The organism is Actinocrispum sp. NPDC049592, assembly GCF_040675465.1.
Lineage (GTDB): Bacteria > Actinomycetota > Actinomycetes > Mycobacteriales > Pseudonocardiaceae > Kibdelosporangium.
The window spans coordinates 115,343-173,013 of sequence record NZ_JBFAPA010000022.1 but is presented as its reverse complement, the minus strand read 5'-3'; the positions used below and the strand labels follow the sequence as shown (position 1 = coordinate 173,013).

48 protein-coding genes and 1 pseudogene (2 of these 49 running past the window's edge) are annotated in these 57,671 nt (G+C 68.4%); 17 read left to right on the top strand and 32 right to left on the bottom strand.

The window, feature by feature from the left end:
• Positions 1-2,210, bottom strand: partial view of a glycosyl hydrolase family 28 protein gene (locus AB0J95_RS42320; protein ID WP_364770993.1) — the 5' portion only. It extends 7 nt beyond the left edge of the window; only the first 2,210 of its 2,217 coding nucleotides appear in the window; the start codon lies at positions 2,208-2,210; its stop codon lies off the left edge, out of view.
• Between the two features lie 577 nt (positions 2,211-2,787).
• Here AB0J95_RS42320 and AB0J95_RS42315 point away from each other — a divergent pair.
• Positions 2,788-3,870, top strand: a complete 1,083-nt coding sequence (locus AB0J95_RS42315) for an S-(hydroxymethyl)mycothiol dehydrogenase (RefSeq protein ID WP_364770991.1) — start codon at positions 2,788-2,790, stop codon at positions 3,868-3,870.
• 4 nt (positions 3,871-3,874) lie between these two features.
• Here the strand turns inward: AB0J95_RS42315 and AB0J95_RS42310 are convergent, their stop codons facing one another.
• A complete protein-coding gene (locus AB0J95_RS42310; RefSeq protein ID WP_364770989.1) occupies positions 3,875-4,645 on the bottom strand; it encodes a helix-turn-helix transcriptional regulator in 771 nt (256 codons plus the stop codon).
• Between the two features lie 50 nt (positions 4,646-4,695).
• Here AB0J95_RS42310 and AB0J95_RS42305 point away from each other — a divergent pair, with 50 nt between their 5' ends.
• From AB0J95_RS42305 to AB0J95_RS42285, 5 genes are all read left to right on the top strand, one after another.
• Positions 4,696-5,232 (top strand): NADAR family protein, encoded by a 537-nt coding sequence (locus AB0J95_RS42305; protein ID WP_364770987.1) that lies wholly within the window; start codon positions 4,696-4,698, stop codon positions 5,230-5,232.
• Entirely contained in the window at positions 5,229-5,771 is a 543-nt protein-coding gene (locus AB0J95_RS42300) for an NADAR family protein (protein ID WP_364770985.1), read from the top strand. Before AB0J95_RS42305 ends, AB0J95_RS42300 begins: the two co-directional genes overlap by 4 nt.
• Positions 5,772-5,773: 2 nt before the next feature.
• A complete protein-coding gene (locus AB0J95_RS42295; protein WP_364770983.1) occupies positions 5,774-6,196 on the top strand; it encodes a GNAT family N-acetyltransferase in 423 nt (140 codons plus the stop codon).
• 92 nt (positions 6,197-6,288) lie between these two features.
• Positions 6,289-7,581 (top strand): glutamate decarboxylase, encoded by a 1,293-nt coding sequence (locus tag AB0J95_RS42290; protein WP_364771129.1) that lies wholly within the window; start codon positions 6,289-6,291, stop codon positions 7,579-7,581.
• 15 nt (positions 7,582-7,596) lie between these two features.
• A complete protein-coding gene (locus AB0J95_RS42285) occupies positions 7,597-8,136 on the top strand; it encodes a copper resistance CopC family protein (protein WP_364770981.1) in 540 nt (179 codons plus the stop codon).
• Positions 8,137-8,203: 67 nt separating this feature from the next.
• Here the strand turns inward: AB0J95_RS42285 and AB0J95_RS42280 are convergent, their stop codons facing one another.
• From AB0J95_RS42280 to AB0J95_RS42245, 8 genes are all read right to left on the bottom strand, one after another.
• Complete coding sequence (locus AB0J95_RS42280) at positions 8,204-9,253, bottom strand: NAD(P)-binding domain-containing protein (protein ID WP_364771127.1); 1,050 nt, start codon at positions 9,251-9,253, stop codon at positions 8,204-8,206.
• A gap of 146 nt (positions 9,254-9,399) precedes the next feature.
• Complete coding sequence (locus AB0J95_RS42275; RefSeq protein ID WP_364770979.1) at positions 9,400-10,029, bottom strand: DUF4360 domain-containing protein; 630 nt, start codon at positions 10,027-10,029, stop codon at positions 9,400-9,402.
• A gap of 183 nt (positions 10,030-10,212) precedes the next feature.
• Positions 10,213-10,860 (bottom strand): GGDEF domain-containing protein, encoded by a 648-nt coding sequence (locus AB0J95_RS42270; protein ID WP_364770977.1) that lies wholly within the window; start codon positions 10,858-10,860, stop codon positions 10,213-10,215.
• Positions 10,857-11,924, bottom strand: a complete 1,068-nt coding sequence (locus tag AB0J95_RS42265) for a DUF917 domain-containing protein (RefSeq protein WP_364770975.1) — start codon at positions 11,922-11,924, stop codon at positions 10,857-10,859. The genes AB0J95_RS42270 and AB0J95_RS42265 overlap by 4 nt, the downstream gene beginning before the upstream one ends.
• Positions 11,917-13,485, bottom strand: coding sequence for a hydantoinase/oxoprolinase family protein (locus AB0J95_RS42260; RefSeq protein ID WP_364770973.1), 1,569 nt, complete (start codon positions 13,483-13,485; stop codon positions 11,917-11,919). Before AB0J95_RS42260 ends, AB0J95_RS42265 begins: the two co-directional genes overlap by 8 nt.
• Positions 13,464-14,807 (bottom strand): cytosine permease, encoded by a 1,344-nt coding sequence (locus AB0J95_RS42255; protein ID WP_364770971.1) that lies wholly within the window; start codon positions 14,805-14,807, stop codon positions 13,464-13,466. Before AB0J95_RS42255 ends, AB0J95_RS42260 begins: the two co-directional genes overlap by 22 nt.
• On the bottom strand, positions 14,804-16,234 hold the full coding sequence (locus AB0J95_RS42250) for a hypothetical protein (protein ID WP_364770969.1): 1,431 nt from the start codon (positions 16,232-16,234) through the stop codon (positions 14,804-14,806). Before AB0J95_RS42250 ends, AB0J95_RS42255 begins: the two co-directional genes overlap by 4 nt.
• On the bottom strand, positions 16,231-17,316 hold the full coding sequence (locus tag AB0J95_RS42245; protein WP_364770967.1) for a DUF917 domain-containing protein: 1,086 nt from the start codon (positions 17,314-17,316) through the stop codon (positions 16,231-16,233). Before AB0J95_RS42245 ends, AB0J95_RS42250 begins: the two co-directional genes overlap by 4 nt.
• Before the next feature lie 98 nt (positions 17,317-17,414).
• Between AB0J95_RS42245 and AB0J95_RS42240 the strand changes: the two genes are divergently transcribed.
• A complete protein-coding gene (locus AB0J95_RS42240) occupies positions 17,415-18,914 on the top strand; it encodes a helix-turn-helix domain-containing protein (RefSeq protein WP_364770965.1) in 1,500 nt (499 codons plus the stop codon).
• A 621-nt stretch (positions 18,915-19,535) separates the two neighbouring features.
• Here AB0J95_RS42240 and AB0J95_RS42235 read toward each other — a convergent pair.
• The 4 genes and pseudogenes from AB0J95_RS42235 to AB0J95_RS42220 form a co-directional block, all read right to left on the bottom strand.
• Complete coding sequence (locus AB0J95_RS42235; RefSeq protein WP_364770963.1) at positions 19,536-20,306, bottom strand: BTAD domain-containing putative transcriptional regulator; 771 nt, start codon at positions 20,304-20,306, stop codon at positions 19,536-19,538.
• A gap of 55 nt (positions 20,307-20,361) precedes the next feature.
• Positions 20,362-20,409: pseudogene (locus AB0J95_RS42230) on the bottom strand (hypothetical protein); the annotation flags it as partial.
• A 148-nt stretch (positions 20,410-20,557) separates the two neighbouring features.
• Positions 20,558-23,479: an AAA family ATPase gene (locus tag AB0J95_RS42225; protein ID WP_364770961.1), complete on the bottom strand. Its 2,922-nt coding sequence runs from the start codon at positions 23,477-23,479 to the stop codon at positions 20,558-20,560.
• Positions 23,480-23,830: 351 nt separating this feature from the next.
• Entirely contained in the window at positions 23,831-26,719 is a 2,889-nt protein-coding gene (locus AB0J95_RS42220) for a type 2 lanthipeptide synthetase LanM family protein (protein WP_364770959.1), read from the bottom strand.
• Between the two features lie 205 nt (positions 26,720-26,924).
• Between AB0J95_RS42220 and AB0J95_RS42215 the strand changes: the two genes are divergently transcribed.
• A complete protein-coding gene (locus AB0J95_RS42215; protein ID WP_364770957.1) occupies positions 26,925-28,028 on the top strand; it encodes a winged helix DNA-binding domain-containing protein in 1,104 nt (367 codons plus the stop codon).
• Here AB0J95_RS42215 and AB0J95_RS42210 read toward each other — a convergent pair.
• From AB0J95_RS42210 to AB0J95_RS42195, 4 genes are all read right to left on the bottom strand, one after another.
• The gene (locus tag AB0J95_RS42210; RefSeq protein ID WP_364770955.1) at positions 28,021-28,959 is read right to left on the bottom strand and encodes a tetratricopeptide repeat protein; all 939 of its coding nucleotides are present in this window, start codon (positions 28,957-28,959) and stop codon (positions 28,021-28,023) included. The two genes, AB0J95_RS42215 and AB0J95_RS42210, sit on opposite strands and share 8 nt — an antisense overlap.
• Positions 28,960-29,070: 111 nt before the next feature.
• Positions 29,071-29,286, bottom strand: a complete 216-nt coding sequence (locus AB0J95_RS42205) for a tetratricopeptide repeat protein (protein ID WP_364770953.1) — start codon at positions 29,284-29,286, stop codon at positions 29,071-29,073.
• A 112-nt stretch (positions 29,287-29,398) separates the two neighbouring features.
• Positions 29,399-30,424, bottom strand: a complete 1,026-nt coding sequence (locus AB0J95_RS42200; RefSeq protein WP_364770951.1) for an acyl-CoA dehydrogenase family protein — start codon at positions 30,422-30,424, stop codon at positions 29,399-29,401.
• Positions 30,424-31,596 (bottom strand): acyl-CoA dehydrogenase family protein, encoded by a 1,173-nt coding sequence (locus AB0J95_RS42195; RefSeq protein ID WP_364770949.1) that lies wholly within the window; start codon positions 31,594-31,596, stop codon positions 30,424-30,426. Before AB0J95_RS42195 ends, AB0J95_RS42200 begins: the two co-directional genes overlap by 1 nt.
• A 78-nt stretch (positions 31,597-31,674) precedes the next feature.
• On the opposite strand from AB0J95_RS42195, the gene AB0J95_RS42190 reads away from it, so the two are divergent.
• Both AB0J95_RS42190 and AB0J95_RS42185 read left to right on the top strand, forming a co-directional pair.
• Positions 31,675-32,271, top strand: coding sequence for a QsdR family transcriptional regulator (locus AB0J95_RS42190; protein ID WP_364770947.1), 597 nt, complete (start codon positions 31,675-31,677; stop codon positions 32,269-32,271).
• 43 nt (positions 32,272-32,314) lie between these two features.
• Positions 32,315-32,671, top strand: a complete 357-nt coding sequence (locus AB0J95_RS42185; RefSeq protein WP_364770945.1) for a hypothetical protein — start codon at positions 32,315-32,317, stop codon at positions 32,669-32,671.
• Here the strand turns inward: AB0J95_RS42185 and AB0J95_RS42180 are convergent.
• Both AB0J95_RS42180 and AB0J95_RS42175 read right to left on the bottom strand, forming a co-directional pair.
• On the bottom strand, positions 32,662-33,285 hold the full coding sequence (locus AB0J95_RS42180; RefSeq protein WP_364770943.1) for a histidine phosphatase family protein: 624 nt from the start codon (positions 33,283-33,285) through the stop codon (positions 32,662-32,664). The genes AB0J95_RS42185 and AB0J95_RS42180 overlap by 10 nt on opposite strands.
• Entirely contained in the window at positions 33,285-34,034 is a 750-nt protein-coding gene (locus AB0J95_RS42175) for an SDR family oxidoreductase (protein ID WP_364771125.1), read from the bottom strand. The genes AB0J95_RS42180 and AB0J95_RS42175 overlap by 1 nt, the downstream gene beginning before the upstream one ends.
• Before the next feature lie 169 nt (positions 34,035-34,203).
• Here AB0J95_RS42175 and AB0J95_RS42170 point away from each other — a divergent pair, with 169 nt between their 5' ends.
• Positions 34,204-35,148, top strand: coding sequence for a hypothetical protein (locus tag AB0J95_RS42170; RefSeq protein ID WP_364771123.1), 945 nt, complete (start codon positions 34,204-34,206; stop codon positions 35,146-35,148).
• Positions 35,149-35,153: 5 nt separating this feature from the next.
• On the opposite strand, the gene AB0J95_RS42165 is transcribed toward AB0J95_RS42170, so the two are convergent.
• Positions 35,154-36,755 (bottom strand): acyl-CoA synthetase, encoded by a 1,602-nt coding sequence (locus AB0J95_RS42165; protein WP_364770941.1) that lies wholly within the window; start codon positions 36,753-36,755, stop codon positions 35,154-35,156.
• Positions 36,756-36,840: 85 nt separating this feature from the next.
• On the opposite strand from AB0J95_RS42165, the gene AB0J95_RS42160 reads away from it, so the two are divergent.
• The gene (locus AB0J95_RS42160; protein ID WP_364770939.1) at positions 36,841-38,484 is read left to right on the top strand and encodes a bifunctional 3'-5' exonuclease/DNA polymerase; all 1,644 of its coding nucleotides are present in this window, start codon (positions 36,841-36,843) and stop codon (positions 38,482-38,484) included.
• Between the two features lie 53 nt (positions 38,485-38,537).
• Here AB0J95_RS42160 and AB0J95_RS42155 read toward each other — a convergent pair whose 3' ends face one another.
• From AB0J95_RS42155 to AB0J95_RS42145, 3 genes are all read right to left on the bottom strand, one after another.
• Positions 38,538-40,955 carry a CHAT domain-containing protein gene (locus tag AB0J95_RS42155; protein WP_364771121.1) on the bottom strand — a complete coding sequence of 806 codons (2,418 nt, stop codon included), beginning with the start codon at positions 40,953-40,955 and terminating at the stop codon, positions 38,538-38,540.
• A 277-nt stretch (positions 40,956-41,232) separates the two neighbouring features.
• On the bottom strand, positions 41,233-41,418 hold the full coding sequence (locus AB0J95_RS42150; RefSeq protein WP_364770937.1) for a hypothetical protein: 186 nt from the start codon (positions 41,416-41,418) through the stop codon (positions 41,233-41,235).
• A 218-nt stretch (positions 41,419-41,636) separates the two neighbouring features.
• The gene (locus tag AB0J95_RS42145; RefSeq protein ID WP_364771119.1) at positions 41,637-43,763 is read right to left on the bottom strand and encodes a discoidin domain-containing protein; all 2,127 of its coding nucleotides are present in this window, start codon (positions 43,761-43,763) and stop codon (positions 41,637-41,639) included.
• 341 nt (positions 43,764-44,104) lie between these two features.
• Between AB0J95_RS42145 and AB0J95_RS42140 the strand changes: the two genes are divergently transcribed.
• On the top strand, positions 44,105-45,484 hold the full coding sequence (locus AB0J95_RS42140) for a glycoside hydrolase family 28 protein (RefSeq protein WP_364770936.1): 1,380 nt from the start codon (positions 44,105-44,107) through the stop codon (positions 45,482-45,484).
• 32 nt (positions 45,485-45,516) lie between these two features.
• Positions 45,517-46,683: a glycoside hydrolase family 88 protein gene (locus AB0J95_RS42135; protein ID WP_364770934.1), complete on the top strand. Its 1,167-nt coding sequence runs from the start codon at positions 45,517-45,519 to the stop codon at positions 46,681-46,683.
• A 52-nt stretch (positions 46,684-46,735) separates the two neighbouring features.
• Here AB0J95_RS42135 and AB0J95_RS42130 read toward each other — a convergent pair whose 3' ends face one another.
• The 7 genes from AB0J95_RS42130 to AB0J95_RS42100 form a co-directional block, all read right to left on the bottom strand.
• A complete protein-coding gene (locus AB0J95_RS42130; RefSeq protein WP_364770932.1) occupies positions 46,736-48,796 on the bottom strand; it encodes a discoidin domain-containing protein in 2,061 nt (686 codons plus the stop codon).
• Positions 48,797-48,887: 91 nt separating this feature from the next.
• On the bottom strand, positions 48,888-49,082 hold the full coding sequence (locus AB0J95_RS42125) for a hypothetical protein (protein WP_364770930.1): 195 nt from the start codon (positions 49,080-49,082) through the stop codon (positions 48,888-48,890).
• A gap of 98 nt (positions 49,083-49,180) precedes the next feature.
• Positions 49,181-50,929 (bottom strand): LamG-like jellyroll fold domain-containing protein, encoded by a 1,749-nt coding sequence (locus AB0J95_RS42120; RefSeq protein WP_364770928.1) that lies wholly within the window; start codon positions 50,927-50,929, stop codon positions 49,181-49,183.
• 51 nt (positions 50,930-50,980) lie between these two features.
• The gene (locus tag AB0J95_RS42115; RefSeq protein ID WP_364770926.1) at positions 50,981-51,340 is read right to left on the bottom strand and encodes a hypothetical protein; all 360 of its coding nucleotides are present in this window, start codon (positions 51,338-51,340) and stop codon (positions 50,981-50,983) included.
• Between the two features lie 348 nt (positions 51,341-51,688).
• Complete coding sequence (locus AB0J95_RS42110) at positions 51,689-52,846, bottom strand: lactate 2-monooxygenase (RefSeq protein WP_364770924.1); 1,158 nt, start codon at positions 52,844-52,846, stop codon at positions 51,689-51,691.
• A 58-nt stretch (positions 52,847-52,904) separates the two neighbouring features.
• Positions 52,905-53,918 carry a tetratricopeptide repeat protein gene (locus AB0J95_RS42105; RefSeq protein WP_364770922.1) on the bottom strand — a complete coding sequence of 338 codons (1,014 nt, stop codon included), beginning with the start codon at positions 53,916-53,918 and terminating at the stop codon, positions 52,905-52,907.
• A gap of 123 nt (positions 53,919-54,041) precedes the next feature.
• The gene (locus tag AB0J95_RS42100) at positions 54,042-54,680 is read right to left on the bottom strand and encodes an NAD(P)H-dependent oxidoreductase (RefSeq protein ID WP_364770920.1); all 639 of its coding nucleotides are present in this window, start codon (positions 54,678-54,680) and stop codon (positions 54,042-54,044) included.
• Between the two features lie 89 nt (positions 54,681-54,769).
• Here AB0J95_RS42100 and AB0J95_RS42095 point away from each other — a divergent pair, with 89 nt between their 5' ends.
• Together AB0J95_RS42095 and AB0J95_RS42090 are read left to right on the top strand one after the other, a co-directional pair.
• On the top strand, positions 54,770-55,264 hold the full coding sequence (locus AB0J95_RS42095; protein WP_364770918.1) for a MarR family transcriptional regulator: 495 nt from the start codon (positions 54,770-54,772) through the stop codon (positions 55,262-55,264).
• On the top strand, positions 55,261-56,526 hold the full coding sequence (locus tag AB0J95_RS42090) for a multidrug effflux MFS transporter (RefSeq protein WP_364770916.1): 1,266 nt from the start codon (positions 55,261-55,263) through the stop codon (positions 56,524-56,526). Before AB0J95_RS42095 ends, AB0J95_RS42090 begins: the two co-directional genes overlap by 4 nt.
• Here the strand turns inward: AB0J95_RS42090 and AB0J95_RS42085 are convergent.
• Positions 56,407-57,021 (bottom strand): LysE family transporter, encoded by a 615-nt coding sequence (locus tag AB0J95_RS42085; protein WP_364770914.1) that lies wholly within the window; start codon positions 57,019-57,021, stop codon positions 56,407-56,409. The genes AB0J95_RS42090 and AB0J95_RS42085 overlap by 120 nt on opposite strands.
• Positions 57,022-57,286: 265 nt before the next feature.
• On the opposite strand from AB0J95_RS42085, the gene AB0J95_RS42080 reads away from it, so the two are divergent.
• A protein-coding gene (locus tag AB0J95_RS42080; protein ID WP_364770913.1) for a glycoside hydrolase family 75 protein crosses the window boundary here: on the top strand, positions 57,287-57,671 show its 5' portion. It continues 308 nt past the right edge of the window; only the first 385 of its 693 coding nucleotides appear in the window; the start codon lies at positions 57,287-57,289; its stop codon lies beyond the right edge, outside the window.

The window sequence follows — 57,671 nt, the reverse complement described above, 5'->3', positions numbered from 1 at the left end:
ACAACAATGGTGTACATGCTGCTCCCGGAGTCCCCGTTCGGACCGAGAGCCACCTGACCTGCCGCGAAGCCCTTCTCGAAGACCCGGAAGGTACGAGCCGTTCCCTCGCTGTTCACCAGCGAGGTCCCGGTGTCGGTCCAGTCCGAGCCCATCCAGGACGGCCTGCCCACCCGGGTGTCCACGGCGACCGAGACCGTTGCGGCACGGTTGATCGTGAACGTCACCAGGGGGTTGTTCGACGCGGCCTTGGAGTCGTTCGCGGTCCGGATCCACTGGGCGCCGGCCAGTGCCGCCGGAACGGTCCGCAGCGTGATGGTCCGGTCGCCGTACTGGGCCGCCCCGGTGTTCAGGCCGGACTGAACGGACCAGTCCGCCGAGTTCGCCGAGTCGGCCACCTGCAGACCGGTGATCGCGAGCTGGTCGTTGCCGCCGGTGACGGTCAGCCCGACCGGGGCCGTGCGGGTCACTCCCCCGGCGCCGCCGGTGACCGTGATGGTCGCCGTCCCGTTTGGACTGTTCGCCGCCGTCGTCACCGTCATCGTCGAATCCTGGCCTGGGGCAACGGGGTTCGGGCTGAACGACACCTGGCTGCCCGCGGGCTGACCGGACGCGCTCAGCGTCACATCACCCGGCGATCCCGACACCGCCGTAGCACGGACGGTGTACGTCGCCGACTGTCCGGCCGCGACGGACTGCGACGAAGGCGTTGCCGCCAGGGAGAAGTCCGCGCCCGGGCTGCAGGAAGGCGGCGTCGAGGGGTTGAAGCGGACCGCGTTGCCGTTGGTGTCACGGACATTCGTCGCGCAGACCCCGGTCGTCGTCTGGAACCCGATGTCGAACGGGCTGTTGCTGCCGCGCTGGACGGTGAAGTCCTGGAACGACAAGGGGCCGCTGTTGTTCGCGATCACCGCGGGGCGACCGTCGTTGGCCGCGAACCGGACCGAGCTGTTGATGAACTTGATGTCGTTGGCGTACCGCAGGTACCAGCCATAGGCCGGGCGGGTGCCGATGCTCTTCGGGTTGTAGTCACTGGCATCGTTGCTCGGCGGGTTGGTGGACATGGTGCCGTTGCCGCCGGGCACGCGGATGTTGACGTTGTTGAACGTGACGTTGCTGATGTGACCCGAGGACTCGCCCCAGAGCGTGGGGCTGAACGCCGGGGTGTTCCCGGTGATGGTGATGTTGTCGTAGGTGATGTTGCTGATGTTGCCCACACCCGGGTTGTTGCCACATCGTTTTCGCGTGCCGACCTTCTGCATGATCGGCGAGTGCACGTTGGTGACGGTGATGTCGCGGTAGTGCACGTCGGAGATCTTGGCGCCGTCCATCGACACCATGCCGAGCCCCGACTTGTTCGAGCCGTTGATGCTGATCCGGTCGAACTGGTAGTCGGTGAAGTCGCCGCACGTCTCCGAGCCGAACATCAACGCGTTGCAGCACTTGGCCGACAGCTTGGAGTCGCTGACCCGCACGTGGCCGTTGGGCAGCTTGGCGCCCAGCGCGTAGTCGCTCTTGAACACCAGCGCGTCGTCGTTCGCGGCGATGTTGGCGTTGGTGATGGTGGCGTTCGTGGTGCTGATGACGTTCCAGCCGTCCCGGTCACTGGCCGTGTCGATGGTCAGGTGGTCGGACTTCACGTTGTCGCACTGGTTGATCAGCATCGCGAAGTGGCCGCCGCGGCGCAGGGTGATGCCGCTGACGGTGAGACCGCTGCACCGGGTCAGCGAGATGATCTTGTCGGCCTGCCCGGAGTCCGGGTTGCCGGTGATCAGGTGCCCGCCGCCGTCGATCGTGCCCTCACCGACGAACGCGATGTTGGACAGCCGGTCGCCCCAGATCATCGCGTTGTGGAAGTGGCTGTGCCCGTAGTCCTGGAAGTCGTCGTTCGGGTTGGGCTCGGGCGGGTCGTAGTCGTTCGAACTGGAGCCCATGATCGTGGCGCCCGAGTTGAGCTGCACGGTCACGTTGCTCTTCATGTGGATCGAGTTGTTCGACTTGTACGTCCCCGAGGGGAACACCACGGTCCCGCCGCCCGCCGAGTTCGCGGCGGTGATCGCGTTGTTGATCGCGGAGGTGTCGTTGCTCGACCCGTTGCCGGTGGCGCCGTAGTCGCGGACGTTGAACGTGCCGGCCGCCTCCGCGCCCGGAGCGCCCACCAGGCCGACGAGAGCAACGGCAGCCGCCGTGACCAGCAGGGAAAGTCGTCTCAAGGTGACCACCTTCATGTAAACGTTTACATCGCGGCGGCCACGTCAGAGTAGGAGCGCTCACACACCCCCGTCAATGGTGGGATCTCCAAACCCATCCCCACCTCCCCTCCCTCCCCCGCATGTCCCCCTCTCCTCCGGGGTGTGTCCCCCTCTCCTCCACCCCGTGTCCCCCTTTCCTCCGCCCGTGTCCCACGTTCGCCGACCCCGTGTCCCACGTTCGTGGAGGCCGTGTTCCACGTTGGCCCTGCGCCAGGTTGTGGTTGGGGGGCCGCCTTGATGTGGGTTGCGGCGGCGCCTGGTTGATGGCTGGGGCGGTTCGATTTTGTGCGAGGACCCCTGCGGCGCGATGGGGTCACCAAGTGCCGCGATCGTGCTGGCGAGGCGCCGGGTGGGTGCGAGGGGGCGCCGCGTGGGTGCTTGGGTTGGGCCCGCCAGGCAGGCTGTGGTGGGTGGGTTCCCTGATGCGCAACGGGTTTTGACGGCGTCGCCCGGTTGGGGTGCGTTCTGGTCTCGACAGGGGGCGGGGAACCATGTCTACTCGGTGATCGGACGCAACGAGGCGAGTGTGGAGGCAGATGTGGCTGAGGTCCGGGGTGTCATCTCGCGGAGCAAGGGTGAGCCGGTCGAGCTGACGACGATCGTCGTGCCGGATCCCGGGCCCGGGGATGCGGTGGTGAAGGTGCTGGCCTGCGGGGTGTGCCACACGGATCTGCACTACCGCGAGGGTGGCATCAACGACGACTACCCGTTCCTGCTCGGGCACGAGGCGGCGGGGATCGTGGAACAGGTCGGGGAGGGTGTGACCGACCTGGAACCGGGGGACTTCGTGGTGCTGAACTGGCGCGCGGTGTGTGGTGCGTGCCGGGCGTGCCGTCGCGGGAAGCCTTGGTACTGCTTCAACACGCACAACGCCTCGAAGAAGATGACGCTCACCGACGGCACCGAGCTGTCCCCGGCCCTGGGGATCGGCGCGTTCGCGGAGAAGACGCTGGTCCACTCGGGACAGTGCACAAAGGTCGACCCGTCGGCCCGGCCCGCGGCGGTGGGGCTGCTCGGGTGTGGCGTGATGGCGGGGATCGGGGCCGCGATCAACACCGGGAACGTGGGGCTGGGCGACTCGGTGGCCGTGATCGGCTGTGGTGGGGTGGGCAACGGGGCCATTGCGGGGGCAAGGATCGCGAACGCGGCGAAGGTCATCGCGGTGGACGTGGACCCGCGCAAGCTGGAGTGGGCCAAGGGGTTCGGGGCCACGCACACGGTCAACGCCCGTGAGGTCGACGTGGTCACCGCGATCCAGGACCTTACTGACGGGTTCGGCGCGGATGTCGTGATCGACGCGGTGGGCCGGCCGGAGACGTGGACGCAGGCGTTCTACGCCCGTGACCTGGCCGGGACCGTCGTTCTGGTGGGCGTGCCGACGCCGGACATGCGGCTGGAGATGCCGCTGATCGACTTCTTCAGCCGCGGCGGTTCGCTGAAGTCCAGCTGGTACGGCGACTGCCTGCCGTCCCGCGACTTCCCGCTCCTTGTCGATCTCTACCAGCAGGGACGGCTGGACCTGGACGCGTTCGTCACCGAGGAGATCCCGCTGGACGGCGTCGAGGAGGCGTTCCACAAGATGCACCAGGGCGACGTGCTCCGAAGCGTCGTCATTTTCTGACCAGTCATTTTCTGAGGAACTCCGCCGTCACGGCGTCGGCCGGGAAGAACAGCTCGATCGACAGCTCGTCCACGGTGATGTCCGCGGGCGTGCCGAAGGTCGCGACCGCGCTGATGAATGACAGCTCGAGGTCGCGGTGCCGGATCCGCAACGGCACCGCGACCTCGTTGTCGAGATCGGGCGCCCTGTCCGGGCACGGGTACTCGGAAAGCTCATCGTTCAACGAGATCAGGTCGGCGTCCGCGGTCACGGCGATCTCCCGGCGCAACCGGCCGAGCAGGTGCGCCCGCCACTCCCCTAGGTTGACGATCCGCGACGCCAGCCCGTCGGGGTGCAGGCTCACCCGGAGCACGTTCAGCGGGTCCAGCAGCGACGCGGGTACGCCCTCAGTGAACATCAGCATCGGCTTGTTCGCGTCGACGAGGTTCCACCGGCGGTCGACGACGCCCGCCGGATAGGGCTCGTGACCTGCGAGAACCTGTCGGACGGCGGCCTTCACCGGGGCCATCTCGGGCGCTTGGAGGTCACGCTCGCCGTAGACCGGCGCGAACCCGGCCGCGAGCAGCAGCCGGTTGCGGTCGCGCAGCGGAACGTCCAGCTCATCGGCCAGGTGCAGCACCATTTCGCGGCTCGGGGCCGACCGGCCGGTCTCCACGAAGCTCAGGTGCCGGGTGGAGATGTCCGCCTGGATGGCCAGGTCGAGCTGGCTGAGCCGGCGCCGCTCCCGCCATTGCCTCAGCATCTCGCCGACGGGTCGTTGCTTGGTGGTGGTCACGATCGAAAACTACGCGAGGATTGTCGGTGGGGACCATTACCTTGCACGTCATGGACCGTCAGCAGCTGATCGACCGGATGGCCGCCGGAGCGACCCCCGAGTTCCTGTTCTTCTGGGGGCACACGCCGGCGCCCGGGCACGCCGTGGGCAAGTGGGTGCTCAGCCAGTGGTTCCCGGTCGAGTTCACTGTGGACGGTGACCGCTACCGGCACGCCGAGGGCTACATGATGGCGGAGAAGGCCCGCATGTTCGGCGACACCACGATGCGGGAGCGGATCCTGGCGGCCGAGGACCCGATGGACGCGAAGCGGCTGGGCCGGGCCGTGCGCGACTTCGACCAGGGCAAGTGGGAGGCCGAGCGGTACGACATCGTGGTGCGGGGCAACACCGCGAAGTTCGGCCAGCATCCCGGGCTGCGCGAGTTCCTGCTGGCCACCGGCGACAAGGTGCTGGTCGAGGCGGCGCCGCGGGACGTGATCTGGGGCATCGGGCTGGGCCAGGACAACCCGCGGGCCCAGGACCCGGCCCAGTGGCGCGGCCGGAACCTGCTCGGCTTCGCGCTGATGGACGCGAGGGCGGCGTTGTGAACCGGCAGGACCTGATCGACCGGTTCGACCAGGGCGAACACCCGCGGCTGGTGCTCTACTGGAGCCCGGTCACCCCGCACTGGGGCAGACCGGGCCAGGCGGCGTTCAGCCAGCGGTTCCTGGCGCCGTTCGAGTTCGAGGGCGAGCGGTACGGGCACGTGACTCAGTTCGTGGCCGCGGAGAAGGCCCGGCTGTTCGGCGACTGGGCGACCCGCAGCCGGATCCTGGCCGAGCGCAGGCCGCGGGTGATCAAGCAGCTCGAGCGGCAGATCCGGGGGTTCGACTGGCTGGTCTGGAGGGAGTACTTGCCGGAGACCGCCGTGCGCGGAAACCTGGCCAAGTTCGGCTCGCGCAACTACCTGTGCAAGTACCTGGTGTCCACCATGGGCTGCGTGCTGGTGGAGGCGAACGCGCGGGACAAGCTGGGCGGGATCGGCCTGTCCGCGGGGAAACCGGACGCTGTTGTGCCGTCGCGGTGGCGCGGCGAGAACATCCACGGTTTCGCGCTGATGGCCGCTCGTGACCAACTGGGAGAGTGAGCATGCAGATCGTCGTCACGCACGACCCGTCGCCTGAGGACGTCGAGGTGGTCAACGCCGGGCTGATGCAGTACAACGCGGACACGTACGACCGGTGGGAGCGCATGCCGCTGGCCGTGCTGGTGCGCGACCCGGACACCGGCGAAGCGGTCGGTGGCCTGGTCGGGCGCACATCGCTGGGCGTGTTGTTCGTGGACACCGTGCACCTGCCCGCCGCCCTGCGCGGCACCGGGCTGGGCCGGAAAGTGTTGCAGGAGGCCGAATCCGAGGCGGTCCGCCGGGGGTGCCGGAATGCGGTGCTTTTCACCGCCGCGTTCCATGCGCCCGATTTCTACGCGAGGCTGGGCTGGCGCGTGTTCGGCGAGATCCCATCCACCCCACCGGGTGCAACCCGGTTCTGGATGACCAAGGAGCTGCCGGGGTGAACTAGTTTGGGTTCATGGCGCTGTCGCATCCTTCCCGCCGTGAACCGGGCGGGGACGAAGTCTCGGTGAACCCGTTGTACACCAGGGTTCCGATGCACATCCCGCGCAACGAACTGCCGGCCGTGGGGCTCGACCCGGAGCTGGCGTACCAGATCGTGCACGACGAGCTGATGCTCGACGGGAACGCGCGGCTGAACCTGGCGACGTTCGTGACCACGTGGATGGAGCCGCAGGCCGACCGGCTGATGGCCGAGTGCTTCGACAAGAACATGATCGACAAGGACGAGTACCCGCGCACCGCCGACCTGGAGGCGCGCTGCGTGCGGATGCTCGCCACGCTGTGGCACGCCTCCACGGACGCGCCCGGCTGTTCGACGACCGGATCGAGCGAGGCCTGCATGCTGGCCGGCCTCGCGCTCAAACGACGCTGGAAACACCGGGGTGGCAAGGGCACGCCGAACATCGTGATGGGCGCGAACGTGCAGGTCTGCTGGGACAAGTTCGCCAACTACTGGGACGTCGAGCCGCGGCTGGTGCCGATGGACGGCGAGGAGTTCCACCTGTCCGCCGAGCAGGCCGTCGCGCACTGCGACGAGAACACCATCGGCGTGGTCGCGGTGCTCGGGTCCACTTTCGACGGTTCGTACGAGCCGGTCGCGGAGATCTGCGCGGCCCTGGACGACCTGCGGGCCCGCACCGGCCTGGACATCCCGGTGCACGTGGACGGCGCGTCCGGGGCGATGATCGCGCCGTTCTGCGACCCGGACCTGGAGTGGGACTTCCGGCTGCCGCGGGTGGCGTCGATCAACACCTCCGGCCACAAGTACGGCCTGGTGTACCCGGGTGTCGGCTGGGTGGTCTGGCGGGACCGCGAAGCCCTGCCCGAGGACCTGGTCTTCCGGGTGAACTACCTCGGCGGCGAGATGCCCACCTTCGCGCTGAACTTCTCCCGCCCGGGTTCACAGGTCGCCACGCAGTACTACAACTTCCTGCGCCTGGGCTTCGACGGCTACCGGCGCGTCCAGCAGGCTTGCCGGGATGTGGCCACCCGCCTGGCCGGCGAGATCGAGGCGTTGGGCCCGTTCCGCCTGCTCACCAGGGGCGATCAGCTGCCCGTGTTCGCCTTCACGGTCAAGGAGGACCAGCCGTTCTCGGTGTTCGACGTGTCGGCGGCCATGCGCGCCAAGGGCTGGCTCGTGCCCGCGTACACGTTCCCCGCCAACCGGACGGACCTCTCGGTGCTGCGGATCGTGGTGCGCAACGGGTTCAGCGAGGACCTGGCCGACCTCATGCTGGACAACCTCAAGCGCGTCCTGCACGTGCTGGCCAAGCAGGATCGCCCAAGGACCGGGCCTGCTGCGGCTTCTTTCGCGCACGGAGCCTAGTCCACAATGCGTGGTATGAACCTTTGGCGGATCCTGCTCGCCGTCGTGACCCTGCTCGTGGTCTCGGCCGCGCCCGCGTCGGCGCACGTGCGGCTGACGTCGAGCAACCCCGAGCAGGGCGCGGCGTTGCAGGCCCCGCCGCAGTCGATCCAGCTGACGTTCGACGACGCGTTGTCCAAGCCGCCGACGGTCACGGTCACCGACCCGAACGGGACCGAGTGGTCGATGGGCCGGCCCACCATGGACAACAAGGTGCTGACCGTGCCGTGCGACCCGGAGTACGGCCCGGCCGGCCAGTACACCGTGCAGTACCGGGTGACCGGTTCGGACGGTCACCTGATCGTGGGTCAGCTGGCGTTCAACCTGATGGCACCGTTCGGGCAGCCCAAACCACCTGGCAACGCCGACACACCCGTTGCGCCGCAAGCGGTTCCCGCAGCACCGGCGGACGGCGGCGGTGTTCCACTGTGGATCTGGATCATGGGTGTGGTGATCGTCGGTGGGGTCGTGTTCGTGGCGCTCTGGCTTCGGCGCACCGATAAGTCCGACTTATGACCAAGAGCGACCAGGTGTGCCGCTGATCGGTCCATACACTCGAGATCCCCGCGGGTGTCTGCTCCCGCTAGTGGACGAGTTCGCGAGAGCCTAGCAGCGCCCGAATCTCGCGGACCGCAGTTCGGCCAGCACGGTTCGCGCCGACCGTGCTGGCCGACGGCCCGTAGCCGACCAGGTGCAGCCGAGGCTCGGCGACGACCCTGGTGCCGTCCATGACGATCCCGCCGCCGGGCGCGCGCAGGCCAAGGGGCGCAAGGTGATCGATGGCCGCGCGGAACCCGGTCGCCCACAGGATGGTGTCGGCGGCCTGGAAGGTCCCGTCGCGCCACCGCACACCCTCCGGTTCGACCGACTGGAACACCGGCTTCCACGGGATGGCGGCCAGCAGCGGCCGGTTCTCGGGCAACACCCACAGCCCGGTCGCGCTCACCACACTCTTGGGCGGCAGGCCGTTGCGGACGCGCTCGTCCACCGAGGCGACCGCGTCCCGCCCGATGTCCGGGGAGAAGGGATCATCCCGGATGACCACCGGACGTCGGGTCATCCATGTCGTCTCGGCGGCGACCTTCGATATCTCGATGAGCTGCTCGACCGCGGACGTGCCGCCGCCGACCACGATCACGTGCCTGCCGCGGAACTCCTCGGCCGAGGTGTAGTCCGCGGTGTGCAGCTGGCGGCCGCGGAACGTGCCCATTCCCGGGTAGTACGGCCAGAACGGGCGGGTCCAGGTGCCGGTCGCGCTGATGACGGCGCGGGCGGCCCACGTGCCGGCATCGCTGCCGACGATCAGCCGGTCCCCCGAAGAGCTGACCGCGGACACGTGGACCGGCCGCAGAATGGGCAGCTCATAACGTTTCTCGTAGGCGGCGTAGTACTCGGGCACGACCTCCGCGGCCGGACGGCGGGCATCCGCGACGATCGGCGGGAACCCCGGCAGCGGATAGATGCCGTGTACCCGGTCAAGGCGCATCGAGCGCCAGCGGTTCTGCCAGGCGCCACCGGGTCCGGGGGCGCCGTCGAGCACGACGAAGTCGGTGAAGCCGTAGTAACGCAGGTAGTACGCACTGGAAAGGCCGGCCTGACCGGCTCCGATGACCACCACGTCCGTGTCGCGCATGGCCAGGACAACCTTTTCCGGGGCGTGCGAATTCCCCGCGACGGCTGAGCCGTTCATCACCTCAGCGAAGGTGGCCTTTATTGGACAGCCGGGAGCAAGGCCACCTTCGCCGGTCAGGGTACGCCGCGAGTCGCTTTAGTTTTCAGCTAGGGGCAGGTCTTCCAAGCGAAGTGATAGGTCGTGGTGATACTCCCGTCCGTCGAGTCCATCGCGATGAAACTCGTCGTTTTCTTCGGATCGGATGTGCCCACAGCCGCGCGCAGCTCGGCGTTGATGTTGAAGTTTCTCAACTCACCGCAGGGGTGCCAAACCAGGGCAGCTACATCGGTCGAGTCCGTCTTTTGCCAGTCATCGGAGAGCGGGCCCTTGAAGGGGTGTTCGACGAACGCCGTCGGCGACATACCCTGGAAATAGTAGTTCGCTCGCTCGAGCGCCGTCGCGCCGCGCTCGAGATGGGCGAATCCACGGTAGTCCGCCTGGGCGATCGCATAGGTGAAGCCCTGTGGGACGTGCACCTTGAGGCTGATCTGGCAGTTCTTGCGCCAGTCCAGCGGGCCCGCGCCCACACCGACTTGCGCGAGGAACTCGCTGTAGGTCACGGTGAAGGCGGTGTTGTCGTCCGACACGGCTACCGCGGCGGTCCCGGGTTTGCACCCGGAGCCATTCACGGTGGCCACATCGATGATGATTTTGTCCGGTGGCGGGTTTGACGGCCACTGGGCAGTATGAACCGGCTGTCCGACGAGCGATAAAGCGACGCCGACAGCAGCGAACATATGGAGCACGGGGGACCTCCAAATGCGTCACACGCGACTCGCGGCGGCGACTCACGGTATCGCGGAAATAACTCCGCATCACCCCGCTGAACGGAGTAAGAACTCAGCAGTCCCCGGCGTGAACTGGTAACGGATCATAGGATGGCCGATCAGCCCATTATCCGTCCGGCGCTTACCCGGAATTCAGCGCGGGCGCCCGATCCGGACCGTGTCCCGGCCTTCCCGCTTCGCCACCAGCAGGGCGGCGTCGGCCTCGAGGACCAATTCTTCCATGACCGGATCTATTCCTCTGGCCGGGACGTACAAAGCCACCCCGATCGACACGGTCAGCCCGGTCAGCGTCGTGCGGGTGCCGCGGTCCACATCGGGCACACCGACTTCCAGGTCGCTCACGCCGTCCAGCACGCGCTCGGCCACCGCCATGGCCCGGTCGCGGTTCGTGGTCGGCAGCAGTACCAGGAACTCGTCGCCGCCGTGTCCCCCATACCGGCCGACGATGTCCTCGTCACGCACGGACGCGCGCAGCACCTCGGCGACGGCGTGCAGCACCATGTCGCCGGCCACGTGCCCGTAGCGGTCGTTGACGTGCTTGAAATGGTCCAGGTCCAGCAGGAGCAGCGCGAGCGGCTGACGGCGCTCATGGGCCTCCCGCAAGGCCTCTGGCGCGTAGGTGTCCCAGCCCCAGCGGTCCAGCACGCCGGTGAGCCGATCGATGGCCCAGTAGCCCAGCGGCTGCCCGCAGGAGGTGCACAGCTCATGGTCGTGAATGTGGCTGGGCAAGGGAATCAGCGGTGCGGTGGGATCTCCTGTGATACTCCGTGCGGTGGTCATTTCGTGCCCCCAGTGATTGACACGTAGTCGTGGTCATAGCCGAAGGCGCGCGGCCCGGTGAGCCGCAGCCCTTCTGGTGTCCTCCAGCGCCGGTCGCACGGAACGCCCAGAACGGCGACCCGGTTGCCGTAACGCATCCCCTCGGTGGTGACCGGCTCGCCGGTCTCGTTGTCCAGCACGCAGATCAGGTCCGGCGTGCTGGTGAGCAGCTCGCCGTCGCGCTCGGCGAGCAGGTGTTCGTTCTGGAACGACAGGCGAAGCACCGATCCACGGTCCTCGCCGGTCCCCTCGATCCGGGCCTCCCCCCGGACGAAACCACCGCTCGTGCGGCGGTCCACATCCGCCACCTTCCCGGTGATCAGCACCCGGCCGCCGAGCGTGTCCACGACGCTCTGGACCGGATCCATCGACACACGAACGGTTTCACCCAGCCGCTGGGCCAGGCCCAGCGTGCCCGGCACCAGCCCGTCCGCCAGCTGGTCCCCGCGCAGCACAGTGTCCACAGTGAACACCGAGCAGCCCGCCTCGGCGCAGACCGCACGGGCGATCCGTTCGGCCCACTGGTTGGTCACGGTGTCCAGCACCATGCTGTTGCCCTTGTCGTCCACGATGACCATCGGCGTGCAGCTCACCCCGATCAGCGTCGGCAGCACCATGTGCGCCTCGGGGAACGCCCGGCCCATCGCGTCGCCGTCGACCAGCGGCAGGCCGGTCTCGGCGGCCGCGGCGACCGGGATCACCGAGTTCATCCCGCCGATCTCGATCGGCACCAGGTGGGTCGCCTTGAGACCAGCCACGTTCTCCAGCGTCCGCAGGGCAACGATCGCTTCCTGGCCGGACGGCAGCTTCTCCGTGCTGACCGTGGGCGCACCCATGAACGAGACCGGGACCACCACGGCGTCCGGCGTGACCTCGACAATGTCCACAACGGACACTGGGCCGTGCTGCTCGATGGCAGCCTCGGCCAGCAACCGCCCGGTGTACGGGTCACCGCCACCGCCCGCGCCGAGGATCGCGGCACCGCGGGCGATATCGTCCACATCGGACAGGATCAGCTCACGCATGGACCATCCTCGTGACGTCCAGCCGGCCGACCGCCTTGACCCGGATCCGCGTGGCGCCACCGGGCAGGTACGCGAGCGGGACCTCCTCCACGTCCACCACCCGGACCGTGCCCGCCTTCGCGCCCGCGTTCTCGGCGCGCGCAACGGCTTCCTGCTTGACCTCGGCCAGGATCCGGTCCCGGGTGCCACTGTCCACCTGGAACACCCGGTCGACCTCGCCGCCCACTTCGGCGATGGCCGCCCCGACCGCGTTGGCCACCGCGTAGTGCTCCGGTCTGCGAATGTCCTCGAGGCCGGTGAGCGCCTCGGGAACGAGCATGCTGCCACCGCCCACGACGACCACCGGCAGCGGCGCCGACGAGGTGCGCATCCGGTCCACCGCTTCGGCGATCCGTTCGGCCACCGCCGCCAGCACCCCGGCCACCCGCACGGACTCCAGGTGCGCCACCAGGTCCGGGTCACCGAGGTCGATCATCCCGGCGCGGACCGCCAGGTCGGTCAGGGTGAGCTCGGTGCCACCGAAGACGAGCGAGCGCTCGGTCAGCTCGTAGCCGACGCTGTCCGGGCCGAAGTCGTTGCCGCGCACCCGGGTCCCGCCACCGATGCCGAGCGACAACAGGTCCGGCATGCGGAAGTTCGTGCGCACGCCGGCCAGTTCGGTGACCGCGCCCGCCTCCCGGGGGAACCCGCCGGTCACGATCCCGATGTCGGCGGTCGTCCCGCCGACGTCCACCACCGCGCATTCGTCGAGCCCGGCCAGGAAAGCCGCGCCCCGCATGGAGTTCGTCGGCCCGGAAGCGAAGGTCGCCACCGGGAACCGGCGGGCGTACTCCACGTCCATCACGGTTCCGTCGTTCTGGCTCAACAACAACGGAGCCCTGATCCCGGCATTCCGGAGGGCCGCGGTCAGACCGTCCACAATCCGGCCGGCCAGATCGACCAGGGCCGCGTTCAGGACGGTCGCGTTCTCGCGTTCCAGCAAGCCGATCCGGCCGAACTCGTGCGAGCAGGAGACAGCCAGATCCGGAACCTCGGCGCGCAGAATCTCAGCCGCCCGCAGCTCCATCTCGCTGTTCACAGGTGCGAACACCGAGGTGACGGCGACGGACCGCAGGCCACGCCCGGCCACGTCCGCGGCGACCCGTTTGAGCTCGTCCGGGTCCATTGTGGCCAGTTCGCTGCCGTCGTACTCGTACCCGCCGTGCACAAGATAGTGCTGCGTGCCAACGGCTTCTCGCAGCTGCTTGGGCCAGCCCACCAGCGGCGGCAGCGCGGCGGTCGCGGGCAGGGCCAGCCGGACCACGGCGGTGGGCGTGAGACCTCGCCGTTCGACGATGGCGTTGGTGAAGTGCGTGGTCCCGATCATCACCGCCTGCAGGTCGTCGATCCGTTCTATCGCGCCGGCGGCGGCAGCGGCGGCGAGCAGGTCGTTGACGGCCCAGGCCACGCCGTCGGTGACGTCCGGCGTGGTCGGTGTCTTGACCGAGGCGAGCAGGCGGTTCGCGGCGGACAGCAGGACCGCGTCGGTGTTCGTGCCGCCTACGTCGATGCCGATTCGCACTCCGGGTCCTCCTTTCCCGCCGCCACCGGGACTTCACGTGTTTCCCTGACCAACCCGAGTTTCCCGAGGAGTAAGTAGAGCAGTCCGGCCAGCACCAACGAGTTGAGCGAGCCGATGCCCAGCGCGGCCTGCTCGCTCCACCACCCGAAGACGGCGGACACGGCCCAGATCGCGAGGGTCGCCGGCACCAGCTCGGGCTCGGTTCGAGGTAGCTCGCCTCGTTCCCGGGAGGAGTCGAGCTGACCGCGCCAGCGACGCACCAAGTAATACTCCGCGACGATGATGCCCGCGACCGGGGGTAGGGAAACGCCGAGCACGAGCAGGAAGTCGGCGAACCTGTCCAGAATCCCGGCCGCCGACAGCGCGGTGCCGAGCACGCCGATGACCAGCGTGGCGGGCACCCGGCCGACCCGGACGCCGGTCAGCGTGGCGATCGAGTTCACGATGCCCAGCGAGGAGCTGTACAGATTCCAGTCGTTGATCTTCATGACCGCGGCGACGAGCGTGACCACACCAACGACGCCCGCAGTCGTGGCGAGGATGGAGACCGGGTCGTCACCCTTGATGGCGTATGCGAGCAGCACGCCGATCAGGCCCATCACGTACTGCCCCAACGTGATCGACACGACACTCTGCTTGATGACGTCCCTGGGCGACCGGTTGAACCGGGTCATGTCCGGCACGATCACCGCGCCCGCCATGTAGGACCCGGCGACCAGGGTTGCCCCGGCGGCGATGGTCATCGGCTCGCCCAGCGGCCCGGACGAGAACAGCGCGCCGAAGTCCACTCCGGTCAGCTGGGTGATCACCGAGTACGCGATCACCACCTGGAACGCCGGTACGGCAACGAAAGCGATCCATCGCATGGACCGGAACCCGTAGACCACCAGCAGCGTGACGACCAGACCCGTGACCACGGACCACATCCAGGCCGGTGCCCACGGCGCCAGGGTGTGCATGCCCTCGGCGAAGAACCCGTTCTGGATGCCGAACCAGCCGACCAGGCTCACCGAGATGATCAGGCCCATCAAGGCCGAGCCGTACCGGCCGAACCCGGTCCAGCGCGCGAGGACCGAAGAGGACAGTCCTTCCCGGACACCGGCGATACCCACGAACACCGCCACCAGTTCCAGCACGACCGAGCCGAGGGTGAGCGCCCAGAACGCGCCCCAGAACGACAGTCCGGTGCCCAGCAACACGCCGGTGGTGAAGGTGATCAGGTCGGACAGCTGGCCGAACTGTTGCAGGGCGACACTCCACCAGCCGTACCGGGCCTCCTTGGGCACCCGCTGCAGGGCATAGTCCTCGGCCGGGGTGATCACTGTCGCTCCTCTCGCACGGAAGCGGCGAACCTGGTCCGCCCGGACAGCCAGCCGACCCGGGGCGGCCCGGCGGCCCGCACCCGCAGCACAACGGTCGGTTCGGACAGGTACGCCAGCGGTTTCTCGTCCACGGAGATCACTTCGACGCCTGCCGGGTCGGCGCCCGCGCGCATCGCCGAGGCGCGGGCGGCCTCCCGCACGGCGGCGCGGATCTCGTCCAGGTGCGGGCTGCCCAGCGGCACGATCCGGCGGGCCTCACCGGACACGGGCGCCGCTGCCGCGCCCACAGCGGCAGCCGCCTCCGTGTCTGGCGGGCACACCACGTCGAGCACGCCGTTCGGCTTGCGCGGCAACGACTTCGCGAACGCCTTGGCGCCCGGCCCGGACACGATCAACGGCAGGTCGCCGGGTGCGTCCTTGGCCCGGTCGAGAGCTTCCTCAAGGGACTCGTACACGGGAACCACTGCGGGCACGCTCAATCCGGTCGGCACACCGGCGACCTTGGTGTGTCCCACGGTCATTCGCGGCCGCCCACCGGTGAGCGAGCACACCGCGCGCGCGGCACCGTCCGGAGTGGTCAGCACGACGAGCGCATCCTGAACGCCCGCAAGGGAAGCGGCACCCATCGCCGCCGTGGCGTCCATCCCGCCCAGGATCGACAGCGGATGGGTGACAGCGTTGTCGAGGGTCGCGATCGTGCCGTCGCCGCGGGCGAGGAACACCTCGGCGTTCGGCATTCCCAAGTGGGTCACGGCGGTCAGCAGCATGCCGGCCTCTTCGGCGGCCGGGACCGTCAACGCCGCCTGCAGGACGGTGGCGTTCTCCCGTTCCACCAAGCCGAGTCCGCCGAACTCGTGGGACAGCAGGATCGCCGTGGCAGAGCCAAGTTCCTCCCTGAGCACGTCCGCGGCCGCGAGCTCGTGCCGGGGCGTCACCGACGAGAAGACCCCGGTGATCGCGACCGCGCCAACGGTCCCCGCGATCTTGCGCGCGAATGCCAGCAGTCCTTCTATGTCCAGGGGTTCGTAGTCGCCACCGTCCAGCATCGCGCCGCCCGACAGGCACGTGGACGCGACCGCGACCCGTTTGCGCATCTCCACCGGCCAGAGGGCAAGCGGCGGAACGGAAGTCGTCGCCGCGCCGAGCCGGACCGCGGCCACCCGCGCGAGACGACCGGGCCAGCCGCGCCAGTACCCCGCCTCAGCAGGCAGTTCGTCCAGCGCGCGGGAGTCGGTGAGGGCGAACATGATGTGCCCGATCTCGCCGGGATCGACGCCGGAGGCCACCAGCGTGGCGCGCATGACCTCGCCGAGCTCCTCGACCGAGAGGAACTCGCGGTCGATGGACGCGAGAACGCGTCCGTCGGCGTTGAGGACCGCGCCGGAGGCACGGTACGACCCCAGCGCTACCCCCATCCGGTAGGTCATCGTGCCACCAATGGGTGATAGTCGAGGTCGAGGCCGAACGCCCGGGGACCGACGAGCTCGAGCCCGGCGGGCTGCAGCCACAGCTCCGGGCAGGGCAGCGCGAGCACGACCACGCGTTGCCCGTAGCGCAACGAATCCGTGGCGACCGTGCCGCCGCTGTAGACGTCGAACAGGGTGATGATGTCCGGCGTGGTGGCCCGGACCTCGCCGTCCTCCAGCACCGCGAGGAACTCGTGACTGGCCTCGACCCGCAGGCAGCGGCCGCTGTCGCCGTTGATCCCGTCCAGCAGGATGCTGCTGCGCAGGTTGGCCGCGAAGGCGGGTCTGCCCTGCATGGCGGTGACCGAGCTGACCTTGCCCTCCATCAGGCAGACCCCGCCGAACTCCTCGGCGAGCCGGATCACGGCGGTCTTCGTTGGCGCGCAGCCACAGTCCTTGAGCAGCCGGCCGATCCGCAGCGCCCGGCTGATCGAGCCGATGACCACGCTGCGGCGGGCCTGTTCGACGGTCATCACGTACTCGGTGCTGACACCGGTGTCGCCGAAGGCCTTCACCGCGCTGCGGGCCAGGCGTTCCAGCCAGTCACCGGTGTCGGCCTGGACGAGCACGACGTGGTCATGGTCGTCGGCGAGCACCGAAGGCCCTGGTTGCACGCCCGCGACCTGCATAGCGACCTGTTCGATGCCGGGGAACGCACGCCCCATCCCGTCCGCGTCGGCCAGCGGCAGGCCGGCGTAGGCGGCTAGCGCGACTGAGGCGGGGCCGTTGCAACCGCCGACCTCCGTACACATCATCGCCACGACCTCGCGGCCGAAGTGGGTTTCCACCTGACGGCGGATCGCGACCCCCTCCCGGCCGGTGCCGATCCGCTCACTCCATACCGCCGGTGAGCCCAGGTAGGCACACGGCATGACCAGGCCCTCCGGCGGCAGGTCGGCGAGATCGACGATCTCCACCGGGCCTTGAGCGGCCAGCGCGACCTGGGCCATCGGTACCTTCTCGGCCGCTTCCCCGCCGCCGCCGGCCGCGAGCACGTCGCAACCGCTGGCGAACTCGGCTAGGCAACCCCCGGTCAGTCGCACGAGTGAATGGTAGTAAAACAGCCACTCTGAGTATTTGTCCTCGGCGCATAGAATCCATGCCCTCGCTATCCTTGCCGCACAGTCTCCGGAGGTCGGCCGTGAGCCAAGTCCCGATGCGCGACCTGCTCGCGGGGCCGGACCTGGGCGCGTTGACCGTGCTGACCACCGCGCCGGACCGGACGGTGAGCTCGGTGCGCGTCATCGACAAGCTGACCGACCTGCGATCGGTGCCCTCGGAGAGTTTCGTGGTGGTGCTGCCGTCGACATCCGCGCAGGCCAGGGGGCATCTGTTCGACATCGCCATGCGGGACGCGACGGCCTCGGGGGTCGGCGCGATCGTGTTGCACGGCATCGACTCGGTGGAGTCGACCGCGGTGCGGATCGCCGACCGCAACGGGATTTCGCTGCTGCTGGCGCCGGCTTCGCTGGACTCGACCCGGTTGATCGTGGCCGTCGCCGAGGCTTTGGCCGGGGACGCCACCGCGGCGCTCGCCCGGGTCGACGCCGCCCGGCGGTTGATCACGGCGGCCGAGATGCGGGGCGAGGACCGGCGTTCGGCCATCCTGTCCGCCGCTTCGGATGCCCTGGGGACTCCGGTTGCAGCCCGTCAACCTTCTCATGGCGAGCCCGCGGCGCCGGTGATCGTCGATGGGGCGGTGGACACCTTTGTGACGGCTGAGGTTCCGTCGGATGTCCGGGGTTCCTGGGTTGTCGCGGCTCGGGTTGTGACGACGCTGACCGCGGATGCCTATGCGCGGGTGATCGCCGATGAGCGCCGGACGGAGCTGGCGCCGCTGGCCGACCGGGGGCGGTTGCTGGGCGAGTTGTTGCTGGCGCCGGACTCCGAACGCGTGCAGCTGGTGTCCCATGCGCGAACCGTTGGGCTGCCGGTGGATGGGTGGCACCAGGTGTTGCGGTTCGAGCTTTCGTCCTCTTTGGACGCGGCCACCGCGGTGTCCGCGGACCAGGTCGACGCGATCTCGGTGTCGATGCTGCACGCGGTTCGGTCCGAAGTGGACTCGCTGTGGCACAGCACGCGGATCGGTGGCGAGCCTTTGCTTGTTCACAGTGTCGATGCCGACCCTGGCCCGGCTTCCGCTCGGACCGCCCAGATCGCCGCGACCACCGCCCTCGCCGCCGCGCGCAAACGCTTCCCCGGCATCGTGGTCCGTTGCGGTATCGGCGCGGTCCACCGGCAGGCCGAGGGTCTGCGCACCTCCGCCACCGACGCCAAAGCGGCACTGGCCGTCACCCGCCAAGCCCGCCCCCAACGCGACGTGGTCGCCATCGACGCCCTGGGCCTCAACAGAATGCTCGTCGAGTGGTACGCCTCCGACAACACCCGGGCGTCCGTCGACGATCTCCTGGAGCCCCTGGTCGAGCTGGGGCCGGCCGCCGCGGAGGAAGCGATCCGGACCCTCCAGGCCTACCTCGACCACCAGAACTCCCCCGCCCGCGCCGCCGAGGTCCTGAGCGTCCACCGCCAGACGGTCCACTACCGCCTGAACAAGATCACTCGTCAGCTGGGTGTGGACCTCAACGACCCCGAGCAACGCCTGGCCCTCCAACTGGCCTGCCGCGCCTGGCTGATGCGCTGAGGGCCCCCGGTCACGCCAAAGCCGGCCTTGGGGATTCTGCCCTGGCGTGACCGAGATGAGCGCCCACCCCCGCGGCCCAGTGCCGACCCCACCTGACGGCACCCTGAGCCGAAGGCCCAGGCATCCATCCCTATACCCGCCCACAGAACGCTACCGACCGCCACTTTCAGTCCACTTTCATTCCACCCCCGCACCCGAAACCACCCGCCACCCGGAACTCCACCAAAATCCCCCTACCAGCCTTGTTCCAAAGCGCGCAGACACTTCTTGTTCCAGCCGCCGCAACCCACACTCCCGCGCCAGCTTGAGAGCCACCTCCCCGAGGACTTCGTAGGAGTCGAACGCCGCTCGTACCGTGACTCCCTGCTCGCCACGCGTGGCCAGCATCCGCACACGGTCGCCGGTCCGCAGATCGGCCGTGTACCTGGCGATGCCCAGACGGGGCCGGCCAGCCAGGTTGGCCGCGGCGATCCGGAGCGCCAGCTGCAACCGTCCGCACAGATCGGCCAGCTCGGATGTCGCTTCTTCGGCTTCGGCGCAGCGCTTCGAGCCGATGATCCGGGCCAGCAGGCGATAGGCATGTTGCGGTGTAAGAGGTTCAAGGGCAAGACGATGACCGCCTTAGAGGACGGACAGTCCAGCGAGGTCCGAACGACTCGTCACGATCACAGTGCTGCCACGGCGTCCCGGCAGCAGCGGAGCGACCTGGTCCACGCTTCCCGCATCGTCCAGGACGAGCAGCACTTTCCGCTCAGCGAGGCGAGATCGCAGCAGGGCCGCACGTTGTTCGAGGTCCGCAGGAATCCCTTGCGGTGCCACCCCTGCGGTTCTGAGCAGCTCCACGAGCAGGTCGGCGGCCGGACGCCGGTTCGGGCTCGCGTCGGCCAGCCGTACGAACCATTGCCCGTCCGGATAGTTCGCGGCGAGGCGGTGGGCGGCGTGGATCGCCAAGGCGGACTTCCCGATCCCCGGTGGGCCGCTGATTGTGACGACAGGACGATGGTTCACCGCATCCAGCAGACCAGCGAGCTCGTCGTGTCGGCCGGTGAAGTCGTTGACATCCAGCGGAAGCTGGCAATGCACCGGCCAGCCCACGGTCTCCTCCTCAGCTCCGGCGAGGACCGACTTGTGTGCCCGCCGCAGCTCTGTTCCCGGCTCCACACCCAGTTCGTCGACGAGTCTCCGCCGGATGTCCGAATATGCCGTGAACGCCTCAGCTTGGCGGCCGGATCGATGCAAGGCGATCATCAGTTGTGCCCAGAACCGTTCCTGCACAGGGTATTTGACCGTCAGAGCACGTAACTCCAGTACGTCGTACCGTCCCGCGGCCAGGTCGAGGTCGAACAGCCGCTCCAACGTCGCCAGCCTGCGCTCGACAAGCGCTGGAGCCACCCAGCACCGCACGAAGCCGTGTCACACACGTCTGCAGCGCCGCCTTCGGATACGCCGGAACCGCCGCGCCCCACACCGCCTCAACCAGCTCATCGACCGGCACAACCCGATTGGCCCGCACCAGAAGCACCGCTAGCAACGCCCGCGATCGCTTCGCCGTAACGGCAACCCGCCGCCCACCACTTCGAGCGCACCAAGAACCCGGAACTCCACAGCACCCCCGATGCTTGTCAGCACACGGGGGACGAAGCCTACTGCCCGTTAGCGTAGGCCGACGCAGCGAATTCGCTCAGCTCCACCCGATCGGCCACCTCGGCCTTGAGGATCAGGCTCGCCACGTGCTTCTCCACCGTTCTCGGCGAGATATGCAGCCGGTTCGCGATCGCCTTGTTCGTCAACCGCTCAACCATCAACTGGAGCACTTCGTGCTCGCGGACGGTCACCCCGATGGCACGCAGCCCGTCCGGCACCTCGTCGGTCCCCGCTCGTCGCTGCCGGATCGGCGCACCCGCGTGCCGCAGTAATGAACGACAGGCACTTGCCACCGGAACCACCGACAGCTGATGGAAGTACTCCTCGGCACGTCTGAGCCAGGTGACCGGATCGCCCCATTTGTCGGCGACGGCGGCCTCCGCCACCAGGCGCAGACCGAGGTGGCTCGCCATCGGATACACCGAGGAGTCCTCGTAGGCAGAGAGGGCCGCAGCCGCGGCCTCGTCACACCGGCCGTCGCGACCAAGAAGTACAGCCCTGGCGAGACCCACGAACTGGCGGTTCCATCTCATCGCGCTCTGCACCGTCGATGCGGTTCGCTGGTACTCGGCCCAGCCGGCATGACCGTCGAGTACCGACAGCAACAGGTACAGACCATGTCGTCCGGCCAGGTGATAGCTCGTGGGCACGTCCTCGGTGATCACCAGCATCTTGAGCAGTTCATCCCTGGCCAGGACCCGGTTCTCCTCGAGCAGTGCGCAGAAGGTGCGGGCAAAGCCCAGGGTCAAGGGCAGTTCCTGGGCGTTTTCGTCCTCCCACTCGGCGAACTCGCCGAGCGCCTTCTCCATCTCCGCGCGCCTGCCCATGTGCGCCGCGAGCGTCGCCTGAACCATGTGCAGGTAGCGGATCTGTGGGCGCAGCCGAAGCCGGATCAGGTCGTGCTTGCCTTCGTCGATCATCTGCTGAGCCGACAGGAAATCACCGCGCAGGACCGCGTCGATGGCCAGGTTGCCCCGAATCGTGTAGCCGACCGTGACAGCGCCGACTCGCTGGGCCTCCGCGATCGTGCGCTGCATGCCCTCGATGGACCCGGTCGACAGCCAGTCGTTCCCCGCGAGCAGCACAAGCGCGTAAACGCGCCAGATCGGCAACCGATGCTCCTCGGCCAACGCCCGCGCGCGTTCGAAGCAGGCCGTCGACTCCTCCATGCTCCGCTCACGCGCGATGTCGCCCACAAGCTGCCACGCCTCGCACAGCACAGTCGCCAGGTTCGTGGGCTGAGCCGCGGCGATCGCGCGTCTGGCGAGTGCCTCGGCCTGCGCGGACCGGTTCTGGGCACCGCCCTGCCAGACGAGGTTGGCCGCTACGGCGTCAATGGGCGCGACGTGTTCAGGGTCAGCATCCGGTCCCAGGGCCGCTCTGGCCGCCTCGACCTGCAGCATGCCCTCCGTCCACAGCCCGGCCACGTTGTACACCTGTGCCATCCGGTAATGGATCTTCGCACGGGGAACCGCCGCCAGGGTCACGCCATCCATCGAGTCAAGGGTGTCGACCAGCGTGCGAGCACGTTCGATCTCGCCGGCCTCGGCCAGCGCGTACAGCAAGGTTTGCAGGACCTCGACCTTGGTCTCGGTGCTCTCGGTACCTTGCAGCAGTTCGTTGGCCCGGTCGAGCAGCTTGACCGACGACTCCGAGGCCCCGTCATCCAGCGCCCGGCGGCCGGCCTCGGCGTACAAATTGGCTGCGGACTCTGTCTCGCCCGCGTCCGCATACAAAGTCGCGACCAGTTGACACCACTCGCCGGGCAGGCCGGGGTGCAGAGTCTGCACAGCGACGGCGGCACGTTTGGAGTAGTCGGCACGGTCGGCGGGCGTCAGCGCCTTTCTGAGCGCTTCCGCCGTCAACGGATGCCGGAACGCATACCAGTCGGCCGCCGCCTCATCTGGAGCCACGAGCTGGGCGGCGACCGCCGCTCTCAGGTGCGAGAGCATGGCGCGTTCTTCGAGGGCGGTCACGCGGCGCACTACGGACAGCGGGAACCGGTCACCGAGCACGGCCGCGACTGACAGCAGCATGCTCGCCTGTGTCCCGAGCTGCTCGGCGCGGTCGGCCACACCTCGTGTCACCGTCTCCGGCACGCCGGCGCGCAACTGGCCGACGACATGCCAGCTGCCGCCGCCCTGGGTGAGGACACCGTCGCTGATCAGCTGGTGCAGCAGCTCCTCGACGATGAACGGGATGCCGGCGCTGTCCTCGGCGAGCTGGCGCACGACCTCCGAGGGCAGGTCCTCAGGGGTCGCCTCCAGACAGGAAGCGGCCAGCCTGGTCACGTCGTCCATGGACAGCCGGTTGAGCTGGATCGTGGTCGCGGCGTGGCGCTGAGCGGCCGACCGTGCCAGGTCGAGCGCCGCGCATGCCTCGTTGCGAGTGGTGATCAGGAGCAGCACCGGCAGATCCGTCACGTTGTCGACCAGGTACTCCACAATCGCGAGAGTCTCGGCGTCCGCATGCTGGAGGTCCTCCAGCACCAGCAGGCAGCCGTCCGGCCGGCCGGCGACAGCGACCAGGCGCAACACCGCCTCGCCGAGCACGATAAGGGAGTCGCCGCCGGACGTGCCGGACTGCTGTAGATCCGGGATGAGCCGGCCAAGGATCGGCAGGTAGGGCCCCAGTGCGGGGTCGTCGGGTGGCTTACCGCTGCGGAACAGCCCGAGCAGAGCCTCGGTCAATGGGCGAAACGGGACGATCGGTCCGATCGTGCTGCCTCGCCCACGCAGCACCCGGACACCTGCGCTGAAGGCGATGCCGGCGGCCTCGCTGGCGAGCCGGGACTTTCCGATCCCAGGCTCGCCGACGAGGAAGACTGTGCCACCGCGCGAAGCGCGTGCGGCATCAATCGCCCTCGTCAGCTCGGCCACCTCACGGTCGCGGCCGATCACGAGCGGGGAGCGGGACCACATGGCCGGACAGTACCTATAATCCACCGTTTGGTTGAAGAGCAGGCAGTCGAAGATCTCGTTTCGAGCTAGCGTGCGACGTCGGACCACCCTACGCCGGAAACCTGCGCCCGAGTGATCGTTGTGAGGCATTGGAGCATGTCAAGGCGGTAGCCGACGAGGGCGCTGGCGCGCGAGGTCACGTTTCGCGGGGCGGAGATGACGATCTGGCCGGCGGGGTGGGTGGGGGAGCCGAAGACAGGCGTGGTGGGGGAGGTCATCGCGGTCTTCTTCCTGGTGAGCGGTTATCTGTGGGGTGTTGGCTCCCAGGAGGTGCGGTGGTTCCTGGGGGCGGTCCCCTCGTGCGGGTTCTGCTCAGGGGGCAGGTTCGAGGAGGAGGACGGAGGGGACTCGGTGGGGGAAGCCGAGGCGGAGCAGGCCGTAGCCGATGCCGGCGAGGCCGTTGAGCAGGCCGGCGGAAACGACGCCGTGGGGGGTGCCGCAGCGGACGCCGCCGCGGTCGATGGCGCCGAGCAGGAGGCCGGCGTGGCGGGTAGCGGCCATGGCGGCGTGGGGGTGGCCGCCGCGCTGGGCGAGGTTCATCAGGGCTTCGGTGACGCCCAGTTCGCCGTGGCACAGGCTCATGTCGCGGATGGGGCTGTGGTCGGCGAGGGTCGAGACCCAGTCCGCGGGGGTGTCGCGGCGGGCCATGGCGAACCCGGAAAGGCCGCTGCACCAGCTGAGATCGGCGCTGTCGGGCACTTCGGCGTCGAGGATGGCCTGGCCGACCTCGGCGTAGGGCTCGCCGGCGCCGGTCTGCGCGAACCGCATCAGGGCCCAGCCGATGCCGGTGTGCCCGTGGGCGAAGCCGGAGCTGGGGGTGTCCAGGCAGGTGCACGGGACGGTGTGCGCCTGCTCGACCAGGCGGTCGGCGAAGTCCCAGGCCAGGCGACCGGCTGCGGGCAGTCCCGTTTCGGTATGCACCGCCAGCATCGCGGCGAGGCCACCGGCGCTCCCGGCGGCGAAACAGGCGAGCTCGTCGTCGGTGGCCGCACGGGTCAGGTCGACGACGGCGGGCAGCCAGCTGCGGATCTCCGGGTCGTCCAGGAGGTTGCCGAGGCGGGCGATGGCGTAGCTGATGCCGCCGAGGCCGTGCGTGCCACCGCAGCCGATGGTCACACCCAGCTCGGGCTCGGTGATCAGCTGGTCGATCAGCCGCGGCACGGGCCGTACGGCGTCACGGGCCAGCTCGGCATACCGTTGCACGCCGGTCAGCTCAGCAAGCTGCGCGAGGTACAACGCGACACCGCAGTACCCGTGGGCCAGACCGGCACCCATGGGCAGCACGGCCCAGTGCTTGTCGATGATCGGCTCCAGCCCCAGCCAGTTCGCGCGGCCATCGCCGTGCATGGCGCGGGCGCCGATCTCGTCGGCGATGCCGCACGCGGCTGACAGCAGACGCTGTGGGTCGGGCACAGCAGCTGTGCCAGCACGCGGGCGGGTCTCACCAGTGCGGTGCTCCAGCGGATTGGCGCGGGTGGCCAGCGCCGCGGAGATCAACCACTCCTGGTCGTAACGGTCGACCTCGTCCATGGCGGCGATCTTCAGCACGACCGTCGCCAGACCGGGGCCTTCCAGCAGGTCAGGCAGGCATTCGCCGTCCGCGGCCAGCAGGTCGCGGGACCCGGGCTTGCTCGTGAACATCGGCAGGTCGCCGGCCCACAGGTCGGCCAGCTCGCTGGGGATCAGCCGCTGCCGGGCCAGGTCGCACGCGGAGTCCAGGGTCAACGCGTCGAACACACGCTCCCGTTGAACGGCGTCGCGCAGCACGTCGGGGTGCGTCGACTCGTCGAGCAGCGTCGCGTATGTCTGGCTGGGCCGCACCACGATCCGGATCTCGTCGTTGGTGCATGCGGTGAGCAGGCCGATCAGCTCGGACCGGTGCCGCACGATGGCGTCGTAGCCCTCACGGAACCCACCCAGCATGGCCGCGCGGTACTCAGCGGGCTCGACGTCCAAAGCACCCAGACGGGGACGGTTAACAGCACCACGGAACTCGGCGCGACGACGCACCAGACGCATCACGTCGGTGCCTACGCCGTCCCACGCGACCCCGTCGTCCGGGTACTCGCCACGGTCACCACCGAGCGCGGAGATGTCCACAGCGCCGTACTCCCCGAGCAGCATCTGCGGCAGCAACGCCATGCGGTGCACGGACGACGCCAGCACACGGGCAGCGGGGTCGGGCCCGGTCGCGGTCGGCTGCTCCAGCATCGGGTGGAACAGGGTCTCCACGTCGACGAGCACCGGCTGGTCACCACAGGCGATCAGGTTCTCGTAGTGAATGTCAGCAGCGTCGATGGCATACAGGAGTGCCAGCAGTGCTCCCTGACGACGGTAGAAACGGTCAACCTCGGCAACCTGGCTGCACGGACGGTGCTCAACGAACTCGAGCCAGCCGTAGCCGGTGCGCGTGACCGAGTCGACGCTGCGCAGTCCAAGGCCGAGAACCTTGGTGTTGAGCCAGCTCACCAGGCCACCGAAGTGGCGGTGCAGGTCCAGCGACCGTGGCTTGTAGACGACCCGGCGGCCGTCGGCGAACCGCAGGATCGCGACCGAACGCCCACGCTGGTGGGTGTCCCCCGTGCCGGTGTGGATCTCCACCAGGTCACCTGGGTCCATGCCGCCCAGCAGCCGCGCCACGATCAGCTCTCGGTCAGCGGTGAACCGCTCGAGCAGCTCCACCATGGCGTCCGCGCCGAACGCACAGGCCTGGCCGAGCAGGCGGGCGAGCACCGGGTACTCGGCGAACAGCTGCGTGAGCCGGTCCGAACCGGCCTGCGACCGGATGAAATCGGCGAACCGCTCCTCGGCGGTGTGCCCGGCCAGCCGCCCGGAGACCCGCTCGACGTTCAGCTCCAGCACGAGGGTGCGGGCGGCGAGCCCGGCCAGCCGCCGGCCCAGCTGCCGGTCGAACCCGGCGAGCACGGCCTCGGCGTCGACCTTGCCATCGAGCGCGGCGTTGGCCACCCGGGCGCGCGCGATGCGCAGCAGCGGCCGGAAGACCCAGGCGAACGCGTCCGGCCACTCGGCCGGCACCGCGCCCTCGGCGCTGACCGGCCCGGTGGCGACGGCCTGGTCGACGAGCTCCGCCCAGCGCGGGCGGCCCTGGACGGTCCAGCGGCGTTCGGCGGCGGTCAGCGCGCCGGTCCACCATGGTCCGGAGTTGATCCCGTTGTCGCGGTGCGAAATGGCTTGGCTCACGACAAACAGGCTGGCAGCGGGCTTGCGCGGGAACATGGGTAACCGATCCCCACATTCGCGCGCGGCACCACCCGTATTAGGTAGTGGTGCCCCAGCGGCGGCTGCCGGTCTTCGCAACGTACCGGCCACCGCACCACCGCGGCGACCCGGTTCACCCGGAAGAACCTGACACGACCTGACAGGTAGGAGTGCCAGGATGATCGCCGTGACCGCAACCGTGGACCGTGAACAGGTGCTGGCCTACCGGATCGCCCGCCAGGGCCTGCACCGCGGCAGGACCCCGGTCGACGACCTGGAGGTGCTCGCGATCGGCGTGCAGGACACGCCGGTGGGGTCGGCGCGCCAGTCGTTCGCCGTGCGCACCGAGGCCGACGTGGACGATCACACGCTGGTCCGCGCGTGGACGCTGCGGGCCTCGCCGTTCCTGCACCACCCCGAGGACCTGCCCAGGATGGCCGCCGCGTTGTGGCCGCACAGCGAACGCGACGCGCTGGGCAAGGTCGCCTGGCAGCGCTCGGTCATGCAGAAGTCCGGGATCACCGCCACCGAGGCGCTGCGCGCGACCGCCCAGGCGTTCCGGAAGGTGATCAAGAAGCCCACGGTCAAGGGCGCGGCCAGCACGGCGGTCTCCAAGGCGGTGCCGAAAGCCCTGGTCAGCTACTGCCGGGGCTGCGACGCCGAGCACGTCTTCGAGTCGCTGTTCCGCCTCGCCGCCCTGCCCGCGGGCCTGCGGCTGGACCTCGACTCGTCGCCGCCGGTGCTGGTGCCGATCAAGAACTGGCCGGGCATTCCGGAGGAACAGGAAGGAACGGACGAGCTGATCACCGAGTTCCTCCGGTTCGTCGGACCGGCCGGCGTCGGCGACGTCGCCGCCTGGCTGACCACCACCCAGACCGAGATCAAACAGGTCTGGCCCGCGGCCGGCCTGACCGAAGTGGACGTCGACGGCCGCAGGTCCTGGCTGCCCGAGTCCGAAATGGACCTGCTGCTCGATCCCCCTGAGCCGCCCCGGGCCCTGCTGCTGTCCACGTCGGACCCGTTCCTGCAGGAGCGGAACAAGCTGCTGCTGGTCCCGGACAAGGCGCGGCACAAGGAGATGTGGCCGGTGATCGGGCAGCCGGGCGCGGTGCTGATCGACGGCGACGTGGCCGGGATCTGGCGGACCAAGGCCACCGGCAAGAAGAAGCTGGAGATCAAGGTCACCGAGTTCACCCCGATCGATCCGGGCGCCCGCAAAGCGCTCGAACCGGAAGCCCAACGCGTGGCGGACCTGCGCGGGATCGCCGAGGCGGTGCTCACCTTCAGTTGAAGAGGGCCAACGTCTCCAGGGCCTGGGCGACCTCGGGATGGTTGCGGCCCAGCAGCTTGGTCTTGATGTCCAGGCACCGCTGGGTGAGCCGGCCGGCGGCGGCGACGTTGCCGCGCGCGGCCATCAGCATGCCGAACTCCTGGCAGGCCACGGCCAGGTCGTAGTGGTACTCGGGCAGGATCCGCTCGAGGGTCGCGATCGAGCGGCGGAACAGCTTCTCGGCGATGTCCAGTTTGCCCAGCCTGGTGAGGATCGCGGCCAGCAGCACCCGGTCGCGCGCCACCGCCGGATGGTTGGGCCCGAGCGCGTTCTCCCGCATGCCCAGGGCCCGGGCCGCGTGCGACTCGCCGGCGACGAACTGGCCGCGTAACAGGTCCAGCTCGGCCAGGTGGTGCCAAGCGTTCGCGGCGATCACCCCCCGGTCGTTGCCGGCGAGGGTCACTGCCTGCTGGAACAGCCGCTCGGCCTCGCCGAGCTTGCCGCCGAACTGGTAGACCACGCCCAGCCCGCACATCAGGCCGACCTGCTCGGCCGGGGACGGCCACGGGCTCTTGGCGGCCATCTCCAGCGCCGAGTTGTAGAGCACCTCGGCGCTGCCCAGCCGGTCCCGGATCCGCTCGACGGTGGCCAGGCAGCCCAGCGCGCCGACCCGCAGCCGGACCTGCCGCTCGTCCGCGGACGAGTACTCCTCGGTGACCACGATCGCCTTGCGCGCGTACTTCTCGGCCTTGTCGTACTGGGACAGGCCCTCGTGCAGCATGCTCAGCTCGATGCAGGTGGCCGCGATGTCCGGGTGCCCCTCGGGCCGGGCCTGCTCGATCACCGCGACCGCGGTCTCCGCGATCGCGACCGCGTCATCGGCCCGGCCGTCCTCGGCGAACCGCCGGGCCATGCCGAGGCGGCGGCGCGCGTCAGCTACCGGGTCGAGCATCGCCGTGCATTGGTTCGGGCTCCCTGCCAGTCAACGTCCTACGGACATCATGATGGCAGCACTCCCGGCACGTGCGGGCTTCGACGACCCCCAATACGCCGAAGCCCGCCCTCAGCTGGTGGGCAGAACGGCGAGGTTCCTGCTGGTCAGGGCGATTTCGGGGGCGTCTGCGGCATGCAGCCTGCGACTGATCTCCAGCGACCGGCGGTAGAACCGCTCGGCCTCCTCGACGTGGCCGCGCACGGCCATCAGCACGCCGAGGTCGTTGAACACCGCGGCGACGTCGTGACTCAGCAGGGCGACTTCCTCGGCGACCGATCCGCTCATCGCCATCCTCCTGACCAGGCCGTACTCGTGTGACCTGATCAGGATGGCCGCCCGGGTGCCCCGGCGGACAGGTACCGCGCACCCAGGGCACCCGGGAAGCCTTCCCGGGACGTCAGCCGATCACGGCGTCGGCGATCCGGGCACGCAGGGCCCGGGTGCCGGAGCCGAACGACTCCAGCCACTGGGCGCGCTTGTACAGCCGGTGCAGGATGTGCTCCCAGGTCATGCCGACCCCGCCGAGCACCTGGATGACGTGCTCACACGCGGTGACCGCGGCCTCGGTGGCGGCGGACTTGGCGGCGGCGCAGGCGACCTCGGCGTCGCCGTCGCCCTCCTGGACGCTCCACGCGGCCCAGTACGTCAGCGAACGGGCCAGCTCGACCGCCGCGTAGGCGTCCACGAGCTGGTTCGACACGGCCTGGTAGGTGCCGATGACCTTGCCGAACTGGGCGCGGGTGGAGGCGTGCGCGATGCCGTCCTCGAGTGCGCGGCGGCCGACGCCCAGCGCCTCCGCGGCGGCCAGGACCATCGCGCGGTTCTCGATGTCGGCCAAGGAACCGTTGAGCGCGCGGGAAGGCGCGTTGTCGAAGGACACCTCGTACAGCCGGCGCGAACGGTCCGAAGTGGACAATGCCCGCACATCGGCGTCCGCGGTACGAACCAGCCGAAGCGCGCCGCCGTCCACGACGACCACGAGCGCATCGGTCGCGGCCGCGTCCGGAACCAGGACCTTCGTGCCGGTCACACGCCCATCGGCGGCGACGGTGGTCGTGTAGTCGGCATGCCGGAGGTCCTGCGGGCGGCCGTTTTCGGCCCACGCCAAGGACACCCGCAGGTCACCGTTCGACACCTGGGTCTTCAGCTCGTCGTCGAACGCCGGCCACGCCAACGCGACCGTCGCGAAGAACGGGCCGGGCAGCAGGGCCGCGCCGGTCTCCTCGAACAGCACGGTGTGGTCCAGCAGGGTCAGGTCCGGGTCGGTCCAGCCCAGCTCGGCGAGCTGCTTCCAGCTGTCCGGCTGCCAGCCCGGCTCACCGTCCACAATGGCCGGTACGCCGTCCAGCGGGAACTGTTCGGCCAGGAACTCCTTGGCGGCGACCCGCAGCATGTCCTGTTCGGCCGAGAATGCGAAGTCCATCAACGGCTCCTAGGAAGACCGAGGACACGCTCGGCGACGATGTTACGAAGGATCTCCGAGGTTCCGGCCTCGATGGTGTTGCCACGGCTGCGAAGCTGGCGGTACTGCCAGTAGCCGTCCCAGACGCCGCCCTCGTCGTCCAGCATCCCGGACAGGCCCTGCAGGCTGCGGGCGAGCTTGGTCAGCCGCTGGTTCGCCTCGCTCCACACGAGTTTGACGACCGAGCTCTCCGGACCGGGCTGTCCCTTGGTGAGCAACGTGGTCAGCGTGCGGTAGTTGGTGAACGCCAACGACTGCAGCTCGACCCACTCGCGCGCGATGGCGTCCCGCACGACCGGGTCGTTCGCCGGGACGCTGCCGTCCGGCGCGGGCTGCCTGGCCAGCTCGACGAGCCTGGTGAAGTGCTGGCGCAGCTGGGCGACGAGCGCGAAGGCCATGGTGCCGCGCTCGTGCAGCAACGTCGTCATGGCGACCTTCCAGCCGTCCCCGGGCTTGCCCAGGATTGACTCCTTGGGCACGCGCACGTCGGTGAAGAAGATCTCGTTGAACTCCGGGTCACCGGTGATCTGCTTGAGCGGCCGCACTTCCACGCCCGGCGAGTGCATGTCCACCAGCAGGTACGACAGGCCCGCGTGCTTCTCGGCGGACGCGTCGGTGCGCACCACGAGGATGCACCAGTCGGCGATGTGCGCGTACGACGACCACACCTTCTGCCCGTTGACCACCCAGTGGTCGCCGTCCAGCACGGCCGTCGTGCGGGCGCCCGCGAGGTCCGAACCGCTGCCGGGCTCGGAGAAGCCCTGGCACCAGATCTCCTCGCCGGACAGCAGCTTGGCCAGGTGGCGTTCCTTCTGCTCGTGCGTGCCCCACGCGATGATCGTCGGGCCGGCCATGTTCAGGCCGATCACCCCGATGTGCTCGGGTGCCTGCGCCCGGACCATCTCCTCGAAGTAGATGGCCTGGTAGCTGGGCGAAAGGCCCTGCCCGCCATACTCCTTGGGCCAGGTGAGGCCGATGTAGCCGCCGTCGTAGAGCCGGCGGCTCCACTCGCGCAGGAAGCCCACGTCCGGGCGGCCGGCGGCCGGCATCTTCTCGGCGTCGAAGTTGCCCGCGTACCAGTCGCGCAGCTTCGCTCGGAACGCCGCCTCCTCAGCGGTGTCACGGAAGTCCATGAGACATTTTGACACTCTGACTCACTTGAGGTCAACGAGTGGATATGTCTTGAGAATGCAACACGGTATGGTGGCAACATGTCGACAACCCCGCTGACCCGCGCGCTGCGCGGACCGTCACCGGCGCCGAAGTCCGCGCCCATCGACGCGTTCCGCATGGCCAAGTCCTGGTTCCTCGCCGGGCGCCGGGTGGACATGCAGCAGCTGGCCGCCGAGCTCGGGGTCAGCCGGGCCACGCTGTACCGCTGGTGCGGCAGCCGCGAGCAGCTGCTCGGCGAGGTGATCTGGTCGCTCAACGAGCGGGCGCTCAACGAGACCAGGGCCCGCTCCCGCGGCACCGGCCGGGCGCTGATGACCCGCGTGCTGGAGAAGTCACTGGCGAGCATCCGCAGCTTCGAGGCGCTGCAGAAGTTCGTCGCCGAGGACGCGGAGTACGCGCTGCGGATCATCACCTCCAAGCAGAGCGTGGTGCAGGCACGGCTGATCGAGTGGACCTCGGACTTCCTGCGCGCCGAGATCGAGCTGCGCGACGACATCGACGTGACCGACTTCGCCTACGTGATCGTGCGGGTGTGCGAGTCGTTCGTGTGGAGCGACATGATCACCGGCGCACCCCCGGCCACCGACAAGGCCGTCAAGATCGTGGACCTGTTGATCGCCGCGGCCGAGAAATGACCTTCCTGACAAGTTCTTAACTTTCGCCCTGCACGATCCTCTCGTGAAGGAGTGCTTAGCCGCGTACGCGGACTGGCTGTGGCGGGAAGCGACCGAGGGCAGCGACCTGGACACCGAGTACCGGGCCGCGGTCGGGCAGGACGGCGTCTGGCAGGACTCCGGCGCGGTCGGGCCGTTGATGCTGCACGCATTGCGCCGCACGGTCGGCGACGAGCCCTTCTTCCGCACGCTCCAGTTCGTGGTGGCCAACCAGCAGTTCGCTCCGTTGTCCTTGGGCGACTTCGAACGGCTGGCCTGCCAGGAGTCCGGTGTGGACTTGACCGGGTTCTTCACCGCGTGGGCGCGCAGCGGCGCCATCCCGGCCACGCAGTACCTGTTCCCCGGGCCGCTTTACCGGTAGGTCAACAGCTCCCGGTGCTCGCCCTCGAAGTGGGCGTGGTCGTTGTAGGACACGAGACTGGTGCCGGACCGGCCGCTGACGATCTTCGTTATCCCGGCGTTCACCGAGACCCGGTTGACCGCGACGAAACCGGCGCCGTCCAGGCCGAGCAGCCGGGTGCAGACCGCCCCGATCACACCGCCTGAGGTGAAAACCAGCGCGGTCCCGCCCTTGCCCAGACCGGCTAGCAGCTCGTCCAGAGCCGCGTTGACGTTCCCGCTGAACGCCCGGAACCCGTCCCCGCCGGTCCAGTCCCGCAGGGCGGCATCCAGGGCGATCTGGAAGGCCCGCGGATCGCGCGCATCCTGTTGGGCGGCACCGAACTCACGCACCAGGCCGATGTGGTCGAACTCGTTCCACCTGGCGTCCTCGCCGGGCGCGCCGAACCCGGCCGCAACGGCCGTCTCTCGTTGCCGCGACAGGGTTCCGCTCCACACCTGGTCCGGCCGCACACCACGGCGGCGCAGCTCGTCGCCCACGATCTTGCCCTGCAGGTGTCCCGCCGGCGAGAGGACGTCGTAGTCGTCCGCGCCGAAGGACGCCTGACCGTGCCGGACCAGATAGACGAGCGCCATCAGGTGAACTTAGCCAACAGCCGCAAGGGCGTGACCTTCATGGCGACGCCGATCACACTCCACGGCCATCGGGGCACGTTGGCCACTGCCTTTTCACGCTCGATCGCGTGCACGATCGAGCGGACCCCCTGTTCGACCCCGGCCATCATCGGATACCCGGCCTTCTCGTTCATCTCGGTGCGGATGAACCCCGGCTGGATGGTGGTCACGCTGATCGGCCTGCGCAGCATGTCGCCCCGGATTCCCTCGGCCAGCGAGGAGATCCCGGCCTTGGTGGCCGCGTACACCGCCGCCCCGCCGCGGAAGCCGCGCAGCGCGGTGAGCGAGGAGATCACCACGAGGTGACCGGAGTTCTGCGCGCGGAAGATCTCCATCGCGGCCTCGCACTGGGCCAGCGCGGACATGAAGTTGGTCTGCGCGACCCGGGTGTTGACGGCGAAACCGCCGGTGCCGATGGGTTTGCCGTCGCCGATGCCCGCGTTGACGACCACCCGGTCGATCGTGCCGAGCTCGTCGGAGAACTGGTGGAACACCCGGAAAACCGCGTCGTGGTCGTCGACGTCCAGCGGCCGGACCGAGACCGTGATCTCCGGGTAGGCGTCCAGCAGCGCGGCGCGCAACTGGTCGAGCCGGTCCGCGCGGCGCGCGCACAACGCCAGGTTGCGGCCCTTGGCCGCGAACTGCCTGGCCATCTCCGCGCCGAGACCGGAGCTCGCACCGGTGATCAGGATGTTGCGTCGCACCCGCACCTCCAGGTTTCCCATTACCAGTGTTGGGCCGTTCGGCGTAGTGTTCATGGGCCGAACGGTTGTCGATTATGGTCGTTGCGAACCTGACGACACGCCGAGGGTTACTGCTACCCTCTTTCGGGTCTGGGTCAGGGGTCAAAAGCATCGCACTAAGTCGGTCGGTCAGCACATGTCGGGGAACTCTGCACGGGGCCATATCGAAAACGCACACGGCGACTCACAGTTCGCCGAAGCCTTACGCTCGGCCATTCGGTCCAGCGGGCTCAGCCTCGACCGAATACAAGCGAGGTTACGCGCGCGTGGCACTCCGGTCAGCATTGCGGCACTGTCCTATTGGCAGTCCGGTAAGCGCCAGCCGGAACGCAACGACTCGCTGACCGCGCTGGCGGAACTGGAAGCGATCCTCAAACTTCCCTCCGGTTCGCTGCTCGCGCTGCTCCCGCCGCCGCGCCCGCGCGGCAAACAGGTCGCCGCCGCCACCACGTCGCGGCCCGCCGAGACCGTGCGCTTCCAGCGCGATGTCCTCTTAGGACTCCTCACCGCCCTCGGCACCCCCAACGCGCTCGACCAGGAACAGCAACTCACGTTGGTGGGCCTGCACGACCGCTGCCAGCTCGGCGACGACGGCGGCCAGCGCACGATCACCACCCGCGCGGTGTTCGAGGCCCGCACCGACGGCCCGGACCGGTGGCTGCTGATCTACAACTCCGATGACCCGGCGGCGGGCACACCAGCGCTCACCGCCGTGCGCAACTGCCATCTCGGCCGCCAGCAGATCGACAGCGACAATGGCCTGATGGTCGCCGAGCTCATGTTCGACCAGCCCATTCGGCGCGGTGAGACATACCTCATCGAGTACGAACTGGAGAATGCCGGCCCGCCCTATCCGACGTGCAACCGCACCCACTGGCGCGAGTTCCGGCGGCCGATCCGGGAGTATCTCCTGGAGATCCACTTCAATTCCGCAAACGTTCCGGCCCGCTGCCAGCAGTTCGCCCGCCCCACCGGCCAGAAACACCCGCGCATGCGCAACCTCAGCCTCGACACCCGGCGCAGTGTGCACGCCGTGGCCATCGATTTCGGGCCCGGCCTATTCGGTATTGAGTGGGAGTGAGGCAATCAGTCCATTTCGGCCAGGCGGTTGCGCAGGAGTTTGCCGGTCGCGTTGCGTGGGAGCGCATCCAGGAACCGGACATCCCGGGGCACTTTGTACCTGGCCAGGTTGGCCCGCACGTGGGTCCTGAGGTCGTCCTCGGCGAGTTCGATCCCGTCGCGGCGGACGACAAAAGCCCGCAGCCGCTGGCCGAACTCCGGGTCGGGCACGCCGATCACCGCCGCCTCAACGACTCCCGGGTGCTCGGCGAGCAGGTTCTCCACCTCCACGGGGAAGACGTTCTCGCCGCCGGACACGATCATCTCGTCGTCCCGGCCGTCGATGAACAACCTGCCCTCGGTGTCGAAGTGGCCGATGTCCCCTGTGGACAGCAGGCCGTCGATGATCTCCTTGTGCCGCCCGTCGGTGTACCCGCCGAACGCCAGGTCGCTGCCCGCGAACACGCGGCCGGTCACGCCCGGTTCGGTGATCTGACCGCCGTGTTCGTCGTACAGGTTCACGCGGCATCCGCAGGGGACTTTGCCGACCGTCCCCGGCGCCGCCCGCCAGTCCTCCGGGGTCGCGACCGCGGCGACGGCTACTTCGGTTGAGCCGTAAAGGTTGTAGACGACGTCACCGAACACTTTGGTCGCCCGGTTGCCCAGTTCGGGCGACAGCGCCGAGCCCGCGGAGAAGATGATCCGCAGCGAACTGGTGTCGTAGCGGGCGATGACCTCGTCGCCGAGGTCCAGGATCCGTCGCAGCATGGTGGGAACGAGGACGAGCTCGGTGGCCTTGTTGTCCTGCACCATTTTCAGGGTGGCCTCGGGGTCGAACTTCCGCCGCACCGCCACCGTGCAGCCCAGCGCGAAAGCCAGGATGAACTGGGAAAGCCCGGTGCCGTGGAACATCGGCGCGGCGAGCGCCGTGCATTCCCCGGTGCGCAACGGGATCCGGTCGAGGAACTGGGCCGCCGACAGCCCGGACTTGATCTGCCGCGGCGCGCCTTTCGGCGTCCCGGTGGTACCGCTGGTCAGCAGGACCAGGCCGCCGGGCTTGCCGGGCACCGGTGTGCGCCGGTCGTCGGTGCCGGCGATCAGCTCCTCGAGCGTCGGGACAGCACCGCCGGTCGAACCGTCCTGGACCCAGGCCAGGTAACGTGGGAGGTCCACTTCGGACAGCAGGTCGGTGAACTCCTCGTCGTAGACCAGCGCGGACACCTGCTCGCGCTTGACCACGTCGACGAACTGCGGTTTGGCGAAGCCGGTGTTCATCAGCAGCAGCCGCGCGCCGAGCTTGCCCGCGGCGAGCATCGCCTCGACCAGGCCACGGTGGTCGCGGCAGAGCACGCCGATCACCGAGCCCTCGCCGTACCCGCGCTCGGCCCAGGCCCGGGCCAGCGCGTTCGACCGGTGTTCGAGCTGGCCGAACGTGAGTGGGCCGCGGTCGTCGACCAGGCCGGGCCGGTGCGGGTCGCGCCGGGCGGACATCCGCACCGCGCCCGCGACCGGGCCGATCTGGCGGATGTAGAGCAGCGCCCGGACGCCCTCGTCCAGTCTCGGAACCGGTACCAGCCCCGCTCGGTGCAGGATCCGGATGCTCTGCAGCGTCTCCAGGACGTTGGGCACGCCTACCTCCGCGTCGTCGGGGCGGTTCCTACTGGCGAGTTAAGTTCGACCGTAACTGTCGGGCCCAGGGGGCACAATCTGCGGCATGGTCGTGCTGGTATCGCCGGAGCCCGAAGGCGCTGGGCGCCTGCGGGTCCTCGATGCCGGCTCATCTGAAAGGATCTCTGACCACACTACCGCTGACCTGGCCGGATGGATAGCCTCCTACGAGGCCGAGCACCAGCCGCGGTGGGTGTTCCCGGCGACCGACGAGCTCTACCCGGCGCTGCTGGACGCCGGGGTGCGGGTCGCGCGCTGCCACGACCTCACCCTCACGGAGGGGATCCTGCTGGCCCACGACGGCCGGCACGGCACCCCGCGCAACCCGCTCGCCGCCTGGGCCCGGCTGCACCGCGCGCCGGAGCCGCCGGACCGCCCGCCGCCCGCGCGCGACGCCCAGCCCGCGTTGTTCGAGACCGACCAGCGGCTGGTCCTGCTCGACCAGGCCGAGGAGGTCTACCGGGACCAGCTGCAGCGGATCGACGCCATCGACCGGATGCGCCTGCTCGTCGCCGCCGAATCGGCCGGGGCGCTGGCGGCGGCCGAGATGACGTACCACGGTCTGCCGTGGAACGAGGAGGTGCACCGCGCGCTGCTGGTCGACATGCTCGGGCCGAAACCGGCGCCGGGCGCCCGCCCGGCCAAGCTCGCCGAGCTGGCGGACCGGATCATCGCGGCCTTCGGCGGGTACGCACTGAACCCCGACAGCCCGCCCAGCGTCGTGCGCGCCTTCGCCCGGCAGGGCATTGAGATCCCCTCGACGCGGGCCTGGGTGTTGCGCGAGGTCGACCACCCCGCGGTCGAGCCTTTGCTGGAGTACAAGGAACTCGCGCGGATGTGGACCGCCCATGGGTGGACGTGGATCGACTCGTGGGTCCACGGTGGACGGTTCCGGCCGGAGTACGTTGTGGGTGGGGTGGTCTCTGGGCGGTGGGCGACCCGGGGTGGCGCGGCTTTGCAGCTGCCCAAGGCTTTGCGGACCGCCGTCCGCGCTTTGCCGGGGTGGTCGCTGGTGGTCGCGGACGCGGCCCAGCTGGAGCCGCGCATTCTGGCGGCGTTGTCCGAGGACCGGCGGCTGGCCGAGGTGTCCGCCGACATCGACCTGTACGCGTCGTTGGCGGCCGACTCGTTCGACGGGGACCGCGGGCGCGCCAAGATCGCCATGTTGTCGGCCATGTACGGCGGCACGAGCGGCGGCGCCGGCCCGCTGCTTGCCGTGCTGCGCAAGCGTTTCCCGCAAGCCGTGGGTCACGTCGAGCAGGCCGCGGCCGCCGGCGAACAGGGCCTCATGGTTCGTTCCGTCCTGGGCCGCACCAGCCCGCGGCCGAGCGAACGCCGCCTGGAACTGATGGGCGCCACCGAGGAGTCGTCCCTGCAGAAGTCCCGCCAGGCATCGCGCGAATGGGGCCGCTTCACCAGGAACTTCGTCGTCCAGGCCAGCGCCGCCGACTGGGCGCTGGTCCTGCTGGTCACCCTCCGCCGCCGCCTCGCCGAAACCGCCCCCAAAGCCGAAATTGTCTTCTACCAGCACGACGAGATCATGGTCCACACCCCCGCCGACCAAGCCGAGACCGTCACCGCCGAACTCCTCGCCGCCACCGAGGAAACCACCCACCTCGTCTTCCCCGGCACCCCCGTCAAGTTCCCCCTCGACCTATCCACGGTGGACCGCTACTCCGACGCCAAATAGTCCCCATCCCTCCTGAGTGGTTGCCGTCGTCCGGCGGCGGATCGCCGGGTGAGTCAGGAATGGCCGCTGCCCAGGCAGACGAACGGGCGGCGCAGCGGGTCGATGGCGATCGCGTCGGCCAGGGCGACGGCGGGTTTCGCTCCGGCGGCCAGGCTTCGGTGATAGTCGTCCATCGCGGCGGCTGAGGCCTGGTCGCCGACGCGGCTCAAGGGCGCGATGACGGTCCGCGAACCGCTGGCCAGCAAGGCACTTGCGAACCCGAGGGCCTCGTCGCCGGGCCGGATCCGGTTGAGCGCCAACTCGCACGCGGCCAGCACCACGTGTTGTGGCGGCCGGTCGAGGCGGGCCAGCTCGTGCGCGTACAAGGCGCCATCGGCGAGTTCCAAGGTGGAGAACAAGGCGTTCTCCGGTTCGTGGGCGCCGTGCGCGGCGATGTGCGCGAGTTTGGCGCCATCGAGGGCTTTCAGGGTGGCGGCGACGGTGGCTCGCCTGCCGTCCAACAAGGTCGCGGTGCTGTGGTGCATGGCCAGTTTGTCGATCTCGCCCACGGCCGCGGGCAGGCCCGGTCCGCGCACGAGCACGGTCCGGCCTCGGCGGTTCGGGGTTCGTTCCGCGGCAAACCATGCGGTCGCCGACGGCGCCACAACCGTTGGCCGCGCCTGCAAACTCGGCAGCACACCCCACGGGACCGCGTAGAGGCCGCCGGTGGGCACGATCACCAGGTCCCGGTCGCCGATCAGCGCTTGGAGCGGCTGGACCAGTTGTGTGTCAACGAGATCCGCTTGTTTCCGGGCGGACGCCGAGATTACCTCGACCAGCCCGCTGGGCAGGTGGTCCGGGGCGAGCGCGTTCAGGTCCACGTTGAGCATCCGGGCCCGTTCGGCCGCCTCCGCCGCCGATCCCAGCTCGACCATCCGCACGTTGCCGTCCACCACAACGACGGCGACCAACGAGTCCTCAGAGGACGCGAAACTCACCAACGCCCGGTCCCCGAGCTGCTCCCCCACCTCGCCAAGGCCCACAACGGGCCGGGGTTTGCCCCAGCCGCCGGAGTACCAGCCCAGCCGGTTCGCCTCACGCAACCGATCCGCCCGGCGGCTGCGCAACGCCGCCGTGGGGTGGCCATCGTGCCGGGCCTGGTGGATCGACTCGGTCAGGCTGCGCACCTCGGCGATCCGCTCGGCCAGCTCCGGGTTGTCCACCCCCGCAAGCGGTTGGTACCGGTAGGTCTGCGCCCGCGTGCGTTCGAGCCACTCGAACAACCGCCGCGGGTTCGCGCTGCCCAGCACGGTCCGTACCGCCAGGTCGGCCAGCTCCCGCCCATGCAACGCGGTCCCGGACAACAACTCCAGCCCACCCATCCGGTCGCGAACCTGGTCCAGTTCGCTGAGGCCACCGCGGATCTCCCGCAACGCCCGCCCGGCGTCCCCCTCAGCCACCGCCAGCTCCGCCCGGCACAGCCGCCGCAACATCCGGTAGTCGATCGGCGTCAGCCGCCCCGGCCGCGGTACCTTCGCCAGAATCTCCTGAGCTGCCACAAGTTTCCCTTGCCGCACCCGCAACCGCGCCGCCAGCATCCGCGCGATCGCCGCCTGCTCGGCCAGCCTCGGCACAGGCAAGGATTCCGCGAACCTCAAGGCGCGGGACGGCAGAGAACGCGGAATGTCGTGGTCCCGCAAGGCGAGCGCGGTGTCGGCCCGCAGGCCGGTGAGCGTCGCGTTGGCGAGGCAGGTCGGACAACCCCAGCGCTGGATCCGTTTGCGGGACGCGGCGGCCATGGTCCGCGCCAGGTCGTAGTTCCCGGTCAGCAACGCGGCCGCGGCCCGGTACTCCTCGGCCCAGGTCAGCTCGCTCGCCGAGCTGGCGGCACGCATCGCGGGCAGCACGTTGTCCAGATGTGTGCCGGCCTCATCGGCCAATCCGGCTGCGAGCAGGGCCATCGCCTGGCTCAGCTCAAGATCTCCGGGCGGATCCAGCCCCTCCTCCCGCAGCGCCCGGTAGCTGGTCTGGTTGCGGCGCAACGCCGCCGGCACGTCGCCGGTCCGCAACTCCAGGTCGCCCAAGCTGTGGCTGGCGCCCGCGGCGTGTGCGAGCAACCGGTGCTCGGTCGCCAGGTCCAGTGCCCGCGTCAGATCGTCCCTGGCGCGGCCGACCATGCCCAGCCGGGTGTACGCGGTCCCCCGCGCGCGCAGGGTCTTCACCATCGTCTCGATCAACGCGGGCTCAGGGTCGGCAACGGCCGCGATGACATGCTGCTTGGCGTCGAGTGCCGCATCGAGGAGCGTGGTGGCGTCCTCAGTCCGGCCGGCGCTCATCAGCAGGATGCCGCGGTTGTGGTCGACTCCGCCGCTCAGCTCGGCACGCAGCCGCGCGTCGGGAATCTGCTCGATCAGCCGGTGCACCGCGGTGAGGCCGGCCATGCCCGAGGCCGGGCCATCGGCATCGGCGGTCAACGCGGCCAAGGTCGCCATCAGCCTGATCCGCGCGACCAGCCAGTCGCTGCGCACCTCGGGCCCGGCCGGATCGATCGAGTTCGCGATGTCCAGTCCGCGCTGTAACAGGGTGATTGCCTCGTTGTGCCGTCCGAAGCAAGAGGCATCGACGCCACGGCGGTGAAGTTCGCGCGCTTGGCGAACGACATCCGCGTCGGCAGAGGCGGCAGTCACGGACACTTCATTATGACAACACAGTCCGTGACTTTATTTCGCCCGCCGACCGGTTGGACCGGTCGGCGGGAATGATCAGCGGTCAGGCGCTCTCGTGCAGGTCCACACAGCTGCCGGGCGGGCATTTGTCGTGGTCATGCGAGTGCTCGACCTCCAGCAGGAGGCTTTCGGCCTGCTGGGTGGGGGTGCCCGGGTCCTGCTCGGTGGTGTTCTGGGCACCCGTGTTCGGATCTTCGTTGGCAGGCTGGGTTTCGGCAGTCGTCGACATAGTGATCTTCCTCCCCTGATGATCAGTCATCGACTCGAAAGTTGCGCTGAGTCGTCGTTCGTCGGTCCCTCACACCGCGAACGGCCTAATACTGTCACATCGGTCGAATGATCGGGAGGAAATTCTCACCCCAGGTAGTCGCATCTCTTCGACCACCCAGGTCAGGGCGGGAAAATACGAAAAGGGCGGCCCTCAGGCCGCCCTTTCGCGTGGAGATGTCAGCTCACGTCGAGATAGTCCGCGTTGGGGCCGCCGTTGGCCGTCGTCGCGGTCGCTCTTACAGTGTTAGAACCGGCATTCAGTGTTGCGGACGCCGAAACACTCGTATACGTCGTCCATGCTCCGGTGCCTGGGAAATCGACGTTGCCCGCCGCGGTTCCGTTGACGGACAGACTCACCGGACGGTTGTCCGCCGTTCCGTTGGCGTAGCCGAACTTCAGGGTGTGCGGGCCGGCAGTGTCCACATTGACCGTCCACTCGACGTAGCCGCCGACCGCGTTGGTGTAGTTGACGAAGCCGGTTCCGCTGAAGCCGGCGTGGTTGGACTCGACGACCCCGTTGGAGATCACCGCGTTCTCGGCCTCGTAGCGGTTGGGCTCCGGGTCGGGATCGCCACCGCCACCGGAAGACGCGTAGTCAGAACCAACCCACGCCTCGTCGATCCGCAAACGCTTGTAGCGCGTGCTGTCGCTCGACGCCGCATAGGTGTTCACGACCTCGAGGCGGACATGCCGGGCAGTCGTCACGGGCAGGTCGATGAACTGGACGCCTCGATGGCTCGGCAGGGTTCCTGACTTGATCGGCGAACCCCAGTTCGTGCCGTCGTTGCTGACGTAGACCCGGTATTCCTTGATCCTCGCCGACTGCTCGGTGGAGGACCGTGCGTAGGACACCGAGTCCTCACGCTGGTTGATGCCGAGGTACTGGATCCGTTTGGCCGAACCGAGATCCCAGCGCAGCGACACCGGCGTGGTCTTGTTGGAGTCCCAGTAGGTCAGGTAGTCGTTGTCATTCGCCGCAGCAGCGGCGTGTCCGGACGCCGAGGCGCTCGCGCTCATGGTCACGCCGGAGGTGTAGATGCCTTCCCGGCCACTGGCCTCGACCTTGAACACGGTGTCGTACTGGTCCCAAGTGGACAGACCGGTCATCGTCAGCGAACCGCCGCCCTGGGAGAACGCGATCGAAGCGCCGGTCCGGAGGTTGGTCACCTTCGTGATCTTGTACCCGTTGTCCCTGATCTTCAGCGTGCTGCCCGAAGGCTTGGTCAGGACGTGGATGTACTGCAGGTTCGGGTTGTTCTTCTTGACGGTGATCATGCCGTGCGCGCCGTCGTTCCAGAACCCCGGCTGCATGCCGCCGTACATGTACCCGCCGCCCTCGGTGCCGTCCAGGGACTCCCAGATCTGGTTGAGGTAGCCGTTCAGGAAGTTGTTGTACGCCTCCTGGTTGGACGGAAACTTCCCGTTCACCATCGCGGTCTCGGCCATGTTGGACTTCACCGAGGAGCCGGAGTTCGAGATGTACCGGCCGATGTTGAGCTTGTAGTCCACCGAGGAGTTCGAGCCGTCGTACCACCACGCGCCCGAGCTGGGCAGCTTGTAGCAGGCCTCGATCAGCCGCGGCGCGGCCGTGTAGACCGCTTGCGGGTAGTCGTAACTGGGCGACATGCCGGTCTTCTGCTCGTTGGAGATGGTGTCCATGATCGGCGTGTCTTCGTTGTTGTTGCTCAGCAGGAACTCCGGGCGGTCCTGCTGGACTCGCTGGTAGAGGTTGTGCGACTCCCAGTAGGCGTTGTCGTTGTCGATCCAGAACCCGGACAGCGCGGGGTAGTCCGACTTCGGGTAGCGCTGCATGACCTCGACGAAGTTGTCGTAGCTGAACTCGCCGAAACCGTCCCTTGTGGTCAGGTTGACGCTGTGCCCCTTGTAGCTCGAGTACGCCGACGAGTCGAGCCACTCGTGGCCGCCCTCGTCGTGCCACTGGGGATCGTCGGTCATGTACACCAGCACGTGCAGGCCGGCGGCGCCGGCGGCCTTGATTGTCTCGCCGAGGAAGTCCCGTTTCGTGGCGCAACTTCCCGGGATTTTGGACGGATAAGCCCTCGCGTAGCCGAGACGGCTGTGGAACGAGGCGAAGACGAGGTACTGGGCGTGCAGCTTCTTGGCCTCGGTGACCCAGTACTGCGGGGTCCAGCCACCGTTGGTCACGTCGTTCTCCCACGCGGAACAACTGGTGTGACTGGGCGACGAGCGCATGCCCCAATGCAGGAACAAGCCGGCCTGCGAGGCCCGCAACCAGTCCTGGCGCGGGTTCTGCAGTTCGGCGGACGCGGTCGGCACGGCCATCAGGCCGGCCACCGTCACCAAAGCGGCCAAGAGGCCTACGATCCCTCTGCGCGACACTCGGGCCTCCCATAGCAGGGGTTTTCATGGGGCCTGGGCGCGGCGGCATCCCGGGCAAGGGTCTACCCGTCCCGGTCAGCCGCGTCAAGACTCGACCTCGGAGGTCTGTTCCCGCTGGTAGGAACATTGACCGCTTTATGGGTTCAGATCGCACAAAAGGTCGGAGCAATTCTTGACGAGGGCCTGCCGGATGGAGTAGACCCTATGTATGTAATCGTTTTCGCTGGGTTACATTGCAGCAGGGTTAACCGACCTTCGCCAGCGCCGTTCGGAGGGAAACAGCCGTGACCAGGACGCACACGCGACGAGACGCCTTGCGAGGCGCCGCTCTCGTCGCCGGCGGGCTGCTCACGGGGGGCTTCACTCCGGCGGCGGCCGATGCAGGGCCGCCAGACCAGTGGAGACGGGTACCTCAGATCCTGGCCAGGATCGTGCCCCCGGCGTTCCCGCCGCGTGTCTTCGACATCACCGCGTACGGAGCCGTCGGGGACGGGCACACCAAGAACACCAACGCTTTCCGGGACGCGATCGAAGCGTGCAACCGGGCGGGTGGCGGACGCGTGAACGTGCCCGCGGGCACCTACCTCACCGGCGGCATCCGCATGCTGTCCGGTGTGGAGCTTCACGTGGCCGAGGGCGCCACGATCCGGTTCTCGAACGATCCCAAGGATTTTCTTCCCCTCGTACTAGTGCGCTGGGAAGGCACTCTCTGCTACAACTATCAGGCCTTCATCTACGCGTACCAACAGCACGACATGGCGATCACCGGTACCGGGACCATCGACGGCGACGCGCCGAACGGTCCATGGCCGGGCTGGGGCGCCGGGTCGACGCCGGAGTTGCGCAAGATGGGCGAGGACAACGTTCCCGTGCAACAGCGGATCATGGGCGAGGGCAAACGCATGCGCCCCAACATGATCCAGTTCGTGGACTGCCAGAACCTGTTGTTCGAGGGCGTTTTCCTGAAGAATCCGGCGATGTGGACGTTGCACCCGGTGTTCTGCACCAATGTCACCGTCCGCGACATCACCGTCTACAGCACGAACTCGCAGGGCGATGGCGTGGATCTGGACTCGACCACCTACGCGCACGTCATCAACTGCCGGTTCAACACCAATGACGACTGTGTCGTCCTCAAATCTGGTCGGGATGCCGACGGGCGGCGGATCGGCATCCCGACCTCCTACGTGGTGGTCGAACGCTGCAAGTTCTCGGGCCGGTGGGGCGGGATCACCATCGGCTCCGAGATGTCCGGGGGTGTGCACACCGTGTTCACCCGGGACTGCGAGATCAACTCGCCCGACTTCCCGGGGCGCTATCCCATCAAGCACGCCTTGTACCTCAAGACGAACTCCGACCGCGGCGGCTTCGTCCGCGATGTCCACCTGCGCAACATCCGTGGGCGCAACGTGGAACGCGAGATCCTGTTCTTGAGCCTGTACTACAACGGCGGCGGGACCGGTTCGTACTACCCGGACGTCCACGACCTGACGGTCGACGGCATCACCATCGCCGGCGGCCGTAAAGCGGTGCACGTGGAAGGCCTGCCACAGAGCCACATCCGGAACGTGACCGTGTCCAACGGGGACTTCACCGGGATCGCGGAGCCGAACACGGTCGTCAACGCCGACGGTGTCGAGCTCCGCAACGTGCGCATCAGTTGACCCTGCTCATTTTTCCCCGAAGGGGCCGAAGTATGTCCCGTCTCTCCCGTAGGTCCATGCTGCTCGGCAGTGCCGGCGCGATGGCCTCGATTCCCCTGCTGTCCAGCACCGCCCAGGCCGCGCCGGTTCCCCAGGCCGCGGCCACGGACTGGTCGCTCGAGGTGGTCAAGTCCACAATGGCCCGGTCTTCACCGTCGAGTATAGGCGGTTGGGGCTACACGATCGGACTGTACCTCTATGGACAGTACCTTGTGTACAAACGGACCGGGACGAAGTCCTACTTCGACTACATCAAGTCATGGGCGGACCGGTTCGTCGACTCCAGCGGCAACATCAGCAACAGCTTCAACAACCTCGACTCGATGCGGTCGATGCAGCTGATGCCGATCCTGCACCGGGAGACCGGCCAGGACCGGTACAAGAAGGCCGCGGACAAGCTGCGCAAGCGGTTCCCGTCCTACCCGCGCACCTCCGACGGCGGGATGTACCACGCCACCAGCAAAGTCGGCCAGCTCTGGGGCGACGGTGTCTACATGGCACAGCCGTTCATCGCCGACTACGCCAAGGCCTACAACGATCCCTACGGGTTCGACGAGGCCACCAAGAACCTGGTCACCTACTTCAGCCACCTCAAGTCGGACGACGGCCTGATCTGGCATGCCTACGACGCCGACGGGTCGGAGTCCTGGGCGTCCGGCACCGGGCACCACTCGAAGTTCCACTGGGGCCGCGCGATCGGCTGGTTCGGCATGGCCACCATCGACGTGCTCGAGGTGCTGCCCGCGGACCACCCGCGCCGGCAGAACCTGATCGACATCGTCAAGCACCTGGCCACCGGCTACCAGCGGTTCCAGGACCCGGCGACCGGCCGCTGGTGGCAGCTGGTGGACAAGGGCACGACCTCCGGGAACTGGCTGGAGACCTCGTGTTCGGCGATGTACACGTTCATGCTGTCCCGCGGCGTGGAACGCGGCTACCTCGACCCGAGCTACAAAGCCGTTGCCAGCAAGGGCTACCAGGGCGTGCTGGCGAAGATCTCGCTGGGGTCCGACGGCCGCACGAACGTGACCGACATCTGCGAGGGCACGAACGTCGGTGACCAGAGCTACTACCTGAAGCGAGCCCGCAAGACCAACGACTTCCACGGCCTCGGCGCGTTCCTGATCATGAACGAGCAACTGGCCCGTACCGGCGGCTGAACCTGCGCCCCCGAAAGGCGGTGTGCGCGGCGGCGCACACCGCCTTTGGGCGTTAACGCACCACGATCTCGTCGAGGGTGCCGGTTGCCTGCACGGTAACGATGTTCAGGCCGGCGTGCAGGTGGGCCGGGATCGAGCGGGCGATCCGCGGCGCTGAGGAACTCCAGCCGGTCATCTTGACCGTGCGCGGTGCCTCGCCGTTCACGCTGACGCTGAAGGACTTCGTGCCATCGGCCGCACCGATCACGGAAAGCACGTGATCACCGCTGGTTCGCGAGAACACCGGCAGCAGCTTGAGATCGCCGACGGGGATGGCTCGGTCGACGGTGATTCCCGTTGAGGTGGCTGGGGTCGCGTACTCGCCGCCGGTCCAGAGTTCGTCGATCCGCAGGCGCTGGTAGTAGTTCGGCGCGTTGGCCGCGGCCCAGGTGGTCGCCACGTTGAGCCGGACATAGCGGGCCATGGTGTCGGCTGGCAGGTCAACGTACTGAACCGCCCGTGCGCTGGGCATGACGCCGGTCTTGGCGGTGGTCCAGGTCGTCCCGTCCGTGCTGACTTCCACGCTGTAGTCCTTGATCCGCGCGGAGTCCTCGGGGCGGCCGAAGCTGTTGCGGTTGTAGGTCGGGGACCATTCCCGTTGGTTGGCCGCCAGGTACTTGACGTTCTTGGCGGCGCCCAGGTCGAGCGTCACGGACACGGGCAGGGTCTTGTTGCTGTCCCAGTAGGTCAGATAGTCCTGATCGGACAGCCCGTCGGCCGCGTGACCGTTCGCGGACGCGGTGGCCGTGGCAGTGGCCTGGTAGGCCGGGACCTGACCTTCGGTGTCGACCTGGAACACCGTGTCGTAGGTGTCCCACTGGGTGATGCCGTTGATCGTCAGGTAGCCGTTGGCCTGGCTGAACGGTTTGCTCTCGCCGGTCCGGTAGTCGTGCACGGCTCGGACGCGGTAGCCGTTGTCTCGCAGGACGATCTGCGAGGCTGTGGCCGGTTTGGTCAGCACGTGCACGTACTGCAGGTCGGGAGTCTTCATCGTGATCACGCCATGGGCGCCGTCGTTCCAGAAGCCAGGTGTGAGGCCGCCGTAGAGGTATCCGCCGCCTTCGACGCCGTGGATGGTGTCCCAGATCTGTGGCAGGTAGGAGGCCGCGAAGTTGTTGAACGCCTCCTGTTTCGCCGGGAACCTCCCGTTCACCATCGCGGTCTCGGCCATCAGGGAGCGGACCGAGGAGCCCGCGTTGGCGATCATCCGGCCCATCGTCACCGGATAGTCCACATCGGAGTCGCTGCCGTCGAACCACCAGGCGCCCTTGGTCGGCAGCTTCCACTCGCCCTCGGTCATCCGCGGCTGCGGGGTCAGCACGGCCTGCGGGTAGTCGTACGCGGGGGTCATCCCGACCTTCTGCTCATGGCTGACCATGTCCATGATCGGGGTGTCCTCGTTGTTGTTGCTGAGTGTCCACGACGGACGCTCCTGGCGGATCCGTTCGTAGAGGCCGTTCTGCTCCCAGTAGGCGTTGTCGTTGTCGATCCAGAACCCGGCCAGGCCCGGGTAGTTGTGCATGACCTCGACGAAGTTGTCGTAGCTGAACTCGCCGAAACCCGGGCGGGTGCTCAGGTCGACCGATTTGCCCTTGTACGCCGAGTAGGCCGCCGAGTCGAACCAGCTGCTGCCCGCCGGCAGCCCTTCCCAGTACCACTGTGGGTCGTCGGTCATGTAGAGGATGACCTTGACGCCCCGGGCGTCCCCGGCCCTGATCAGCTCGCCGAGGAAGTCGCGCTTGGTCGAGCAGCTGCCGGGGATCTGCGACGGCCACGCCCGCGCGTAGCCGAGGCGGCTGTGGAACGACGCCAGCACAACGTACTGCGCGTGCAGCTTGAGCGCCTCGTCGATCCAGTACTGTGCGGTCCAGCCGCCGTCGGTGACGTCCTTCTCCCATGCGGCACAGTCGGTGTGCGCCGGGGCGGTGCGCTCACCCCAGTGCAGGAACAGCCCGTTCGCCGACTCGCGCAGCCACTGCTGGCGCGGGCTGGTCAGCTCCGCACCAGCCTGCGGCGCCACAACTGTCGTCAGGGATAACACCAGTAACGCGGCCAGGGCCAAACGTCTGAACACTGTCGCTCCTTGGACATGCCGGAATAGCCTGTCGTTGCGGGCGACGGAGCAAAGGTCGGACCTCTGCCGGTACGGCCGAATCTAACAGACCTCAGGGCGCCTTGGGGCGGCGCAGACCGAAGATGACCAGCCCGATCCCGGCCACCACGCAGAGCAGGCCGATGCTGGTCCACAGCCGTTCACCGGTCATGAAGCTGCCGGTGATGTACCCGAGCCCCTGGAACGTCCACACCCCGCCGACCAGGACCAACAGGATCCCGATCACGATGGGCAGCCATTTGCGCATACCCCCATGGTCTCAGAAGGCCGACACGAGAACGAGAGCGCGTGACGTCGAACCTGTGCGTGTAGGGCACCCCGTCGCCGACCTTCTCCTCGTGCGGATCAGCGGTAGAGCATGAACTGTGACACTGGCAGGGCGCGGTTGACCACGCGGATGTCGCCGACCCAGCCGTAGAAGGTGCGGTCGATCTTGCGGTCGTAGGTGTACGCGCCGACGAGCCAGCTGTCGTTGGCGGTGCAAATGCCCACAGCCGGCGTGGATGGGTTGCGCAGGAGCCTGGAACCTTCGATGTAGACGGTGGTCGTGCGGCCGTCGTTGACCACGGCGACGTGCCACCACTTGTCCAGCGGCAGCTCGTGGCCCCAGTTGGTGGAGATCCCGTTCTGGTTCAACGGGAACACCGCCCACTGCACACCGTGGCCGTCCGAGATGCTCAGCGTGGCCACCGGTTCCTTGGGGTCGTCGCCGGTCTTGCCCGCGTCCGCGCCGGTGCCGATCCGGGACAGCAGGCCGCCCCACGCGTTGGCGCCGCTGAAGTCCCTGGGGATCTTGAAGAACGCCTCGATGGTGTAGCCACGCTCGAACCTGGCCATGTTGAGCGGGGCACCGGAGACCGTCCTGAAGTACTCGCCCTTCAGGAACACACTGCCGTGCGCGGGCTGCTCCCGATGATGGTCAGGCGTCCACTGTGGATTACCGGTTACCACAAGGTCGTTGCCGTTGCCGGAAAGGTCACGGCCGTTGCGCGCGTCGAACCGCCAGTACGCCTGCGTGCCGGGGATGAGCAGGTCCCGGACCGGGCGGGCGGCGGGCTCGGGCCGTGGGTCGAACCCGGAGAACCGGGCGGTGAAGCCGATCGGCACGGAGAAGGAGTCGTCCGGCCCGGTGCGTTCGATCTCCTGGCGGCTCAACAGGTTCAGCCGCTCGGCGGACTGGCGCAGCAGCCACGGTGAGAGGGTCTCCACGTCGATGGTGTTGCGCTCCAGGTCGAACCGGTACAGCCGGATCATCGCGCTGCCCCCGTAGTACCGGTCCTGGTAGTTGGTGATGTGCGCATGCACGTCGTGTCCGGCGTCGTTGCGCAGGACGGTCCGGCCCGGCGGCCAGAAATGGCCGTTGAGAGTCAGGAAGATCTGATCGCTGCCCTTGACCAGCTGATCCCAGAGTCGTTGTCCGAAATCGGACAACTGCGCCTTGCCGTCTCCGGAATCCGCATGCACGAACTCGTGTGTCGTGAGTATGACCGGGCTCTTCGGGTATTTCCGCAACACCCCACGGGCCCACTCGATCGTCCCGGCGGACGGGCGCCAGTCCAGCGCCAGCACCAGCCATTCCCGGCCCGCGGCCCGGAAGGTGTGGTACGTGTTGTAGCCGTCCTTGGTGGCACCACGCAACGACGGGCTGGTACGGAACCGCTGCGGCCCAAAGGCGTTCAGGTACGCGCTCGGCCCGCGCTGGTCGTCCTTGGACGAGTCGATGTCGTGGTTGCCGGCCAGCACGCTGTAGGCGACCCGGCGGGTGTCGAAGTACCGGAACGTCCGGCCGATCTGGTCGAACTCGCCCGGCTGGCCGTTCTCGGTCAGGTCGCCGAGGTGCGCCACGAACACCGTGTTGTGCTCGGCCGCAGTGTCCACAATGTAACGCAGCGAGGCCTCGAGTGGCGCTGAGTCACCACGGTCGCGGTCGTACAGGTACTGCGTGTCCGGGATGACCGCGACGGTGAACCGGGGGCTTTCCTGGTCGGGACACCAGGATCCGGTCTCGGCGGACGCCGGGGAGACACTGCCGATCGCCGCGCCCGCGCCGAGCGCGCCGGCCGATGCGAGAAAGAAACGCCTGGTAGATGACACGGCCGGACCATAGTGTCCGTCAGCGAACACCGGCCGAACGGCGATTGAACCCTAGAGTTCGTAGATGTCGCCGGACAGCGAGCCGTCCGGCAGCCGCGGCGGTTTGATGCCTGCCTGGATGAACACCTCGCCCAGCTCCAGGTTCAGCCGGTTGACCAGCATCCGGTAGTCCGGCACCGGCCGCAGGTCCTCGTGCCGCACCTGCCGGGTGAAGGTCTGGACCTCCGACCCCCGGGTGGGCCGCAGCCGGTTCACATCCAGCTGCAGCTCCGCGTGATCGTTGCGGCGCCAGATGGTCAGGCTCCACCACTCCCGCACATCGCCGGACATCCCGCCGTGCTGGGGACCGCGCGGAATGCGCCACGACCAGGATTCGACCCAGCTGCGCAACTGCTCGGCACTGACTTCCACGGCGCTCCCTGCGAACGAGAGTGATCAACCTCGCCGGAAGACTACCTCTCCCCGGCCATTCCGTCTCGTCCCCGTTTCCGCCGAGAATACCGCGACACGCCTGCGGACCTGCGAAAACGCACATACCGCACCGATGCACCCGTTGCCGAGAAAGAGCCTTTAGGGTCATTCCTCAGGAATCATGGCCCCTGCAAACAAAAAGTCACGATTCCGTACTCCACCAAGCCATCCCACGCACCGCGCGCCAGCGCACACGTGATCTTCGTGCCCTCCCCCCTCTGGGTGGCACTGCCGCGCGGCGAGCGCTTCTTCTCACCCACCCCGTTCCCACGCAATCGGCCCCACGAGCTAGATCCGCACCAGCGAATCCGGACTGAGATCAGCAAGCGACCGATGCCCAGACAAAGCCAGCGTCAAATCAAAGTCCGCAAGCAGACTCCGGACCACATGCCGAACCCCATCCTGTCCACCCAAGCCCAACCCCCACACATAAGGCCGCCCCAGCAACACAGCCCGAGCCCCCAAAGCCAAAGCCTTCAACATATCCGCCCCAGACCGAACCCCCGAATCGAACAGGACCTCCAACCGGTCCCCCACAGCGTTAGCGATACCCGGCAACACATCCAGCGACGCCACGGCTCCATCCACCTGACGCCCACCGTGGTTCGACACCACGATCGCGTCCATCCCCGCGTCCGCCGCCCGCCGAGCATCGTCAACGTGCTGGATGCCCTTCAGCACGATCGGCCCGTCCCAGTGCTCGCGCAGGAACGGCAAAGCCGACCACCCACGGTCCGTACCAGTGAACAACGGGATCCACTTCAGCACCGCCGACGGAATGTCCTCCTCGGGCGACCGCTCCAACCCACCCCGGAACACCGGGTCGGAGAACGGGATCGCCGTACCGGTCCCGCGGATGAACGGCAGGTACGACTGGTCGAGGTCGCGGGGGCGCCAGGCGAGCGTCCAGGTGTCCAAAGTGACCACCAACGCGGTGAAGCCCGCCTTGGCCGCGCGGTTGAGGATGCTGATGCAGAGGTCCGGGTCGTTCGGCCAGTACAGCTGGAACCAGCGCGGGCCGCTCCCGTTGGCCTCGGCGACATCCTCGATGGTGTTGGAGGACGCGGTCGAAAGGATCATCGGCACGTTCAACGAGGCCGCCGCGCGCGCCGTGGCCAGCTCGCCGTCCGGGTGCACGATCGACTGGACACCGACGGGCGCGAGCAGGAGCGGCGCGGGCATCGGCGTGCCGAGGACGGTCGTGGCGGTCGTGCGGTTGGTGGCGTCGCGGAGCATGCGCGGCACGATCCGCCAGGTGTCGAACGCCGAGCGGTTGGCCCGGACCGTGGCGCCCGACCCGGCGCCGCCCTCCACGTACCAGAACGGCCCCGGGGCCAGGACCTCCCGCGCCAGCTCGGCGAGCCGGGTCGCGTCGGTCGTGAAGGCAGGCAGGTTGTCGGCCAGTCCCTGCAGGTAGATCTCGTTCTGGTACGCGCCAAGATTCATGCGGCCTATTTAACGCCGCGGGCCGTGGTTCCGCGGTGTGCCATCCGCCCAGGGTCGGCTATCGGCGGGCGTGGTTGCGGCGCCAGAGTGCGAAGACGTTGATGCCGACCGCGGCCACGCCGCTGACCAGCACGAGTTCCAACGGACTGCCGGTGCGCCCGCCCAGAGCGATGATCAGCGTCCAGGCCAGTAACAACACCAGCGAGAGCCCGGTGATCCCGGCGGCGATGGCGAGCATCTGGTGAGAGCGCAGGGTGTCGCGCAGAGGCACACCGCGCGCGTACTGGAACCAGGCGGCGACGACCGTGTAGGCGGTGAACAACACGACGACGAGGCCGAACCAGCCCAGCACGCCCGAGGGGGTGGGCATGCCGGCGATGATCAGCACGAGGCTGCCGATGACCAGGGCGATCGAGGCGCGGCGCAGCGCGAGCCAGACGCCGAGCTCCTCGATCCGGCCGAGCCGGGACGGCGCGGGCGGTTCGGGAACCGTGGGGGTCGTCGTGGTGTCGAGCTGGGGGCGGCCGAGGCGGACGAGGTTGGTGCGGGCGTGCTGGTTGGCCGGGTCGATCTTGAGGGCCTCGAGGTAGGCGCGGCGGGCCGTGTCCTTGTCGTGCACCCTGATCGCCGCGTCGCCCAGGACCTCATAGGGTCTCGCCTCGTTGCGGGCGAACTGGATCGCGCGGCAGGCCGCGGCGAACGCCTCCTGCGGGTGGTCGGCGCCCAGCGCCTCGGACAGCGCGACGTGGCAGCGCCAGTCGGACGGGTCGCGCCGGACCGCCTCGCGCGCGGACACGACCGCCTCCTGCCGGCGGCCCATCTCCAGCAACGCCAGGCTGGCCACCCGGTGGCCCCACGACCGCTCGCCGAGCCGGATGGCCTCCTTGGCCGCGTCGAGCGAGGTCTCCATGTCCCCCGCGTCCAGGTACGCCGCCGAAAGCTGGCACCACGCCTCGGAATGCGCGGGGTGCTCGTCCAGCACCCCGCGCAGCAGACTGATCGCCGCGTCGGAGTTCCCCGCCGCGGTCAGGTTGGCAGCGCGTCGTAACGCGACAGCAACCGGCTCGCCCATCCTGACTCCCTGGATCGGGGTTTCGGATGGCTCAGTGTCGCACTGCCTGTCCGCGACCGATTTCCGTGTACCCGGTCGGTCGAGTTCGGAGCGTCCTTTTCACCCTCCAGGGGGATACGCGAACTAGGCCGCGGCCAGCTCGGCCACGGCTTTCATCGCGTTCTCCCGGGACGCGTCGTGGATGTGGCGGAACTGCGCCAGCTTCTCCACGGTGTACGAAAGGACCATCTCGGTGTGGATGAACGTCAGGTCGTTGTCCAGGCCGACGCCGCTGAGGATCGCCCGGATGAGCGGCTCCTGGTGGTCCCAGTCCTCCTTCGGCGTGCCGGGCGCGTATGAGCCGCCGCGCGCGGTCACCACGACGACCTTCTTGCCCACCAGGACACCCTCGCCGGTGTCGGCGTCGACGAGGAACTCCGGCGGCGAGACGTGGTCGAGCCACGACTTCACCGAGGCGGGCACCGAGTAGTTGTACATCGGCACGCCCAGCAGGATGACGTCCGCCGACCGCACGTCGTCACGGATCCACTGGGTCTGCTCCCAGGCCGCCTGCTGCTCGGGCGTCCGCTGCTCCTCCGGCACGTACATCGCGGCCAGGTAGTCGCCGTTGAGGTACGGCGGCGGCGTCTCGTGCAGGTCCCGGTAGGTGTACGTGCCCTCGGGGTGGGCCGCCTTCCACGCGTCGGCGAAGGCGGCGCTCATCTCCCGGGAGACCGACTGCCCGCCCCGGATGCTCGCGTCGATGTGCAGCAAGTTCGTCATAACCAAGAAGGTAAGAGATGAGATGTTCTGAGTCAAGAACATCTCACGTGAGACGATCCACAGCCCAACTGGTCCCGTAAAATCGGGGCATGGCGGAATCGGTTGAGGACATGTGCGTGCGAGCGGCGGGCTACCTGCAGCACGACGACCTGAACTGGCTGATCAACCGGGCCGCGCACCAGATCAGGGAGGCGATGGACGCCGAGGCCTCCGCGCACGGCCTGTCCATTCGCGGCCAGATCGTGCTGACCGCGCTCGCCCAGCAGCCGACCGCCGTCAAACCGGTCACCCAGCTCGCGCTGAGCACCGCGTTGGGCCTGGACAAGACCACGATGACCGCGGTTCTGGACCGGCTGGAGTCGCAGGGCCTGATCCAGCGGACGCCGGACCCGAACGACCGCCGCGCCCGCATCCCGGTGCTCACCGAGGCCGGCCGCGAACAGCAGGCGAAGGTGTTCGACAAGCTCATGCAGGTCGAGCACGCGATGGTCGCGCACCTCGACCGCGGCGAGGTGGACAAGCTCAAGGAACTGCTCCGCAAGCTGGTCGCGGCCGGCGACCACGTCGACGGATCGTGCGTGTGAGGGTCCGAATCGCGCTCATTCTGAGCGCTTTGTCCGCTTTTGCCCCGTTGTCCGTTGACATGTATCTGCCGGCTTTTCCGGCGATGACCGACCAGCTCGGCGCGTCCGAGTCGGAGATCCAGCTCACCCTGACCGCGTTCGTGATCAGCCTGGCCATCGGGCAGGCCATCTCCGGGCCGCTGTCCGACTCGTTCGGCCGCCGCAAGCCACTCGTCGCCGGGCTCGTTCTCTACGCGGCCGCGTCGGTGGCCTGCGCGTTCGCACCGTCGGCGGTGGCGCTCGTGGTGTTCCGGTTCCTGCAGGGGCTCGGGGCGGCAACCGGGATCGTGATCTCCCGGGCGCAGGTCCGCGACCTGTACTCCGGGATCGCGATGGCCCGGTTCTTCTCCACGCTGATGCTGATCGCCGGGCTGGCGCCGATCCTCGCGCCGGTCCTGGGTGGACAGATCCTCCAGGTCACCTCGTGGCGCGGGGTGTTCGCGGTGCTGGCCGTGTTCGGGACGGTTCTGCTGCTGTCCACATTGCTCGGCCTGCCCGAGACGCTGCCGCGGGAACGCCGCCGGCCCGCACACATCGGCGGAGTGCTCCGGTCGTACGGATCGCTGTTCGCCAACCGGGTGTTCCTCGGCTACGCGCTGACTTCCGCGCTGTTGTTCGCCTCGATGTTCGTGTACATCTCCGGGTCGCCGTTCGTGCTGCAGGACATCTTCGGCCTGTCGCCGCAGGGGTTCAGCATCGTGTTCGGGCTCAACGCGTTCGGGATCATGCTGTTCGGGCAGATCAACACGTTGCTGCTGGGGCGGTTCGCGCCGCGTGCCCTGACCGTCGCCGGCCTGACGATTGCCCTCAGCGGCGCGACGGGCCTGACCGTGGCCGCCGCCCTCGGGCTCGGACTGGCGTGGATCCTGCCGCCGTTGTTCCTGGTCGTGGCCAGTATCGGGATCGTCATGCCGAACACGACCGCGCTGGCCCTCGCCGACCAGGCGGAGCACGCGGGTGCGGCATCCGCGCTGATCGGCGTGACACAGTTCCTGATCGGCGGGCTGACCGCGCCGCTGGCCGGGTCCGGTGGCAGCAGCGCGGTGCCCATGGCGGTGGTCATGACGTCCGCCGCCGCGTTGTCGTTCCTCACCTTCGCGGTGCTAACCCGGCAGCAGGCCGATCGCCAGCACGACGATGACCACACTGGACACGAGCGCGGTGACGAGCCGGCCGCGCGGTCCGCTCAGGACACGCCCGACCAGGCTGCCGCCGCCGGCTAGCAGCAGTTGCCAGCTCGCCGACGCGATGAACGCGGCGAGCACGAACACGATGCCACTCAGCAGATCCGGCGCCGCGTCGGCCTGGCGACCGACCACGAGCGCTCCGAAGTAGACAATCGTGGCCGGGTTGAGGACGGTCAGCCCGAGCAGGCCCAGGTAAGCCCGGCCGGGCGAGGTCAGTCCCCGGTCGTCCACCGGAGAACCGTTGCGCCGCAACGCGGACACCGCCGTGCGGACCGCGATCGCGACGAGCACCACCGCCGCGGCCCAGCGCATCGGGGTCGCGACCGGCTCGATCAGCCGCGCCAGCGCGGCCCCGCCCAGGACCGCGGCGAACGCATACAGCCCATCGGCCGTTGCGACGCCCAGAGCAGCGGCGGCTCCGGTCCGGAACGAGGTACGGGCGGTGAGGCCGACGAGCAGAGCACCAATGGCACCTACCGGGATCGCCACGCCGTAGCCGGCGAGCAGTCCCGCGACCAGCGCCGCGCTCATGACTGCGGGAGGTAGGTCCTTCCGATGACAGCGGCCTGCTGTCGCCGCGCCCCAGCCACCGTGGCGGGATGCGTTCTGCTCAGCAAGGTCTCGGTCATGTCCCGAGAGTAAGCGGGGCCGTCAACCGGTTTAGTTCACATCCACGGACAGTAACCCGACAATCACAGAAAATTCGGTCACGGTCTTGAGTTGGCTACCGGCGAGCGACATAGTAGGGGTCCGCCGCCACGTTCGTCTGGAAAGTTTCCTAATAAAAGGAGACGCGATGCGGAAGCTTCTGCTCCTCGCGGCGACCCTGCTGGCGGCCGGGACCCTGGTCCCGTCCGCCGTCGCGAGCGCAAGCCCCCAGCCTGCCCCTGCGGTCACCATCCAGGCTGGGCCGACCGCGAGCCAACTACTCGCCAAAACCACCTCCTGCAAGCAGATCTCGAACGGCAAGTACCGGACCGACGAGGAGACCGGCAAGACCGTCGCCGTGTGCGACGCGAACGGCGCGGTGTTCTGGAAGGCCGACATGGACATCGACTGTGACGGTGTCCGGACCTCGCGCTGCAACGAGAACACCGACTGCTGCTTCCAGCCCGACACCGCGTTCCACGCGTCCAACGGCAAGCCGTTGACCGCGGACGTCACCCACTACATCGTGGTGC

Bases quoted from the DNA above. Each gene is read 5' to 3' on its own strand.
- AB0J95_RS42160 (WP_364770939.1), top strand. From the start codon at position 36,841: ATGGTCGTGCTGGTATCGCCGGAGCCCGAAGGCGCTGGGCGCCTGCGG.
- AB0J95_RS42145 (WP_364771119.1), bottom strand. From the start codon at position 43,763: ATGGCCGTGCCGACCGCGTCCGCCGAACTGCAGAACCCGCGCCAGGAC.
- AB0J95_RS42110 (WP_364770924.1), bottom strand. From the start codon at position 52,846: ATGAATCTTGGCGCGTACCAGAACGAGATCTACCTGCAGGGACTGGCC.
- AB0J95_RS42085 (WP_364770914.1), bottom strand. From the start codon at position 57,021: ATGAGCGCGGCGCTGGTCGCGGGACTGCTCGCCGGCTACGGCGTGGCG.
- AB0J95_RS42285 (WP_364770981.1), top strand. From the start codon at position 7,597: ATGAACCTTTGGCGGATCCTGCTCGCCGTCGTGACCCTGCTCGTGGTC.
- AB0J95_RS42105 (WP_364770922.1), bottom strand. From the start codon at position 53,918: ATGGGCGAGCCGGTTGCTGTCGCGTTACGACGCGCTGCCAACCTGACC.
- AB0J95_RS42180 (WP_364770943.1), bottom strand. From the start codon at position 33,285: ATGGCGCTCGTCTATCTGGTCCGGCACGGTCAGGCGTCCTTCGGCGCG.
- AB0J95_RS42190 (WP_364770947.1), top strand. From the start codon at position 31,675: ATGTCGACAACCCCGCTGACCCGCGCGCTGCGCGGACCGTCACCGGCG.
- AB0J95_RS42155 (WP_364771121.1), bottom strand. From the start codon at position 40,955: ATGGCGACCTTGGCCGCGTTGACCGCCGATGCCGATGGCCCGGCCTCG.
- AB0J95_RS42290 (WP_364771129.1), top strand. From the start codon at position 6,289: ATGCACATCCCGCGCAACGAACTGCCGGCCGTGGGGCTCGACCCGGAG.
- AB0J95_RS42135 (WP_364770934.1), top strand. From the start codon at position 45,517: ATGTCCCGTCTCTCCCGTAGGTCCATGCTGCTCGGCAGTGCCGGCGCG.
- AB0J95_RS42125 (WP_364770930.1), bottom strand. From the start codon at position 49,082: ATGCGCAAATGGCTGCCCATCGTGATCGGGATCCTGTTGGTCCTGGTC.
- AB0J95_RS42250 (WP_364770969.1), bottom strand. From the start codon at position 16,234: ATGACCTACCGGATGGGGGTAGCGCTGGGGTCGTACCGTGCCTCCGGC.
- AB0J95_RS42265 (WP_364770975.1), bottom strand. From the start codon at position 11,924: ATGCGTGAGCTGATCCTGTCCGATGTGGACGATATCGCCCGCGGTGCC.
- AB0J95_RS42200 (WP_364770951.1), bottom strand. From the start codon at position 30,424: ATGGACTTCGCATTCTCGGCCGAACAGGACATGCTGCGGGTCGCCGCC.
- AB0J95_RS42305 (WP_364770987.1), top strand. From the start codon at position 4,696: ATGGACCGTCAGCAGCTGATCGACCGGATGGCCGCCGGAGCGACCCCC.
- AB0J95_RS42170 (WP_364771123.1), top strand. From the start codon at position 34,204: ATGTCGGGGAACTCTGCACGGGGCCATATCGAAAACGCACACGGCGAC.
- AB0J95_RS42270 (WP_364770977.1), bottom strand. From the start codon at position 10,860: ATGACCACCGCACGGAGTATCACAGGAGATCCCACCGCACCGCTGATT.
- AB0J95_RS42210 (WP_364770955.1), bottom strand. From the start codon at position 28,959: ATGCTCGACCCGGTAGCTGACGCGCGCCGCCGCCTCGGCATGGCCCGG.
- AB0J95_RS42195 (WP_364770949.1), bottom strand. From the start codon at position 31,596: ATGGACTTCCGTGACACCGCTGAGGAGGCGGCGTTCCGAGCGAAGCTG.
- AB0J95_RS42295 (WP_364770983.1), top strand. From the start codon at position 5,774: ATGCAGATCGTCGTCACGCACGACCCGTCGCCTGAGGACGTCGAGGTG.
- AB0J95_RS42275 (WP_364770979.1), bottom strand. From the start codon at position 10,029: ATGTTCGCTGCTGTCGGCGTCGCTTTATCGCTCGTCGGACAGCCGGTT.
- AB0J95_RS42095 (WP_364770918.1), top strand. From the start codon at position 54,770: ATGGCGGAATCGGTTGAGGACATGTGCGTGCGAGCGGCGGGCTACCTG.
- AB0J95_RS42225 (WP_364770961.1), bottom strand. From the start codon at position 23,479: ATGTGGTCCCGCTCCCCGCTCGTGATCGGCCGCGACCGTGAGGTGGCC.
- AB0J95_RS42100 (WP_364770920.1), bottom strand. From the start codon at position 54,680: ATGACGAACTTGCTGCACATCGACGCGAGCATCCGGGGCGGGCAGTCG.
- AB0J95_RS42150 (WP_364770937.1), bottom strand. From the start codon at position 41,418: ATGTCGACGACTGCCGAAACCCAGCCTGCCAACGAAGATCCGAACACG.
- AB0J95_RS42205 (WP_364770953.1), bottom strand. From the start codon at position 29,286: ATGAGCGGATCGGTCGCCGAGGAAGTCGCCCTGCTGAGTCACGACGTC.
- AB0J95_RS42280 (WP_364771127.1), bottom strand. From the start codon at position 9,253: ATGCGCGACACGGACGTGGTGGTCATCGGAGCCGGTCAGGCCGGCCTT.